The organism is Bacillus sp. MUM 13, assembly GCF_001866725.1.
Classification (GTDB): Bacteria; Bacillota; Bacilli; order Bacillales; family DSM-1321; genus Peribacillus.
Genome location: NZ_MLYQ01000009.1, coordinates 1 through 57671, shown reverse-complemented (window position 1 = coordinate 57671; position 57671 = coordinate 1). Strand labels below are relative to the sequence as shown.

Below are 57671 nucleotides of genomic sequence, written 5' to 3'. Positions count from 1 at the left end.
GTACAGCGGGTGGACTTGAGCAGAAGCGCGTATTACAAATACCGCGATACTGTATTTCCCTTCCACACAGTTGTAAAGGAAAAGCTGATTACGCTTTTCTTTTACCTCGAAGACCGTTCAGGCACGCTTTCCCAGCTGCTCGGCGCAGTGGCACAGTCAGGCTGCAATATTATGACCATTCACCAGACCATTCCTCTGCAAGGGCGGGCTAATGTTACACTTTCCCTCAATACAAACGGCATCAGAATTGAAATTGAGGAGCTCCTGTCAAAGCTCCGCAAGCTGGACTTTGTAGAAAAAGTGGATATATTGGGAACTGGTGCATGAATATTGGCCCCGCAGATCTTTATGGTCTGCGGGGCTTTTATATAGATTTTTAAAAGTTTACATTCTGTAACAGCTCGCCTTTAATTGGAGACATAAAATCTTGAACGCATTGGGCAGTCTTGGTTTCAATCAACTGCAAGGCATCGTTGAGAGTAATGAAACATTTTTTCGTGAATCTATGAAAGGTAGTGAAATTACCCATAGAAAATCCAAGAAACGTGGAGAAAAGGACGAAAAAAGAGGGATTTCAAACCTTAAAATTGCTGTTGTTGTGGCACAAGACCGTAATGGAAATATGATTGCTCGTAAAGGAGAAACAGGGCGTGTCAAAAGTCAAACAAATTTAATGTTCACAACCTTAGAAAAGCATCCTAATAAAGAAAAAGACACAGCATTATCTTTACTGTGCTTTTGAATTCTTTTGGCTCTTTCCTGCGAAAAATGTAGAGCATAGAAGAAAGACTGTTCCTAAACCAACTCCAACTATCATTGAATAGTCAAAAACATTCTTTAACGCTAATCCACCTGCAATTGATGCAACAAAAAGCATAAGAAACGCTACTGTATAGTTATTCTTCATATACTTTCCCAACCTTCTTTTCCATTATTATACTATTAAAGTTGATTCTTTAAAACCTTACCTAAAACAACAAAGTTTACGAAAACAGCCTAAAGGTATTATCATGATAAATAAAAGTGCGGGGGAGTACGCGATGAATTTAGGCAACCCAATAGCAAGTGGAAATACTGCGGAAATTTATCTTATCGACAACAAAATAGTGAAAATTTTTAATGATTTTTTGCCAGATACAGAAGCTATAAAAGAAGCAAATAAGCAAAAATATGCATATTCATGCGGACTTCCTGTACCTGAAATTTTTGAAGTAACGAAGGTAAACGGGAAGCAAGCAATTATCATGGAATATGCCAGAGGAGAAACACTAGGGAATTTACTTTTGAAAAATAAAGAACAAGCAGAATATTATTTGGATATTTCAGTCGATATGCAAATTGAAATTCATAGCATAATTCCTGATACAATTGAATTAATGGATGATAAATTACACCGTCAAATTGAAGCAGCCCCTATCTTAAATGAAAGACAAAAATCATATTTGCTCAAAGAATTGAAATCAATTACTTTTACTAATAGGCTATGTCATGGTGACTTTCATCTATTTAATTTGATTAAAACAGATAATCGGGTGGCAGTCATAGATTGGGTTGATTCGAGTTCAGGAGATATACGTGCTGATGTGTATCGGACTTATCTTTTATATTCACAATTTTCATCAGAATTAGCTGACATGTATTTGCGGCTGTATTGTAAAAAGAGTGGATTGCTATCCTCAGAGATTTTTCAATGGGCACCAATCATTGCTGGGGCAAGATTATCTGAGCATGTTTCAGCTGAGAATTCAGAACGGCTTCTGAAGATCATAAATACCTGCCTGAAGGTGTAAGATGGAAGAAGTAGAAGAATCCTTGCCTTAATATTAAAAAATAACACTATCCTTTAACATAGCTTACTTTTAAATGAACCAATTTATAAAAACACCTATAATCTCTATAAAGGTATCAATGATGAAGTGATTAGCTCTTGGCTTTCTATAACGATTGCAGTTAAACCTGTATCTGTTTTGGTTTCGTGCCATTCGTCTTTATCCCAGAATACTGCTTCGCCACTGTGAACTTTGAGGTATTCATCGGTTTCACCTCTAACCCAGCCTTCTCCGCTTACAATTAAAAGAAGCTGAGGAACATCAGCTTGATGATAACCAATTAACCCATTCGCATCTAAGTGCATACAACCTATATGTGCTGCTTTCTCTATATGCGTAATACGTGACAATACAAAATTCGAGTTGAATTTTGTGATTTTCTTCCCTGCCTCTTTGTTAAATTGATATATTTTCATATAATCCCCCCAACACTGGCTACTTTCCCACCATTTTTAGTTGTCTTTATTCACTGTTTACACAGGACTGGTCATTTGTAAAATTCTGGTATTTAAAGTTTATCATAGGCTGCTTTTGTTGAGAACAGGCAGCTTTACGTTATTAGAATGGCATAGAGAAATATATTGATTAACAAGTGTTCTTGCTAATCAAATATCAACAGAGTTATTTAACATAGCTTAAAAGGAAAATATCCAGATACAGCAGTGCCCCCATTTGTATCCAGGATTTTGGGATAGAGGGCCTCTTTTACATGATTAACTGGATTTCATCTTTAAAACTCTTGAATTCAGCAAGAGAATAGCATAGTATAAACAGTAAATTTTCCGTGAAGTGAGGAGTCAGCCATGTTGTACAAGATTGCTTTTCTGGGACCTAAAGCTACGTTCACGGATATTGCCGTATCAAGCTTATTTCCTGAAGATACAAAAATGCCTATGAGCACGATCCCGGATTGCCTGGATGCCGTGCAGGACGGAACAGCCGATTTAGCGGTAGTTCCGATTGAAAATGCCCTCGAGGGCTCGGTTAACATTACCATTGATTACTTAGTGCATGAGGTGAACTTGCCGGTGAAGGGCGAGATGATTATCCCGATTGAACAGCACTATATGGTGCATCCCAATCATGATTACGAGGGATTTGTTCCAGATGCGGTTTACTCTCATCCGCATGCCCTCGCCCAGTGCCATAAGTTTCTTCATCAAGAATTAAAGGGCGTCCAGCAGGCGGCCACAACTTCAACTGCACAGGCGGCACAGATGGTCAAAGAAAATCCCGAAATGAAAATAGCGGCGATTGCCAATGAAATGGCTGCACAAGAATATGGCCTGGCGATTGCAGGGAAAAACATTCATGATTATAAACATAACCATACAAAGTTTGTCGTGGTTTCAAAAAAGGATATTGATTATAAAGGCCGTTTGGCAGCCTTTACTGGCGATAAAACGACTTTAATTATCACATTGCCTGAGGATCACTCCGGAGCGCTGCATCAGGTTTTGTCTGCTTTTGCCTGGAGGAAGCTGAACTTGTCCAAAATCGAATCACGCCCGATGAAAACAGGATTGGGCAATTACTTTTTTATTATCGATATAGAAGAAAAAATGGATGATGTCCTGATCCCTGGAGCGATGTCTGAATTGTCGGCCCTTGGGTGCCATGTTGAACTGCTAGGCAGCTATCCGAGCTTTAAAGCGGAAGCGCAGGCAGAGCTTGAGAATGTGAAAACTAAATAAGCATAGAGAAAAACTATCCGGAACATTCTTAAACGGTTCTCCTTTGGGAGAGAAACAATAAAATAAATAATGATAATAATTATAAGACAGACCAAATAGCAGTTTATTGGTTTGTCTTTTTTATTGCTGCCCATTGATTACGGGACTTGATTAATCAAAACATATTGGTAAGCCGTATGTCTTAATAGGACATGTGCGGTGCCGCTAATCCATCTGCATCAGAAGAAGTGGAGGATTATCCAGTAATAATATAGCCTGCTAAAAAAGTCTGATATAATAAAAAAATAAATTTTTTAAAAGGCGGCGGTGCTAATGTTTGCTGAAGTAAATATTCAAGAAATAAGTTCGGCTGTCACCAAGTTGTTTCAATCCTTTCCAGTTAGGGTTGAAGTATTGCTGCAGGATGATGACCAAAAGTCACTGCCGCTAAAGTGTCCGATCATTAGTAAAATCAAAAAAACCGGTATAGATGTATTCATTCATAATAAAGCAGAGCATAGTACGTGTGAATTATGTTCTCTGAAAAATGAATGCGTGGCTGAAACTGTCATTATTAAGCCCATAACCAAGAACAAAAAAGTGATAGGGGTTTTGCTGGTTACTCCCCTCGATGGACAGGCAGGCAGGCTGAATAAGAACTTCGATAATATTGAAACCCAGCTTGACTTTTGCTGTGAATGGATCAGCAATAAAATTGAAAATGATGATTTGAAAAAGGAAAACGCCTTGGTTCTGGAAGAAATGATGGGACTGTTTTCTTTTATTCAAGAACCCATTTTAATCGTTGGCCTTGATGGAACGATTCATAGCTTGAGCAATAATGTCAGCACGGAGTTTAACAAAAGCAAGACGGTTTTACTGGGAGAAAACATCAACGAAATAATGTCTGCTGCAGATTGGCTGAAAATAAAGAATGTCAAAAACCAGCAGGATTTTAAAATATCTATTCCTTCTTTAAAAAGCAAACAAGCAGAATATATAGCGAAAGTTAAACCGCTTCTGGCAAATGGAGAAATCGTTTCATTTCTTATCAAGCTGGCCTCTATTCATGATTCCAAAAAGAAAATGACTGAACAAAGGGTCCTTTACACGTTTAAAGATGTGAAAGGAACGAGCGGCTCCATTCAAACGGTTGTTGATATGGCTAGACGTGTGGCACCCAGCGATACCTCCATTTTACTGAGAGGAGAGAGCGGGACTGGGAAGGAAGTTTTCGCACAAGCGATCCATCAGGAAAGCGATCGGACAGATGGTTCTTTCATTGCATTGAATTGTGCTGCCATTCCTGAATCTTTGTTGGAAAGCGAGCTTTTTGGACATGTTAAAGGAGCTTTTACTGGTTCAAATGGAGACAAACCAGGCAGATTCGAAATGGCCAATGGCGGGACGATCTTTCTTGATGAAATTGGAGACCTGTCCCTCCATTTACAGGCAAAACTGCTGCGGGTTGTCCAGGAGAGGAAAATTGAGCGGGTTGGAGATACGAAAAGCACTCCCGTTGATGTCCGAATTATAACTGCCACACATCGCAATCTTGAAGAGCTTGTAGCAAAGGGCGAATTCAGAGAGGATTTATACTACCGGCTAAATGTCATACCTATCACGATTCCGCCATTAAGAGAAAGGAGAGAGGATATTCCGCTCCTCGTTGAACACTTTTTGAAAAAATTCTCCAGGGAGCTATTTCGCTCTCTGAAAAGACTTTCTAATGATGTATATGAAATCCTCCTTAGTTATCAATGGCCAGGGAATATCAGAGAACTTCAGAATGTAGTCCATCATTTTGTCCAATTAGAGATTGGCGACCTGGTAACAATGGAAAGCCTGCCCAAATATTTAAGAGATTATGTTCATGGCACTAAAATTAAACAGGCTGATAGCCATGCTGTTTCAGGTAAAAGGAATACCCATGTGGAAGAAAAAGATTTGATCATTGAATTATTGAATCAGTATGGAAGGGATACTCCAAGTAAAAAGAAGGTTGCGAAACACATGAATATCAGCTTGCCTACCTTATATCGAAGAATTAGCAAATACAATATTAAATAATAAATAGCAGCTGATAAAAACTGAGAAAATACGAAGAAAATTGAGAAAGCATGAGAAAAGGTATGATTACCGGTGCTTGCCGGCCATTTTTGGCTTTCTCATTATTTTAAAATTCTCATAATTCTTGCAAATTAAAATCTGATAATCCATCCCCAACAGGCTTGAGGGAATTTATTTTTTTGGCACACTTCTTGCATTATAAAAAGAAAGGAGCAACAACCTATGTCATGGCAAATTAAAAAGCAGGATATACCACTATTGGCAATGGGAGCAAAAATGTTATCTTGTGGCGGAGGCGGTGATACCAAGACGATACAGAGTTTATTAATGTCGATCATGACGAATGAGGACTCAATAACCGTAAAGTCCATTACTGATATTGAGGACGATTGGATTGTTGGAGTCGGCATTATGGGTTCTACCATTTTATATGATGAAAACATCCCCAGCGGCCAAGAGGGGGTCCAAGTCCTTGATGCTTATGAATCAGCCAATCAGACAAAAGCCGATGCACTTATCCCTGTAGAAATTGGCGGAGTGAATGCCCTGACTCCTTTAGTAACTGCTGTCATGAAAAAGCTGCCTGTTGTAGACGGCGATGGAATGGGAAGGGCTTTTCCTGAGATATCTATGACAACCTTTCATCTTTCGGATATTCCTTTATCACCATTCGTCCTGCAAACACATGATGAAAGCACGATAATTGATGGTTTGGAGGATATTGAGAACATAGCAGAATTGGCAAAAGATTTTATGGTGAGAAATGGAGGGTATGCCCATTTCCTTTGTTACGCTGCAAATGGAAGAAAAATGAAAACATCCATGGTTCCTGGATCATTAAATTTAATTCATCGGTTAGGAACTGCCGTCCAAAAAGATACACAAATAAGCCGAAAAATTGAAGAGATGCACAGGGTGTTCGAAAACTCAATTTATGGTAAACCTCTAGAAATCATCAGTGGTGTGGTTTCTGAGGTTAATCGGTGGTTTGAAAAAGGATCATTAATTGGAAAGCTCGTCATAGATGGGCGGTCTGTTTTTTCAAATAAAAGAATTGAAATAGAATTTAAGAATGAGTTTATTTCTATAAAAGAGGATCAGTATATTTGTACAACGCCTGATCTCATCCTTGTTTTGAATGAGGAAAATTTATTCCCATACAATGTTTCCGAGATCCAGGCGGGTCATTCCGTCATTATATTCGCGCTGCCAGCTCCATCCATTCTTCGAACAAAAGAAATGCTTGAGCTCGTGGGTCCAGAAAACTTTGACTTGACCATATCCTATAAACCTCTGCCAGGAGAATTAGATTATGAAACTGGGAATTGATGTGGGAGGAACAAATACAGATGCAGTGATTGTCAGGAATGACGGCAAGCTTCTTTCCTGGTCGAAGCACTTAACAACGAATGATATTATTTCTGGAATTGAGCTGGCTGCGAAAGAAGTGCTAAAAGAAGCAAACATCCCGCCAGACCAAATAAAAGGTATTTTCTTAGGTACAACTCATGTGCTTAACGCACTATATCACCCTGTCAATCTTTCTAAAACGGCGCTTATCCGTATCACGAAAAAGCCTTCGTTAATTGAACCAGCTTTACAATGGCCCGAAAATTTAAAGAAATATATTTCAAAGGTTTATCACTTTAAAAGTTCTTATGATTACACAGGCAAAATAAAAGGACAATTAACGCCAAATCCAAATGAAATCGAGCAGTTATATTTTGATATAAAAACATACGGTATTGAGTCAATCTGTCTTGTGGGAGCTTATTCCCCGTTATATGAAAGTGAAGAACGGGAAATTCGCGACCGCATTAAAGATTTTTTTCCAGAGATACCTATCACAATGTCTCATGAAATCGGAAGTACCGGATTCATAGAAAGAGAAAATGCCGCACTTTTAAATGCAATAATATCCAAGGTGATCCGCCAGGCAATGATTGATTTAGCGGCATTATTTAAGAAACTATCATTAGAATGTCCATGCTGGTTAACTCAAAATGATGGCTCACTTATGGAAATCCAGGAAGCGATTGATTACCCCATTTTAACAATTGGTTCCGGGGTCACCAACAGTATCAGAGGAGCCAGTATCTTGAGCGGATTGGACCGCTGTATCGTCGTCGATGCCGGCGGAAGTACGATTGATATTGGAAAGTTTCAGAACGGCCGGCCGGAAGTTTCTATAGGTTCGACATCTATTTTAGATATAGATGTAAATATGCGGGTGCCGAAAATGTTTTCCCTTCCTTATGGAGGAGGCAGTCTCATTTCAATCGAAGAAGAATCAGTCCAAATAAAAGAAACGATTGCCAGCAATATTGAACAGCAGGGGATATCATGGGGCGGTGACACTTGGACATTAACCGATTCTTTCCTTAAAGTTTATCCAGATTCCTTTTCAGATGAAAAAATAACACTAAAGGGATTAGATAACGTGTCAGAGGATGACTGTCAAAAAGTGATTAAAACAGTAACGGGTGAAATCAAGAAAAAGATATCCAGACTCCAGCCGAGTAATGAAGCCCTTCCGGTTGTTTTAGTTGGCGGAGGAAGTTCACTACTTGTGAATAGGTTATTTGGAAAATACCAAAAAGTTTTCCATCCCGCCGGCTTTCATATTTGCAATGCAGTTGGCGCCTGTTTCGCACCTCTTAGTGCCCAGGTGGATAAGGTGTTCTGGCTGGGAGACAAGACGAAACAGGAAATAATCGATGAGGAAAGGGAACAACTGGTTCAACAGCTTCTTCTAAAAGGAGCAAAAAGAGAGAGCATTGAGATGGTATCTATAGAAGAGTTCCCCTTTGATTATATGAAAGGAGAGGTTTTGAGAATCCGTTTGAAGGCTTTAGGAGAATTGGAGTTCATTTCTGATGGGGGTGATGGGGCCGTTTAATTTTTTTGCTCTATTCTTAAAGATTGTTGTTTTTTAAAAAGTTCGGTGAGGCGATCTCATTGTTAAGTCAGGTTGATTGGAGCGTAAGGTGCGAGACTCCTGCGGGATGAGCGGAACAGGTGAGACCCCGCAGGCGCAGCCGAGTAGGCTCACCCCCGCCCTGCGGAAAGCGAGCATCCTGAAGCGGAAATCAACCACCTTGTTCCATAGCAACAAACTTTACGAAAACAGACAATTTTTTTCACGAGATAAATATTTGGAAAATTACACAAATTAAAAGGAGTGAAAGTAAATGAAAATCAAAGTAATCATGCCAATCACATCAGATATTTTTAATGAGGAAATTCTGGAAGAAGTTAAATATTATGCATCTGAAACTACTGAAGTTGGAGTGACCAGCCTTGATTATGGGCCAGCATCTGTTGAAAGCGAATATGATGAAGCACTGTGTGTACCTAATTTTCTGGAAAAAGCGAAGGAGGCTGAGGAAGACGGATACGACGGTATCATCAGTGACTGCTTCGGTGATCCTGGAGTAAAGCCGGCAAGAGAAATTCTGGACATTCCGGTTGTTGGTGCTTGTGAATCCTCGATGCTGTTCGCAAGCTCATTGGCTAAATCATTTTCTGTCGTGACAGTGCTGCCGAATGTAGTACCTATGATTGAAAACATTAGCAAAACATTAGGAGTCAACGGTAATTTAGCATCCATCCGATATGTAAATATTCCTGTACTGGAAGTTCACGATAAGGATCGGTTAAAAAGAGAATTGTACGAGGAAATGGTCAAAGCAATCGAGCAAGATGGCGCCCACGCCTTAGTATTAGGCTGTACAGGATTCATGGGTGTTGCAGCAGAACTTCAGACACGCTTAAAACAAAACGGGTTTGATGTTCCGGTCATTGACCCAGTATTCGCGGCAACACGACTGTTGGAAAGCCTGATCACAATGGGAGTAAAACAAAGCCGTCTGACATACATGACTCCACCCTCCAAACAGAGAATAAAAGCATAATTGGGATTGAAAATACACAACAAGTACAGTCCTGTAAAAAAAATTAACAGAACGTTCTGGATATTGAGCGGGGATTATGGCTTTCCATGAATAGGGCAAAATCCTTTTTTATTAAACCACAGTCAGGAGAGTAAATAATAAATTAAAGGGGTTGGATGTATGGAAGATACAAAGAAATTAGGAGACGATTACTCGCTGTCCAGGGTTCCGAAATCAGCGCGATTGCCAATGTGGGATATCATGCTTGTCCGGGTAGGAGCTCTTGCCACCTTGTCACAATTTATGCTGGGTGCTGCATTAGGATACGGTATGACTTTCTGGCAGGCGTTTTGGGCCATGTTCTTTGGAAGTGTTATTTTACAGGGTATCAGTTTTCTTATCGGTTATGCGGGAGCACGTGAAGGTCTTTCTACGAGTTTATTATCGCGGTGGACTGGATTCGGACGATATGGCTCCACTATTATCGGCATAGTTATTGCCATTTGTACGATAGGCTGGTTTGGGGTGCAAAATTCAGTCTTTGCCAATGGATTAGTCAAGGCAACCGGCGGTAAATTGATTCTTCCCGTTTCCGCTGCGATAACTGGCATGGGCGTAACGGTATTGGTTATCTTTGGATTCAAGCTGTTAAGCATGACTGCGAAAATTGCCGTTCCTGCCTTTCTATTGGTAGTAGGATTCGGAATCTATCAAGTACTAAGTGATTATTCGGTTATGAGTTTACTAGGAACTCCACCTCCAGGAGAAACACTTTCACTTGGAGTAGGTGCCACAATGGTGGCAGGAGGGTTCATGATTGGTGCAGTCATCACTCCTGATTTCAGCCGGTTTGCACGAAACGGTAAAGATGTTTTTTGGATGACCACGATTGGTACCATAGTCGGTGAGATGGGGGTCGGCATGGTTGCTGTGCTGATGGCCCATGCTGCAAAAACGAATGATGTTGTAAGTATCATGCTGCAAACATCCGGTTGGCTGGGAGCTGCTGTAGTTGTTTTTTCAACAATTAAAATCAATAACTTGAATTTATACTCTTCTTCTTTAGGGTTTACGAATATCATAGATTCGTTATTCAAGGTCAAAGTGAATCGTGCAATTGTGACACTTGTGATCGGGGTAATCGGTACACTTCTATCCATCATGGGGATTCTTGATCGGTTTGTCGGCTTCCTTGTTTTACTGGGAATCATGATTCCGCCAATTGCAGGGATCATGGTGGTTGATTACTTCGTGTTAAAAACGTATCGGAAAGCACTTGATGAAAGCAGGGAGAAAGGAACCTTGCCGGCAGAGCCTGAAAAAATAAATCCAATTACATTAGTGGCTTGGGCGGCAGGTTTTGGAGGCGGTTATTTTATTTCAGTTGGCATCCCATCCATCAATTCACTTTTAATAAGCGGTATCGTCTATTACGTTGGTGTGTTAACGGTGAAAGTATATCAGGGTAAAAAAGAGCTAAAGGGAAAAGTTGCATAATAAATTTACGTATCATTGGAGGTTTTTGAATAATGAGGAAATTAGGCAAACAGGAAATCGAAGATATCGCGGTTGGCGCGGCCTTACTTGGTACTGGCGGCGGAGGAGACCCATACATCGGCAAGTTAATGGCATTGCAGGCGATTGAAGAATACGGGGAAATCACCTTGCTGGATGTGGATGAAGTGCCAGATGACGCTTTAGTTGTGCCTTCTGCGATGATGGGAGCACCGACTGTCATGCTTGAAAAAGCCCCAAGCGGTGAAGAAGCAGCAGCTGCTTTCAATAACCTTGAAGCCTATTTAGGAAAAAAGATCTTCGCAACGATGCCAATTGAGGCGGGTGGACTCAATTCCATGCTTCCATTGGCCCTTGCCGCAAAATTAGGTTTACCTGTTGTCGATGTAGATGGAATGGGCAGAGCGTTCCCGGAATTGCAAATGGTCACTTTCTATTTGGATGGTGTCGCTGCTACACCTATGGTCCTTGCTGATGAAAAAGGGAACACTTCGCTGCTGTCAACAATCAATAATGTTTGGACAGAGAGGATTGCCCGCGCAGCTACAATTGAAATGGGCGGTTCAGCCATGATTGCCATCTATCCTATGACAGGCAAGATTATAAAGGAAAGCGGAATTAGCAATATCTTAAAGCTGGAAGAAGAAATCGGCAAAGCCATCAGGCTTGCAAAGCAAAACAATGCAGACCCGATCAAAGAAGTTCTCAAAAAGGCAGTAGGGTTTGAATTGTTCAGGGGCAAAGTCAGTGATATTAACCGGAAAACTGAAACCGGTTTTGCAAGAGGAGTCGCAACATTCGAGGGAATCAATGAATATAAGGGTGAAACGCTCGAGGTCCGTTTCCAGAATGAGCATTTGCTTGCTCAGACCGAGCAGCGGCTCCTTTGCGTCACACCGGATTTAATTGCTGTGCTTGACGCGGAAACTGGCCTGCCTATTACAACAGAAGGCATCAGATATGGCGCTAGATGCGTCGTAATTGGAATGCCTTGCCATCCAAAATGGAGAACGGAAAAGGGCATTGAAGTAGTTGGTCCTAAATACTTTGGCTACGATGTTGATTATATTCCTGTAGAAGAACTTGCGAAAAAAGGAGTGACAAACTAATGGGCGTATATCGTATTGGAATTGACGTAGGCGGAACCCATACAGACGCGGTCCTATTGGATCAGAACAATAAGGTGATATCGGAAACAAAATCACCGACCACTGAAGATGTAGCAACAGGCATTTATACAGCCATGAAAAAAATAATCAGCGATGCGAATGTTCCTCGTGAACAAATCAAATATGCGATGCTTGGGACCACCCATTGCACAAACGCCATCGTTGAGAGGAAAAGATTGAATAAAATTGCAGCGATTCGCATTGGTGCCCCGGCTACATTGGCCGTCAAGCCATTGATTGGTGTACCGGATGACCTACGCGCGGCACTTGGAAAGTATGTATATCTTATTCGGGGAGGGCATGAATTCGATGGGCGGGAGATTGTCTCTTTAGATGAAGAGCATTTATATCAAATCGCCGAAGAAATCAAAGGGGAAGTGGATTCTATCGCCATCACTTCAGTCTTTTCTCCCGTATCACAAAAACATGAACAGAGGGCAAGTGAAATACTGAAAGAAGTACTTGGGGATGGCGTATCTGTTTCTCTATCATCAGAGATCGGCTCGGTAGGATTGCTGGAAAGAGAAAATGCGACGATCCTCAATGCTGCTGTTGTTAAGGTCGCTAAAACAGCAGCGGACGGATTCATCAATGCACTGAAGAACGAAGGGATTGAGGCGAGAGTCTTCTTCGGACAAAACGATGGAACATTAATGTCGGTAGAATATGCGGTTAAATACCCCATTTTTACGATTGCCTGCGGACCGACGAATTCTTTGCGGGGAGCATCTTATTTAACTGATTTCTCCGATGCGATTGTGGTGGACGTTGGCGGAACAACTTCTGATATTGGCGTACTCGTTCAATCGTTCCCAAGGGAATCCTCATTGGCAGTAGAGATAGGCGGAGCGCGGACCAACTTCCGGATGCCCGACCTTATTTCCATCGGCCTTGGGGGAGGAACGATCATTCGCATCCAGGATAATGGCGAATTCACGGTTGGACCAGACAGTGTCGGGTACCGCCTGCCGGAAAAAAGCCTGATTTTTGGAGGAGACACTTTAACTACAACGGATGTTGCAGTAGCCCTTGGAAAAGTCGATCTTGGTGATCCTTTAAAAGTGGCCCATCTAGATAAGGAATTATTAAATCGAGTGTATGACAAAATGGTAGAACTCGTCGAAGAAGCGATTGATAAAATGAAAACCAGCTCAGCCCCTGTACCGGTCATTCTCGTTGGCGGCGGCAGCATTTTGCTGCCAGAAGAATTAAAAGGAGCTTCAGAGGTCATTCGCCCTCAACATTCAGGAGTGGCAAATGCCATCGGGGCGGCGATTGCCCAGGTTAGCGGACAAATTGAAAAGGTGTATGCCCTAGCAGAAATCAGCCGGGAAAAGGCGCTGGAGCATGCAAAGGAAAAAGCGATGTCAGAAGCGATTAATGCTGGTGCAGATCCCGATAGCCTGGTTATTGTCGATATAGAGGATGTTCCGCTTGCCTACATGCCAGGAAACGCGACCCGTATCCGTGTTAAAGCAGCAGGTGATTTAGCACAAGTTGAAGTAAATGAACTGGTGTAGTACAAACTGGATAAGAAAAGCGAAAGCGCTTGTTTAGCCCCGGCAAATCATCTCTACCCGGAAAGCCGCTCTTTGACTTTTGGGGAGGAGGTTATTACCTTGAGGGGCTGGGTGCTGAGCTAGGCAGTTATCGATATAAATAAGCTCTAGTCCAATCTAGAGCTTTTTCTAATCCTGATTATTATCAAATATTGGAGGAAAAGAATATGAGTATAGAAACATACATAGAGGAAATCAAAAATAAAACATTGATCATTGATGCCCACTTTGATCTTTTAATGGATGTGGCTATCCAAAGGGAAAAAGGCAGAAGGAAGGTGATTGAAACAGATTACTGGCCGCGTTTTAATGAAGGCGGGGTCAATATCATTATCACGGCCATTTTTATCGACAGCGGATTTTTACCCGAGATGGGTCTGCGAAAAGCGCTCAACCAGGTTAGTGCCTTGTACGAAGAAGTACAGGAGTCCCCGGATAAATTGATGATTTGCAAAAATAGAGACGATATGTTGCTGGCACAGCAATCAGGGAAAATTGGTTTCTTATTATCCCTTGAAGGAGCGGAACCAATTGGAACTGATTTAAGCTTATTAAGAGTGTTCTATGAATTGGGTGTCAGAAACCTTGGCTTGGTTTGGAGCAGAAGAAACGCGGTGGGAGATGGCAGCCATTTCAGTCCGATAGACGAAGGGACAAAGGGTGGAATAACCCACTTTGGAGTGAAGGTAATTGAAGAAGCCGAAAAGCTTGGAATGATGATTGATGTTTCCCATTTGAATGATGAAGGATTTTGGGATGTAATAAAAATGTCAAAAAAGCCGATCATAGCATCACACTCGAACTCACGGGTTCTTTCGAATACGATGCGAAATTTAACCGATGAGCAGATGAAAGCTATTGCATCAAAAGGCGGTGTGATTGGAGTCAATGCGGTAAGCATCATTGTTGCAGCGGAAGACGAAAATAGTACGTTGGAACAATTTATTAAGCACATTGACCATGTAGTGCAGTTAATCGGGATTGATCATGTTGGGATCGGGCTCGATTTGTGCGATGATTTCTTTAAGTATATGGACGCTGACGATTTAGCCAAAATGCCGCGAAAACCCTTTGATGTAATAGACGGACATCAAAGCTTGCCGAAATTTATAGAAGGCTTGATAAATAGGGGCTATAAGGAAGAAGAACTGCAAAAAATACTAGGAGGCAATTTTTTAAGAATCTTTTAAAAACTAGTGCCTGACCACCTTTAGATTGCTAAGGGAGTCAGATGCTCCAGCTCCCTTGATGTCATATGTCACGCAAGAAGAGAAGGCAAAGATCGCCTTCTCTTCTTACGCGCCTTATGCTGGTCGAAGGCCCCCAGGATGGGGGTCACAAAGACGTTGCCGCAGGACGCGGCGTTCTTAGTCTTTGATCCTATGAACAAGGCGCTTGCGCTTTTTAGTCAATCCAGCTCCAGCGCCTAGCTCGCTGTGCAAAAGATGTTTTGGTCTCAGAAGGCAAAGAGCGCCTTCTAAGTCCAAAACCCTATTTGCTTCGCGAGCTGAACAGGCGCTTGCGCTTTTTAGGTGATCAATAGGCCTTCTTTTTTTAGTGTTTCCTCGGCTTCGTCCAGCAGTTCTTCTGATGATGCGGTGAGGGTGTGAAGGTGGATTCCTTCTGTTAGCTGTGATAAAAACGCGGCGCCGGTATCTTTGATCTGCTGCATGAATTGCCTGACTTCCTTGCGGGTGCTGACCATGATGGAAGCAGTGAGGTCGCCGTATACCGGGTGCTCAATTTTGACGTCTTTTACGATAATGCCAAGGTCCACAAGCATGTTGAGTTCTTCCTCTGTACGTTCGGGGCCATGCTGGCAGGCGACAGTCCTTTCGCATTGCTGTGTTTCGCCTGCCTGAAAATACAGATAGCCCTGGCTTGTTGCGATGATGGGCTCGTTTTTGGCTTTAAGCAATGTGATGTCTCCAACGATGACTTGCCTGCTCACATTGCTGATTCGGGAAAGCTCTGTTCCGGTGATGGGCTTTTTGCTTGATCTCAAGATTTCGAGAAGATGGCTGCGCCTCTCTTCACCTAGTAGTTTCTTTTTCTCCAAGATGTAACCTCTCCTTATATATGGTGTTATTTTACCATACATGGATTAAGAAGCCTTCCTATAAGCTTATCGGTTATTGATAATAGCGCAGAGGTGCTGGCAGATTCCTGAAATATGGTTTTCTGTTGTATTTTTTCCCATTGAGATGCGAATTAAACTTTTTGCTTCTTCATTGCTTTTTCCGATTGCCGTCATTGTCCTTGAAGGCTCCTGTTTGCCGATCTGGCAGGCGCTGCCGGTTGAAACGGCATAGCCCCTGCTGTTGAGCTCAAGCATGACATATTGTCCCTGATGCCCTGGGAAAGTTACTCCAATAATGTGCGGAAGCTGGTGATTCGGCGATTCAATGATTTCATGGGGAACTCCCATTCGAAGAAGCTCCTGCTTGAATTGTTCCCTGAGCGCAGAGATCCGGACGAATTCATCCTCGCGCGTTGTTTCAATCAATGCAGCAGCAGCTGCGAATGAAGCGGCTGCCGGCACATTGACCGTGCCTGTCCTGAACCCCATTTCCTGGCTTACATCCGGGATATGCGGCTTCAGTTTATGAATAGCGGGAAAGAGCAGGGCTCCGGTTCCCTTTGGGCCATATATTTTATGAGCGGAAATGGACAGGCTGTCACAGGCAAGGACGGCTTCCTCCAAATTCAGCTTGCCAAAGGATTGGACACAATCACCGTGCAGGAAGATGTCCCGGGTGCCGATGGCTGCTTTAATGGCCGCTAAGTCTTGTACACATCCTATTTCAGAATTCACGTGGCCGCAAATGACGAGGAATGTCGTATCCTTTATGCTTTCCTGAAGATGTGCAAGGGAAATCCTTCCGTCAGGGCTGTGCTTTAAATAGGTTATTTCATAGCCTTCTCCCTTAAGCATTTTTAAGTAGTTCGATAGGGAAGAATGCTCTGTGCTGCTTGTGATAATATGATTCTTTTTTGTCATGGATGTATAGATTTGCAAGGCAAGCATATTGCTTTCAGAGCCGCCGCTTGTAAAAATGACCCCTTCTTTTGTAATCCCTGCTGTTTCTGCAAGCTGTTTCCGTGACAGTTCAAGCAGCTCTTTGGCAGAAGAGCCCGCGTCATGAAGACTGCTTGAATTTGCGTAAAACCTTCGTGAAGCTTCTATAAAAACCTCCAGCGCTTCTTCGGCCATTGGCGCGGCTGCGGCATAATCGAAATAAATCAAAGCCCTTCACATCCTAATTGTTGGTTTGGGAGAGCTTCAGTTAAAAAACTCTTGATAATAGTTTAATAATGTGTAAATATAGTTGTCAAGACACCTGTTAAAACAGGAGGCGCAAATATGGAAGTCAGTGATGTAATTATAATCGGGAGCGGCATCGCAGCGCTCGCTGTTGCATTAGAAGCAAGCAGGTCAAAGAATGTGAGAATCATCACAAAGACAAAGCTTCGCGACAGCAACAGCTATCTGGCACAGGGCGGGATTGCTGCTGTCATGTCTGAGGACGATGCAACTTCAAAACATATAGAAGATACAATAATGGCCGGGAGAAATACAAATTCTCTTCAGGCGGTAAAAAAACTGGCGGAACATGCTCCTGAAGCCATGCAGGCATTAATTTCTGCCGGAATGGATTTTGATAGAAACTCTGAAGGTCAATTGATTCTTGGCATGGAAGGTGCCCACAGTGAACGAAGAATTCTCCATAGCCATGGAGATGAAACAGGTAAACACTTGATTGAACATTATCTGAAAAAAGTAAAAGAAACGTCCATTGAAATATTGGAGGATACATGTGCTATCCAATTGATTCTTGCTGAAGACGGAGCCTGCATGGGCGTCAAAACGAGGGATCATGAGGGGAACATCATGAAGCATTACGGTTCGCATATTGTCATCGCATCAGGCGGCTGCGGTTCGCTGTTCCGGTTTACCTCCAATTCACCTGGAGTGGCGGGTGACGGGCTGGCGCTTGCTTTTTTGGCAGGAGCCAGGATCCGGGATATGGAATTCATCCAATTTCATCCGACGCTCCTCTCTATTGATGGAGTCACAAAAGGGCTTGTCTCAGAAGCGGTGAGAGGCGAAGGGGCCGTTCTTGTAGATGAGGCGGGAAAAAGGATCATGGAGGATGTCCACGCTCTCAGAGATCTCGCACCCCGCCATATTGTCGCACAGACGATCTATTCCTATCTTGCCCTCGGAAAAAAAGTGTATCTGGATATCTCTATGATCAGCGGGTTCCGCGACCGGTTTCCAACGGTGGCAGCACTTTGCCTGGAACATGGCATTTCCGTTGAGAAAGGCAAAATTCCAGTTGCTCCGGGAAATCATTTTTTAATGGGCGGCATTGAAACAGACCATCTTGGCAGGACATCTGTTAAACATTTATATGCGGCAGGAGAAGCGGCCTGTAATGGCGTTCACGGTGCAAACAGGCTTGCCAGCAATTCCCTCCTTGAAGGGATTATTTTTGGCACAGAGCTTGGAAGGCATCTTGGTGATATAACAGCAGAAAGATGCGGCAGCAGAGAAAAATCTGAGAAGTTCTATAAAGCAGGAAATCTGCCGAAGCTTTCTCTTCTTAAGAAAAAACTGATGCAGCATGCCGGGATTGTCCGCAATGAACACGGGCTTTTGGAACTCAAAAGCTGGATTGAATCCTATGACATGCCTGGGGTGCTTGATATTAGCAGGGAAATGCTGAATCAAGAGGAGCTTGCCAGTGTGAATGGGCTGATTGTGTCATGGCTCATTTGTGAGTCGGCACTTTTGAGAACAGAAAGCAGGGGAGGACATTTCAGAAGTGACTATCCTCTTGAAAATGACGGCGTCTGGCTAACGAACTTTATTTCATTTACGAAAAATGAACTGCTGGATTCTTTGAAAGGAGCGTGTTCGTATGAACAAATTAAAGCTTAAAAACATGCTGGAACAGTTTTTCATTGAAGACATTGGCGACAGGGATGTGACGAGTGATTCGTTATTTAAAAGCGAGATTGGCACATTGACCTTCATTGCCAAAGAAGCGGGTGTTTTTGCAGGCGAAGAAGTAATCAGGACCGGATTTTCCCTGCTTGATGATTCATCAGAAGCTGAGCTGTTTATCAAAGACGGTGATTCTTTTGAAAAGGGCACAGAGCTTGTGCATATTAAAGGAAATGCTGCGGCCCTGCTGAAGGCGGAGCGCGTGGTGCTGAACCTTGTCCAAAGGATGTGCAGCATTGCTTCAGAATCAAGAAAAGCGGCGGATATTGTGGCGGGAACCATCACCAAAGTCTGTGATACAAGAAAAACCACCCCGGGACTCAGGATGCTTGAAAAATACGCCGTGCGCTGCGGAGGCGCTTCCAATCATAGATATGGCCTATACGATACGGTCATGATCAAGGACAATCACATCTCGTTTGCTGGATCGATTGCAAGAGCAGTAGAGCTGGCGAAAGCAGAAATCGGCCACACGGTCAAAATTGAGGTTGAAACTGAATCAGCAGAGCAGGTGCAAGAAGCAGTACAGGCGGGTGCGGACATTATCATGTTCGACAACCGCTCCCCCGAAGAAATCAGGGAACTGGTTTCACTTGTGCCAGACCATATCATTACGGAAGCTTCAGGCGGCATCACCCTTGATACATTAGTTCATTACAGAGATACGGGCGTCGGCTATATTTCCCTCGGCTGCCTGACACATAGTGTACGGGCGCTTGATATTAGTGCCAAAGTGAAGATTCCCTCATTGCAGGTACAATAGGAGGCTACTATGAACATATTAGAACTTGCCCAAAAACAAAGCACAATGATGCCTGATAAGTATAAGACAATGAGCAGAGAAGCCATGGAAACCCGGGTCAGGGAGATTAAAGAGCTGCTCGGTACCTCACTTTATATCCCCGGCCACCATTACCAGAGAGAAGAAGTGATCATGTTTTCGGATGATACCGGTGATTCCCTTCAGCTGGCCCAGCTTTCTGCGCAGAACAAAGATGCGGACTATATCGTGTTCTGCGGCGTTCATTTTATGGCTGAGACGGCAGATATCCTGACAAATGAAAATCAGGTGGTATTGCTTCCTGATATGAGGGCAGGCTGCTCCATGGCGGATATGGCAGATATCAGCCAGACAGAACGTGCCTGGGCAAAGCTTCAGGATATATACGGTGATACCATCATTCCTCTGACATATGTAAATTCAACAGCGAGCATTAAGGCGTTTGTCGGCAGACATGGAGGAGCGACCGTTACTTCATCCAACGCAAAAGAAATGGTGACATGGGCGTTATCTCAGAAAGAGCGGATATTATTTTTGCCTGATCAGCATCTTGGCAGGAATACAGCGTTTGATCTGGGGATTCCGCTTGATGCCATGAATGTCTGGGATCCGGTAAAAGATGTGCTTGAGGATGAAGGGAAGTCCGATATCAAGGTGCTGCTCTGGAAAGGGCATTGCTCTGTCCATGAAAATTTTACTGTCTCAAACATTGATGCATTGCGCGCCACGCAGCCTGACATGAATATCATTGTGCATCCTGAATGCAGAAGGGAAGTGGTTGAAGCCGCTGATTATAATGGATCTACCTCCTATATCATCAAAATGATTGAAAATGCGCCGCCCGGCAGTAAATGGGCAATCGGAACAGAAATGAATCTGGTCAAAAGGCTGATGAATCATCATCAGGATAAAGAGATTATTTCGCTGAATCCTAATATGTGCCCATGCCTTACCATGAACAGAATTGATCTGCCTCATTTGCTGTGGTCACTCGAATCGATTTTGGATAAAAATCCGGTTAATGTGATAAGCGTGGATAAGCAGATTGCGGATGATGCAGTATTAGCACTAAATAGAATGCTTGAAAGAGCATAAGAACTCACGGGTATAGAAACTTTTTATATAGAAATCAATGTTCGATGATCCATGGACCTTGCTTACCTTTTTCATGCTGTTATGATACTCTCAACATAACAGCAATTAGGGGGCAGCATAATTTGGATACAGCACTCTTACACGAAGCAGAGGCCTTCATTAAAAGCAGTTATGAAGAGCTGGGTAAATCAGAAGAAGAAATACAAAGCCGCATTACAGAAATTAGAGCGGCTATTGAAGAAGATGGTTTTTATGAGCATACCTATGAGGAGCTTGAATACGGAGCGCGGCTTGCGTGGAGAAACAGCAACCGCTGTATTGGAAGGCTGTTTTGGGAAAGCCTGAACGTATTTGATCAAAGGGAGCTTACTGCAGCCGGTGACATAAACGATGCCTTGCAAAAGCATATAGAATTTGCGACGAACGGCGGTGCAATCCGTCCTTCAATTTCGATCTTTAAGCCTGCAAAAGAAGGAGAAAACGGAGTCCGCATTCACAATCACCAGCTGATCCGTTATGCAGGATATGAAACAGAACAAGGGATTCTTGGAGATCCTGCTTCCATCCCGTTCACAAAACAGTGCCTTGAGCTTGGATGGAAGGGCGGGAATACGCACTTTGATGTGCTTCCCCTCGTCATTAGTGCGGGGGGCCGTTCTCCTGAGTTATTTGAAATACCCCGAAGCCTTGTAAAAGAGGTGGATGTAACACATCCGGAATATCCATGGTTTGAGGATCTGGGGCTGAAATGGTATGGAGTTCCGATTATTTCCGATATGCGACTGGAAATAGGCGGCATTTCGTACCCTGCCGCTCCTTTTAACGGCTGGTATATGGGTACGGAAATAGGGGCAAGGAATCTGGCTGATGAGGAAAGGTATAATATGCTCCCTCGAGTGGCAGCTTTAATGGGGCTTGAAACAAACCGGAATAGTACCCTTTGGAAAGACCGGTCCCTGGTTGAATTGAATGCAGCTGTTTTGCATTCTTATAAAAAGGCAGGGGTCTCAATTGTCGACCATCATACAGCGGCCAATCAGTTCAAGCTTTTTGAAGAAAGAGAAAAGGCAAAAGAAAGGGAAGTGACGGGAGACTGGACATGGCTCATTCCGCCCATTTCTCCAGCAGCCACCCACATTTTCCATCAGTCATATAAAAATGAAATCAAAACACCGAATTATTTTTATCAAAGCAAACCTGATTTATAACAAAAGGCCTGGAGCACTCCTGAACGGATGCTGCGGGCTTTTTTTATGGATGCCTATAAAAGCGGAATCAGGAAGAAATATTTTTTACGCGCGAAACTCCCTGACAGCATCATAAAAAAGGTTCCTTTCGCATAAGTTTTGAGGAAAATGATAGCAATTTGCCTAATGCTTCATAGTATATATGGACATATGCACAGGAGGGATTGTCAGCGTGAAAATTCATATAGTCCAAAAGGGCGATACACTTTGGAAGCTCTCAAAGAAGTACGGTGTCAGTTTTGAAGAGCTCAAGCAAGTAAATTCCCAGCTCAGCAACCCGGATATGATGATGCCGGGCATGAAAATTAAAATACCGGGATCTGCCGGAGTGAAAAAAGAAGCACCGGCACATTCAGGGCACGGGACGGTGAAGGAGGCTCCTAAGCCCCATCAGCAGCCGGTCCAGCAGTATAAACCGCCGGTAAAGGAAGCGCCGATAGCAAAGCCTAAGGAAATGAAGGTTCCCCCGAAGCCGATGGCGCCAGCTCCAAAAGAAATGCCAATCGTGAAAGAAAAACCAATCATTAAGGAAAAACCGATTATAAAAGAAGTTCCTGTTCCGCAGCCGGTTATGCCGGAAATCGACATAAATAATTATTATATGGTCAATATGGCCAACATGAGTGTGCAAAAGCCGCCTGCACCCAAAAAGATCAAGCCGGTTAAAATAGAAAGTCCGGAAGTATTGCCGCCAAAGCCTGTGGAAATGCCGGTAATGGAGCAGCCAGAATGTGTACCTGTGACGCCGATCATGCCTGGAAGCGGCTTTTGCCCGCCGATGGGTTTTGAGCCATGGTCATATGGCTTGCCAATACAGCCGATACAGCCAATACAGCCCATGCAGCAGGTGCAGGGAGCGACAATGAATCCATATTATGAAGAAAGCTCGTCCTCACATATGCACGAACATCATCATGCAATGAATATGCCGCCATATCCTCAAGGCGGGCTGTACCAGCCATACCAGCACTATCAGCAGGAGCATGGGCATCACCATCATGGATACGAGTCCTCCTCTGACATCATGCCTAACTACCAGCAGCCTTTTTACGGCGGAACACAGCCTGGCTACGGCAGCCCGATGGTCCAGGGAGCGAACGCCCAATTTGCGCCACATGGCATGCATCATCATTTTGAGTCTTCATCCGAGTCTTCAAGTGATATGATGCATCACCATCACGGCAGCAATCAGCACTTCGGACCGCCGATGCCGAAGTATTATCAAGAGCCGAAATATAAACCGCAGAGCGGCTGTGGCTGCGGACCTGGAGAATCTTCTGATGGATACGGCTCGTCTATGGGGCATTATCCGCAATATGCTAATCCGGGACATGACGGAAACCCGGGTCCAGGAGGATATCCGCCGATTGGCGAATATATGCAGCATGGAGGCGGACAGGAACATTCCGGTATGCCAGGACATGGAATGGAACCATATGGCCAGCACGGAGGTCCGCAAATGGGAGGCCAGCCGGGCATGTATGGAGGCCCGCAAATGGGAGGTCAGCCGGGAATGCATGGAGGCCCGCAAATGGGAGGTCAGCCGGGCATGCATGGAGGCGCTCAAATGGGACCTCAGCCAGGAATGCACGGTGGCCCGCAAATGGGAGGCCAGCCGGGAATGCATGGAGGCGCTCAAATGGGAGGTCAGCCGGGAATGCATGGAGGCCCGCAAATGGGAGGTCAGCCGGGAATGCATGGAGGCCCGCAAATGGGAGGTCAGCAGGGAATGCATGGGGGTCCGCAAATGGGAGGCCAGCCGGGAATGCATGGAGGTCCGCAAATGGGAGGTCAGCCGGGAATGCATGGAGGCCCGCAAATGGGACCTCAGCCGGGCATGTACGGAGGCCCGCAAATGGGAGGTCAGCCGGGCATGTATGGAGGCGCTCAAATGGGACCTCAGCCAGGAATGTACGGCGTTCAGCAGATGGGTGACGGAAGGCCGTTTGGCAACCCGGCATTTGACGGGATGCAGGCTCCATTCAGCCAGCCGCAATTTGGAGGAGAAGGAATCCCTTTTCAGCCTTTAGGTCAGGATCATCCATACGCTGGGCCTTTCTTTGATGGAAACAGCCCAATGCCAGCATATGGCATGCCGGTTTATGCAGATGAAAGCGATGAGTTTTAACTATGGGGGAGACAGTGTATTTTACACTCGTCTCCTGTCTTATTTAAAAGAAAATGGGATTCTCCTTAAATCGCTGAACCATGTAAGAAGCCATGTGTTCATCCTGCAATGCCATAATACAGAGCCGATGATTTTAAAACGTTTTGATTCTGCGGGAGATTGGGAAAACCAAAAGCTGATCACCGCACTGCTGAAAGAAAGAGGTTTTTACAAAACATATGATATATACGACATTCCCCCGTTTTACTATGAATACGGGGTATTTGGATGTATTCAGTACTTAAAGCCCGCGAGCAGGCCGTTTCACTTTTCAAACAGCAGAGACCGGAGTGAGGGACTCAGGCTGCTGGACGAATTCCATGCTTTTTCCTCGCAGCTTCCAAGGGAATTTTCAGCGCGCATCCACCGTTTTCGGCAAATCGATAAATGGCAGGAACGTCTGCAGGCTTTCAGGCAAAATTTCCAGACCGTTTCCCGGTATGTGTCTGAAAGCATCTTGAAGAGCTGGCTCAGCTGGGGTGAATGGGCACTCAAGGGGATGAGAGACCATCAATATGATCTTGAGTCTGATGAAAATATCATCATCCACGGAGATTGTGCACACCATAATTTTTTGCGCAGTAAGGAAGGAGAGCTGTTTTTAATTGACTTTGACTTAATTTCATCCGCTCCAGCCATGATGGATGTTCTGCAGTATTGCAATCGTATTTTAAGCTATCTGGAAAATCCTGCAGAAGAATTATGGTTGTATCCTGAAATAAACAGGTACAGAAACAATACAGCCTTTTTATATGCACTTACCTATCCTGCAGATGTGTTCAGAGAATGGAACAGGCTGATTCGCGAAAATCAGCTCGGAAACGGGGCACAGCTGCATCATATCTGGAAGCTGACCGTTGAAGAATATCCAAAAAGAATGAAAATGAATGCCGGTATCTCGAAAAAAATCCTGGAATGCAGCGGAGCTTAAATCTGGTGTGAAGTGTCAGTATAAAGCAGCCCCCCGTCATGAATCCTATTAGGGAGATACGTTTTATCTCACTTTGCGAAGGGGGTTTTGCCGTTGAGAAAACGTTGGACGATGCCGCTTTGTATGATGCTTGCTGCAGGATTAGCCGGCTGTTCTGCTGGAAATGTAGCTGAGAACGGCCAGAAAAATACGGATGCCGTCAAATCCCAAAAGAACATGACAGCAAAAGATAACCTGGCGAGGAACATCAGTGACCGTGCACCCTTGTTTGGATCTTCAGGCAATAAGGGAAACGGATTGGGGAATCTGGGAAACCCTGCTGTGCCGCTTGGCTATAACAGCGGAAACTTAGACCAGGAAAATGATTTCAGCACAAGAGACAGAAACTATCATAATCATGAAGGAATTCCGCAAAGAACAAGGAGCTCGTATTATACAGCCTATGAAGGTGCGCTTGTTGACAGCATCGTAAAAAAAGCCAACTCCGTTCACGGTGTAAAAGATTCACGGGCAATTATTACACGTGACCGGATACTGGTCACCCTGCTCGTTAAAAATAATCAGTCTCCTTCTGATGTTAAAAAAGAAGTGAGAAACAAGATAAATAAGCTTTCAGGAAAAAGGGAGCTGACTGTTGTAAGTGATCAGGGCCTTTACTACAGGGTGATTTCACTTGATAATGACCTTCGCGACGGCGGCCCGAGAGATATGGTCCTTTTGGACGCGCAGGATTTGTTCGACAACCTGGATCTTCATAAAAACCACGTTCAATAAGACCGAGCCCGGCATCCTGATGAGATGCCGGGCTTTTGCTTTAGCGAATTGGTAAAATACTTTTTTTAGCCGGATAAAATTTCTTATTTTGGCCAAACTAGGGCTAAAAGGTATTCCATTTTCTAAAGAAGAGGTGATTGGAGATGAAGAGCCGTTTACTGTTACTGTTCGTGATGATTATTGGACTTTCGGCCTCCGGTGCGCTGGCAGCTGGCGCGGAAAAGCCATCTCATTCTGAAAAGGAAGCAACTCAATTCATAAAGGAGCCGCTTGAAAGGAAAGTCATTCTCAAGAGGCACTATTTAGACGGAGAAGTGAGCGAAGAGATTGTAAATGAAACCATTTTGTCCATGGAGGATTTTTGGGCCAAGTACGAAGACTGGCAGCTCGTGGATCAAAATTCAGACGAAATGGTATTCAAAAAGCAGGAAAATGACATTTCACCTTTGATGAAGGTTAATGGGTTTTTTGGCATATCAGAGGATGGGACACTTTCCATATTCAATGGCAGGCCCGATAATCACCCGAATATCATCCATTCTTTTTTCCAAATTGATTTAGGCCGTCTTGACTCTTATCATCAAAAAGAACTGCTAAAGGGCATTCCTATTTTGAATAAAAATCATTATGAAGAAGTAATAGAAGCGTATAAGCCTTATTCCGTCCTGAAATCTAAAAAATAGGGCTGTGATGGTGCGGATAATTTCCAGTTTATTGGAAAATAAGTCCGAATCAGCGGTGATTCGAGCGAAATCATAAGTGATTCGAGCCAAATCACCTAGCATTCGAGCGAAATCCCAGCTGATTCGAGCCAATTGCCGCAGCAGCGAATAAGTCCTTCATATTAAAGAAGAGAAAGCAAAGCGGACATGAAGGTGTTCCGCTTTTTCGTGTTTGTTTCCCAATCTTTTCTCAACTTTCAAGGTGTGGTATGGTACAATGAGAGGTACAGCAAAATCAGGGAGCGAAGCGATTTGTATGATTATATTAAAGGAACAATAGATTATATCGGGCCTGAATACATTGTGGTGGAAAACGGGGGAATCGGATATCAGGTGATGACGCCGAATCCTTTTATTTTTTCGTCAAAGCTGCATAATCAGGTCCAGATTTTCATATATCACCATGTGCGCGAGGATATTTTTGCGCTATATGGTTTTGAAGCAAGAGAAGAAAAGGCTTTGTTCACAAAGCTTCTGAATGTAACGGGAATCGGGCCTAAGGGTGCACTTGCAATCCTTGCGTCCGGGCAGGTGGATCAGGTGGTCCAGGCGATTGAAAATGAAGATGAAACCTTCCTTGTCAAGTTTCCGGGTGTAGGCAAGAAAACAGCACGCCAGATGATTCTTGATTTAAAAGGGAAGCTAGAAAACATCGTGCCGGATTATTTCCCTAGCCTCTTCAATGATAAGCTTGCAGAAGGGGCGCGGGCTGCCGGATACCTTGAAGACCTGGAAGAAGCGGTACTTGCCCTGAAGGCGCTCGGCTATTCTGAAAAAGAAGTCCAGAAGGTTGCAAAGGTACTAGGCAAGGAAGAATTAACGACTGAACAATATATTAAAAAAGCGCTGCAATTGATGTTAAAATAAGGGGTGGAGATATGGAGGAGAGAGTTTTCAGCCAGGAAGCCGACCTAAGCGAACAATCCTTTGAACAAAGCCTTAGACCGCAAACACTCAGACAATATATTGGCCAGGAAAAAGTGAAGGCTAACCTCAGCGTCTTTATCGAGGCCGCGAAAATGAGGGAAGAAACGCTTGACCATGTGCTTTTATATGGACCGCCGGGACTTGGGAAAACGACCCTTGCCGTCATCATTGCCAATGAAATGGGCGTGAATGTCCGCACCACCTCAGGGCCTGCAATTGAAAGGCCGGGAGATCTCGCCGCCATTCTAAGCGCACTTGAACCGGGGGATGTGCTGTTTATCGATGAAATCCACAGGCTTCCAAGGGCGGTTGAAGAGGTGCTGTATCCGGCGATGGAGGATTTCTGCCTGGATATCGTCATTGGCAAAGGACCGGCTGCGCGTTCTGTCCGCATTGACCTGCCGCCATTTACGCTCGTTGGGGCGACAACAAGAGCCGGTTCTCTTTCGGCACCGCTAAGGGACCGTTTCGGCGTCATGAGCCGGCTTGAGTATTATACAGAGCCGCAGCTGAAGGAAATCGTTGTCCGTACCGCAGAAATCATGGATACGGATATAGATGTCCGCGCTGCCGGTGAAATAGCAAGAAGGTCAAGGGGCACGCCGAGGATTGCAAACCGTCTCCTCCGGCGGGTAAGGGATTTTGCCCAGGTCAGGGGAAATGGCACGATTACAGAGGAGCTAGCGGATTATGCTCTGGAATTGATGCAGGTTGACCGTTTAGGACTTGATCATATTGACCATAAATTACTTAAAGGGATTATTGAAAAATTCCGCGGCGGCCCAGTCGGCCTTGAAACCATTGCGGCCACGATCGGCGAGGAGTCGCATACTATTGAAGATGTGTATGAGCCGTATCTGCTGCAGATCGGATTCATTCAGCGCACTCCAAGGGGAAGGCTGATTACAGACCTTGCCTGCCGCCATTTTAATATGGAGCTTCCTTCTCCGTAAAAGGGAAACAGGCTTTTTAGCAAATGCCTGAGAATAAAAACTGCAAACAGGAAGAAGAGGAACAGCATGAAAGTAGATATGTTTGATTTTCATTTGCCTGAGAACTTAATTGCACAGGTTCCGTTGGAAAATAGGGCAGAAAGCCGGCTGATGGTTCTCGATAAACAAACAGGCAGCATCAATCATGAAGTATTTAAAAATATTACAAGCTATCTTAAACCGGGTGACTGCCTTGTTTTGAACGATACAAAAGTGCTTCCGGCCAGGCTTTTTGGCAGCAAGGATGATACAGGGGGCAAAATCGAGGTGCTTCTGCTGAAGCAGGAAAACGGCGATTCCTGGGAAACTCTTGTTAAACCGGCAAAAAGAATTAAAGTAGGCTCAAAGATCATTTTCGGAGACGGAAAGCTGACAGCTGTCTGCACAGGCGTACTCGATCATGGCGGACGGATTCTTGATTTCCAATATGACGGGATTTTTTATGAAATACTTGAGGACCTTGGCCAAATGCCGCTTCCTCCTTATATCAAGGAACAGCTCGATGACCAGGACCGCTATCAGACTGTGTATGCAAGAGAGCGCGGATCAGCGGCAGCACCGACTGCTGGGCTGCACTTCACAGAGCGTTTGCTTGAAGAGATTAAGGAAATGGGTGTACATATCGCGTTTATTACGCTTCACGTCGGCCTTGGCACATTCAGGCCTGTAAGTGTGGATGATATTGATGCACACGAAATGCATTCGGAATTTTACCAAATGACCGAAGGCACATCAAGGCTTTTGAATGAAGTGAAGGCACAGGGCGGCAGAATTATTACCGTCGGAACGACATCAACAAGAACGCTTGAAACCATTGCTTCGAAAAACGATGGTGTCTTTAAAGAAGACAGCGGCTGGACAAGTATCTTTATTTTCCCGGGATATGAATTCAAGGGTATTGACGGAATGATCACGAATTTCCATTTGCCGAAATCAACGCTGATCATGCTTGTCAGCGCACTGGCAGGACGTGAGCATGTATTGAATGCTTATGAAACGGCCGTGCGCGAAGAATACCGCTTTTTCAGCTTTGGCGATGCTATGCTGATTAAGTAATTGCCTGTCTTTAAATCCGAGTTAGCCTTTCTTTACGGTTTGGCTGTTTTTCACGAAAGGAGTTATTGCGTTGACTGCAATACGTTATGAATTTATAAAAAAAGATAAACAAACAGGTGCCAGGCTTGGGAGGGTCCATACTCCACATGGCTCTTTTGATACACCGGCCTTTATGCCTGTAGGAACACTTGCCACTGTTAAAACAATGGCACCTGAGGATTTAAAGCAGATGGGCGCAGGTATGATCCTCAGCAATACGTATCACCTGTGGCTAAGACCCGGCCATGAAATCATCAAGGAAGCGGGCGGACTGCACAAGTTTATGAACTGGGACCGTGCCATCCTTACTGATTCCGGGGGATTCCAGGTCTTTTCCCTGAGTGAATTCCGCAAAATTGAAGAAGAAGGCGTACATTTCAGAAACCATCTGAATGGAGACAAGCTCTTTTTGTCACCTGAGAAGGCAATGGAGATCCAGAATGCGCTTGGCTCGGATATTATGATGGCGTTTGATGAGTGCCCGCCGTTCCCGGCAACTGAGGAATATATGAAAAAATCAGTTGAGCGTACATCACGCTGGGCAGAGCGCTGCCTTGAAGCGCATGCGCGCCCTTCTGACCAGGGGCTGTTCGGAATCGTGCAGGGCGGAGAATTCGAAAACCTGAGAAGGCAAAGTGCGAAGGATCTGACTTCTCTTGATTTCCCTGGATATGCTGTCGGCGGTTTATCTGTCGGTGAACCGAAAGATGTGATGAACCGTGTGCTTGAATTTACGACACCGCTTCTTCCTGAGAACAAGCCGCGCTACCTGATGGGAGTAGGCTCTCCGGATTCGCTGATTGATGGTGCGATCAGAGGGATTGATATGTTCGACTGTGTGCTTCCTACAAGGATTGCACGAAACGGGACACTGATGACCTCGAATGGGCGCCTTGTCATCAAAAATGCCAAATATGCACGTGATTTTGGCCCGATTGATGAAAACTGCAGCTGCCATGTTTGCCAAAACTACAGCCGCGCGTATATCCGCCACTTAATTCGTTGTGAAGAAACATTCGGAATTCGACTTACGACTTATCATAATCTGCATTTTCTGTTAAACTTAATGGAACAGGTCAGACAAGCCATCCGCGAGGACCGTCTTGGTGACTTCAGAGAAGAATTTTTTGAACGTTACGGATTCAACAAACCGAACGCTAAAAACTTTTAACTCATAATGATAATTGAAAGGAGAGATACATGATGGGTGGAGGCATAGGCACAATTCTTCCTTTGATTTTAATGTTTGTTGTGTTTTACTTCTTATTGATCCGTCCGCAGCAAAAGCGCCAGAAGAACGTTTCTAACATGCAAAGCAGCCTGAAAAAGGGCGACAGAATCGTAACGATCGGCGGATTGCACGGAAGCATCGACTCTATTGACGAAACTAAAATCGTCGTTCTTTGCGGAGATGGAAGCAGACTTACATACGATCGCTCAGCTATCCGTGAAGTAACGGAGAGCGCTCCGGAAAAAAAGGAACTGGTATAACATAAAAAAGACGGTATCTTTTGAAAAGATGCCGTCTTTTTTTATGCTTTTTTAAGAGTTGTCTGTAGATTTCCGCTACAGACGCTTCCTTTCCGGGGGGCGTTCGCCGAGTCTCCTCGTCGCTTGGCTCCTGCGGGGTCTCGCCTGTAACGCTAATCCCCCAGGAGTCAAGCGTCTTTCGCTCCGATCAACCTCATTTAATTTTAAAAAACAACAATCTTTAAGAAAAGAAGCCTTTTTTTGTTCAGAGCCCTGTAGATTCTGCGCTCCTGACGCTGGGGCGTTTGCTAAGCCTGCGTTCTCCGTTCTTAATGCAAGGGGTAATTTCCATAAAAATGGATAATTGGTCCAAATCAGCCTTGATTAGAGCGAAATCAGCCCTGATTAGAGCCAAATCGGGTTTGATTAGAGCGAAATACCCCTGCATTCGAGCCAATTGATGATTTTCCGAAAAAATCACTTTGAATTGGAGCTTAAGTTGACCCCGAGCACGCCGCCCATCATGGCCGTTAAAATAAAGCAGCCCTGATAAATCCATTCTTTCAGTGAAAAGAGGGAGTCGTGTCCAAGATATTTAAAGAGGATAATGATAATAAGATAAAGAAGCCCAGTTCCTCCCCCGAGCATCCAGCCTTGCTTTTTGCCCCTTCCGCCAGATATGAATCCTCCGATAAAAAGGGAAATAAACGAAGCAGCCATAATGATATACGTGAGTGAGGTCTCGGTCACGCTTGTAAATCGGAGCAGAATCGAGAAGATAAAGCTCGAAATAATTGCGAGGACGAAGATGACACCCGCACCGTATAAAATTGCTGAACCCATCTTTTTTGTTTCGATGATTTTCCTCTCCCTTCAAGCCTCTATTCTGAGCACCACGCTATATGTGTCTTTGTACAAGCATATTCATGGGGTCATTTTTTTAGAACAAATGGAATGGTAAGTTTAAACACGCATTATTCCTGAAAAACCAGCCATTCTAATCATATCGATGCCAAAACGAGATGAGGTTTTTCAAAGTGGTAGAATATGCAGGAGTGGTAATAAGGACCCTTGTTTTATATTTTGTGATGATGGTTATTTTCAGGCTGATGGGAAAGCGGGAAATCGGTGAATTAGGCATCATGGATTTAGTGGTGTTTATCATGATCGGAGAAATGGCTGTCCTTTCTATTGAGAACCCGGATATGCCGATAGTAAAATCCATTTTGCCTATGGTTCTTTTGATGATTATTCAAATTACCCTTGCTTTACTTTCTCTGAAAAGCCAAAAGTTCAGGGAGGTGCTCGACGGGAAGCCTTCGATCATTATCAGCCAGGGTAAAATAGACGAACATGTGATGAGGAAGCAGCGCTATAATTTCGATGATCTGCTTTCACAGCTTCGTGAAAAAAATATCCTCAATATCGGGGATGTGGAGTATGCGATATTGGAGCCGTCCGGCCAGCTTTCTGTGATCGAAAAGAAACAGGAGAAAAAGCAGGAAAAGGTTTCGCCGTTTCCATTGATCGTAGACGGGGTGATACAGGAAAAAAGCCTATCCAGGCTGCATAAGGATGAAAAGTGGCTTCTGCAGCAGCTGAACAGGCAAGGCTATCATTCCATCGAACAGGTTTCATTTTGTACCTGTATTGATGGAAAACTGTATATTGACAGTCAGTGAAAGGCTAATTTAGAGAGCAGGTTTCCGACAACAGGTATCCGCTTCAATTCCTTCTTTTTGATTCCGCCTGTCAAAAGCAATAAAAAAGTATAGGCGATGGTGATGACAGCGAGAGATAGAAGCAGACGCGGCACTAGGGGTTCTCCATAAAGCAGCGTGCTGTATGTATAATCACCGCACCAGCCAGCGGCAAAGGCTATTGCAAGCGGCGCGGCATAATCCCGGAATTTCAGTGTGAAGGGAATGATTTTAATAATGGTCGTAAAGTGCAGGAAAGTGACCAAAATCGTTCCGACAGCAATCCCTATTGCGGCTCCCATGATTCCGAAACTCTCTTTTGAAGCGAGCAGCCAGATGATGGCAATCTTGACAATCGCTCCTGCAAGACTGTTGAACATGGCTGACTTTGCCAGATTCATTGCTTGTAGCATGGACTGCAGAGGCATTTGATAATAAAACAAAATGAAAAAAGGAGCCAGGAATTTTATGAAGACAGCGGCATTGGATGATCCGTACATCACCTGCAGAATCGGCTCTGCCAGAACAAACATCGAGACAACAGCAAGGCAACCGGTGACGAAGGTAATTCTTAATGTCTGCTGAAGCCTGCGCTCGACAAGCAAAACATCTCCTCTGGAATTTGCCTCGCTTACGGCAGGAACGAGCGAGGTTGCAAGTGATGTGGTCACGAACGATGGCAGCATCAAAAGCGGAAGTGCATATCCGGTCAGCTCACCATACTGCCTTGTTGCCATGGAGGCAGAGACACCAGCAAGTGCCAAGCTTTGTGCCACTACAATCGGTTCGAAAAACCATGCCAGAGATCCGATGAACCGGCTGCCTGTTGAGGGAAGGGCGATGCTCATCAATTCCTGGAATGTCCCTTTTCCTGATTTCACCATACCGAAAAAATTCTTTCTGACCTTAAAATGCTTCTTTAATTTAAATGCAGTCATCAAATACACCAGCGATACCAATTCCCCGATAATAGAGGCAAACATTGCGCCTGCAGCTGCAAATTCAATTCCATAAGGAAGAAACGCCTTTGTTAAAACGGCAATAAAGGTAATCCGGGCAATCTGTTCAATCACCTGTGAAAAGGCGAATGGCTTCATATTCTGCTTTCCCTGGAAATATCCCCTGATAACAGACGATACCGCAATAATAGGCACAATCGGTGCTATGGCCATTAATGGCCAGACCGTGCGCGAATCAGTGAAAAGCGTATCGGAGAGCTTTGGCGCTAAGATAAGCATGGCTGGAGTGAAAATCATCGAAAGTGAAAAGGTGCACGTAATGGCCACTATCAGGATTTTCTTGATTTTCTTTTCATCGCCCTTGGCATCCGCCTCTGCCACAAACTTCGATATAGCAACAGGCAGGCCAAGCTGGGTGATATTCACGACAAGAAACAGAGTCGGAAGTGCCATCATATATAAGCCAACGCCTTCTTCACCAATAAACCGGGCGATGACAATTCTATTGATAAAACCCAATACCCGAGTGATTAAACTGGCTAAAAGCAGAATCAGCGTCCCTTTTAAAAATTTTGACATCTTATCCAATCCCTGCCTTCTCAAAAAAGCTGATATCATATACAATTATCTATATGCATGAAGCTGGACAAAGCATGACAAGCTGACTTAAAAAACTTGCTTTTCACCCTAAAATGAAAGAGGGTATGGCCGTGGAAGGAGAGCATCCGTATCAGGTTTATTACGGGCAGATGCTGCCAGCGCTGAAGAATAAAAAAGAGGAACTGCAATTGCTGGGATTCGATTCAGTGAAGGAAGAAGATATCTGGCAATGCCTGATCAAGAAAAAATGGAAAAAGCCAATTGAAGACATTCACATTTATGAAATTATGGATGACATCCTGTCCCTCGCCCCAGGCACCTTCATGACCTTCACAACCATAGAAGCCTACAAAGGTCCAAGCCTCCTCGACGGAAATTCCCTGGAAGAGCTTGCTGAGCTGTTCAGGGACTAGAGCTGGACGCCACAAAGGAGCTAAGCAGAAATCGCAGCAGCCCATGTTCCAACTTTATATACATTGCTTTTCGGCATGGCTCCAATGGGTCATAAGCTACGCAGGAATTGAAGGCAAAGAGCGCCTTCTATTCTTACGCGCCTTATGCAGGTCGGAGGCCCCCAGGATGGGGGTCACAAAGACGTTACCGCAGGACGCGGTGTTCTTAGTCTTTGATCCTCTGCACGCCTCCGCTTTTTATGTAATCTAGCTGCAGCGCCTAGCTCGCTGTGCAAAAGATGTTTTGTCCTCAGAAGGCAAAGAGCGCCTTCCAAGGCCAAAACCCTATTTGCTTCACGAGCTGAACAAGGCGCTTCCGCTTTATAGATAATCTTAAATTGACAGGCTTTTGAAATTGAATCATAATGAGTATGTTGCGGGCGTTTTTTGGCAAAAAAAGAGAATTTGTGGTACAAGCCTTGTTTTTACGGGCTATTAGGATAGATATTTTGTTTTTTATGATACGCTTTTAAGTTTGGTCAGGCAGGTCCTAATCAGAACATCATGGTGTTTAGTGGTGATTTACCCATCATTAAATACCGGAAGAATAAGGCGTATAAAGAAAGGGGCCTACTACATAATGGTAAAAAGAAGCAGACTCGTTGCGTTTTTCCTGATTGCGATCTTGATTTTCACAGGGATGGGCACAACAACAAAGGGATTGCTCGACAAAGTCAAGCTTGGGCTTGACCTTCAGGGCGGTTTTGAGGTGCTTTATCAGGTTAAGACGCTTGACGGAAAGAAACCGGATGAAAAGCAGCTGGTGAGTGCCGCTACAGCACTCAGAAAGCGTGTGGACGTTCTCGGAGTCAGCGAGCCAAGCATCCAGATTGAAGGAAATGACAGAATCCGCGTTCAATTGGCGGGCGTGAAGGACCAGAATAATGCACGTAAAATTCTGTCCACAACCGCAAAACTTTCATTCCGTGATTACAACGATAAAGAAATGATGACAGGCGCTGATATTAAAAGCGCGAAGCAATCGTTTCAGGATAACGATCCTGTCGTAGAAGTAACGCTTAAGGATCCAAACAAATTCAAACAGGTCACACAAAAAATTTCCTCCATGCCAGTACCGACGAATATCCTGGCAATCTGGATGGATTTTAAAGAAGGAAAAGATTCAATCAAGAAAAAAGAAACCCAGGATAACATGATTTCCGATCCTCGGGTAAGCCAGGTTTTCAACCAGAATACGGTTTTGATCACTGGCCAGTTTTCACTGAAAGAAGCAAAAGATCTTGCTGACTTATTGAATGCAGGTGCATTGCCTGTAGACCTTAAGGAAACGTACTCCACATCTGTTGGAGCACAGTTCGGACAGCAGGCCCTGCATGAAACGGTCTTTGCGGGAATTATCGGCATAGCTGCCATCTTCCTGTTCATGCTTGTGTACTACCGTCTGCCAGGACTTATTGCTGTTGTTACGCTTGCGATTTACATCTTCCTTACCCTTGTGGTGTTCGACTGGATGAATGCTGTGCTGACGCTCCCGGGCATCGCCGCATTGATACTCGGGGTCGGTATTGCAGTTGATACTAATATCATCACCTACGAGCGGATCAAGGACGAACTAAGGATCGGCCGGACAATCAAATCCGCCTTTGCCGAAGGAAACAAGCACTCGCTTACGACCATTATTGATGCAAACTTAACAACCATCCTTGCAGCAGCTGTATTATTTTTCTACGGTACTAGCTCTGTAAAAGGATTTGCGACTACATTGATGATTTCCATTCTTATGAGCTTCATCACGGCTGTTTATGGAACAAGATGGTTCCTTGGCATGTGGGTGAACAGCGGAGTGGTGAATAAACGTCCAGGATGGTTCGGTGTCCGCAAGAAGGACATTCACAGCCTGAATGAAAAAATTGACACAATGTCAATGCCGACACACTTTGATAAACTTGATTTCGTAAAGTTCCGCAAAGTGTTTTACGGAATTTCCATTGGTGTAACGATCATCGGGATTATCTTCCTGTTCGTGTTCAAGCTGAACCTTGGAATTGATTTCAGCAGCGGATCCCGCGTGGAGTTCACTGCTAAAAATCCTGTGACAAGTGAAAATATTCAAAGTGAATTCGATAAAATGAATATCAAAACAGAGGATATTGTTTCTGCAGGCAAAAACAATAAAACCTGGATCGTCCGGATTAAAGGGGTTCTGGATAAATCAGAAATCTCCAGTCTGAAGGATCACATGAAACAAGTCTACGGCGATGAGCCGAATGTAAGCACAGTTTCGCCTACAATCGGCAAGGAACTGGCGAAAAATGCCATTAAAGCCGTTATCATCGCTTCAATTGGAATCATCATTTATGTAACCATCCGATTTGAGTGGAGAATGGCTGTACCGGCTGTTGTGGCCTTGATACATGATGCATTCTTCATCATCACGCTGTTCAGTGTATTCAGGATTGAAGTGGACATTACGTTCATTGCTGCCGTGCTGACGATTATCGGATATTCCATCAATGATACAATCGTTACCTTTGACCGGATCCGAGAGAATTTAAGAATGAAAAAAAGGATCAAAACTCCAGAAGAGCTGAAGGATATTGTGAATATCAGTATCCGCCAAACACTGACACGTTCAATCAATACAGTGTTGATGGTGGTTATCACAGTTATTGCGCTTCTCATCTTCGGCAGTGAAGCAATCAGCCACTTCTCGCTAGCGTTATTGATTGGCCTGATTTGTGGCGTATATTCTTCCCTTTTCATCGCCTCCCAGTTCTGGGTCGATCTTAAGATCAAGGAATTGAAGAAAAAAGGCACACTGAAAACAGTACCTGAAAAAAGACAAAGCACTGAAGGCACCGTTTAATAACGAAATCAGAGGAAAGGCCAGCACACATTGGATGTGCCGGCCTTTCTTTTTTTGTTTATGGATGAGTACTGAATGGGTAGCTATATTACATATCATCTGTCAGGGAGGGTGAATGTGATGAAGGTTCAATGGATGTTTTTGCTGTCACTTGTTTTTGCTATTATCATAGCGATATTTGCTGTTATCAATGTAGATTCTGTAACCGTGAATTATCTGTTCGGCAAAGCAAATTCGCCCCTCATTTTAGTAATATTAGGTTCTGTCCTGATGGGCGGGTTTATCGTCGGCATGATCAGCATGGTGAAGATTTTTACCCTTCGCAGAAAAATCAGGGCGCTTGAAAAAGAGGCAAACGCGTATCCTGTGAAAGACGAAATGATAGAAGGCAAAGCCTCACTAAATGAATAATGTATTTGAAACCCCTCGCCGCCTTTTGTATAATTAGTAGGCTGAGGGGTGAATTTATGTTAAAGCCAAGAACACGCTGGAACGTACAAAGCGCTGATTCCCATATAGTTGAAACATTAGCAGGACAGCTTCATTTAACACCTTTGGCCGCGACTCTGTTAGCCAATCGCGGACTTAAGACAGTTGAAGAAGCACAGTCCTTTTTATTTACAAATAAAGATTCCTTTCATGATCCGTTTTTAATGAAAGATATGAATATTGCAGCAGACAGAATTAAAAAAGCTATTTCAAATAATGAGAAGATCAGGATTTTCGGAGATTATGACGCAGATGGCGTAAGCTCAACGACTGTCATGATGACTGTCCTTAACCGTCTTGATGCCAATGCTGATTTTTATATTCCGAACCGCTTCACAGAAGGCTATGGCCCGAACGAAATGGCCTTCCGCCTTGCTGCGGATGAAGGCGTAAAATTAATGATCACGGTAGATACAGGGATTTCTGCGGTAGCGGAAGCAAGGATTGCAAAAGAGCTTGGCATGGATTATATCATCACTGATCACCATGAGCCGGGACCTGTGCTTCCTGAGGCCCTTGCGATTATTCATCCGAAGATTGATGGAAATCCTTATCCGTTCAAGGATCTGGCTGGTGTAGGTGTGGCGTTTAAGCTTGCACATGCGCTTCTTGGAGAGCTTCCTGAAGATTTACTGGAGATAGCAGCCATCGGTACGATTGCCGACCTGGTGCCTTTATTTGGGGAAAACAGGCTAATTGCAGCGCGCGGAATAGCCAAGCTTCGGGAAACAAAACGGCCTGGCCTTGTTTCTTTGATCAAGAAGTCCGGTACAAAGCAGCAGGAGCTGAATGAAGAATCCATCGGTTTTGGCATGGCGCCGCGCATTAATGCGGCGGGCCGGCTTGGAGATGCAGACCCTGCTGTGGATTTGCTTATGGCAGAAGATGCTGAGACAGCTGACAGCATTGCCGATGAAATAGATGCGATGAATAAAGAGAGGCAAGCAATTGTTCAGACGACTTCGGAAGAAGCAATTCGGCAGGTGGAAGAGCTGTATCCGCCGGGGGATAATGGTGTCCTGATTGTAGGCCAGGAAGGATGGAATTCCGGGATTGTGGGAATTGTAGCTTCAAAGCTTGTTGAACGCTTTTACCGTCCTGCCATTGTGCTGAGCTTTGACAGGGAAAAGGGTCTTGCCAAGGGATCGGCGCGCAGCATTATGGGATTTGATTTATTTAAAAATCTCTCTGAATGCCGCGATTTGCTTCCACACTTTGGCGGACATCCGATGGCAGCTGGCATGACGCTGAAAATTGAGGATGTAGCAGAGCTAAGGAGCCGCTTAAATGCGCTTGCCAAAGAACAGCTGACTGAAGAGGACTTTATGCCAGTCACCTTACTTGACGGCATTGCTTCCATAGAAGACATCAGCATCCAGACGATTGAAGAAATGAACCTGCTTGCTCCATTTGGAATGGGCAATCCCAAACCGAAAATCCTGATTGAGAAATCAGAGATAGCAGGCATCCGCAAAATCGGCGCAAATCAAAACCATCTAAAGCTGCAGCTTAAGAAAAATGAAACGGCACTTGATGGAGTCGGCTTTAATCTTGGACACAAGTTCGACCATTTATCACCGCTTGCTAAGGTATCTGTCATTGGGGAGCTTTCTGTGAATGAATGGAACAATGTCCGCAAGCCGCAGATTTTCCTGGCAGATCTTGCCGTGGAACAATGGCAGCTTTTTGATTACAGAGGCTTGAACGGAGCAGAAAAATGGCTTAGCGCAATTCCGGCCGAATCAAGAAAGACCGTCGTTTTTTCTGAAGATACGTTAACACATTATCCGTTTTTGCAGGAAATCGATGATTTGGTGCATATTAAAGAAGATCATGAAGCAGAACAGCTGATGCTTGAGGGAAGTTACCTGGTGTTAATGGACATGCCGCCGCGGCGCAGCCTGATTGAAAAGCTGATATCCGGCAAAACGCCTGAACGGATTTATGCACATTTTTACCACCAGCAGGAAAATTTCTTAAGCACCATGCCGACCCGTGATCATTTTAAATGGTTTTATGCATATATATCAAAAAGAGGCCCGCTTGATATTAAAAGGTATGGAGATGACATCGCCAAATACCGCGGATGGTCTCGGGATACAATTGATTTTATCTCAAAGGTGTTTTTTGAGCTGGATTTTGTTACAATAGAGAATGGGTTAATTATGCTTGCGCAAAATGCGAGCAAACGCGATTTGAGTGAATCAGAATCTTTTAAAGGAAAGAAAGAGCAATTTGAGCTTGAAAAAGAGCTTGTTTATTCTTCTTATCAGCAATTATTCGATTGGTTCAGTCAATTAGCTCATGAGGCATCAGACCTTGAGGAGGAAACAAAGCAATGGATTTAAAGCAATTTGTAACAATCGTGCCTGACTGGCCGAAACCGGGAATCAAGTTTAAAGACATCACTCCATTGATGAATGATGGAGATGCATATAGATATGCAACAGACCAGATTGTTGATTATGCCCGGGATAAAAGCATTGACGTCATCGTTGGACCAGAAGCCCGCGGATTCATTATCGGATGTCCGGTCGCTTACTCTCTTGGAATAGGTTTTGCACCTGTAAGAAAAGAAGGCAAGCTTCCCCGCGAAACAGTGAAAGTGGATTATGGCTTAGAATACGGCAAAGACGTATTGACCATCCATAAAGACGCCATCAAGCCAGGACAGCGCGTATTGATTACAGATGATTTGCTCGCTACAGGCGGAACAATCGAAGCAACAATCAAGCTAGTTGAAGAACTTGGCGGCGTAGTTGCAGGAATCGCATTCCTTATCGAGCTTTCGTACCTGGATGGAAAAGAAAAATTAAATGGCTACGATGTTTTCACATTGATGACCTACTAAGCAGTAAGAAGAAGCACTTCCATTTGGGAGTGCTTTTTCTGTTTTTTTAGAGTTCTGCTGCTAACAGCGGGAGGATTTTGATCTCCAGCAGATTAAGCAGCCTGGTAAAGCCAGCCATGCTCTGAAATTGTATCTTGTTATAAAAAGGAATCTAGTTTCTTACGGAATTCCAGATCAAGGCGAGTCTTTTTCAGAAAAACCCAGTGGAATAGGATGCTTGTGAAAGTCTGTTTTGTTCTTAGAAATATTTCGCTCGAATCAAGGCGGATTTGGCTCTAATGGAAGGGTATTTCGCTCGAATGGAGAGGTAATTGGCTCTAATCAGGGGCTAATTGAACTTATTTTCCATTTTTATGGAAAATACACGGTTGGAAACCCTGTATTTATAGCCAAATATCGAGGGGGTGCTCCTCAGATCACGAGTGTTTTTCCAAAAGAGCGTATCAAATGTTTGTTTTGTGATGAAAATGAATCTAATTTCTTACAGAATTCCAGATTATGCGAGTCCTTTTCAGAAAAACCCAGTGGAATAGGAAGCTTGCTGAAATATGTTTTTGTTCTCAGTGATATTCGCTTGAATCCTGGCCGATTCGTATTTCGCTCGAATCAAGGTGAATTTGGCTCTAATGGAGCGGTATTTCGCTCGAATCAAAAGGCAAATGGCTCTAATCAGGGGCTAATTGAACTTATTTTCCATTTTTATGGAAGATATACGGTTGAAAACCCTGTATTTATAGCCAAATATCGAGGGGGTGCTCCTCAGATCACGAGTGTTTTTCCAAAAGAGCGTATTAAATGTTTGTTTTATTATAAAAAAGGAGCTAGTTTCATACAGAATTCCAGATCTAGGCGAGTCTTTTTCAGAAAAACCCAGTGAAATAGGATGCTTGTGAAAGTTGTTTTGTTCTCAGCGATATTTCGCTCAAATCAAAAGCTAGTTATCTCTTTAACAGAACTAAAAGTCATTTCACTTTAACCTTAAAATTGCCTATATCGAATCATCATTCCACCTCCATTTCCTGGGCTAAAAGCAGGGTTTTGCAGCACTCCGTTATAAAAAAATTATATTTGCCAGTAAAAAATCGGCATATAATACAGAAAACCGTAGCTAAACGCTTTACATCTCTTGTTATTTTCTCGATAATAGTAATAATAATGTTTTTTCACTCTCAGGTTTTGGATAAAATGCGAAACTTCTATCCCATAGCCGGATTCGTTCATGCAGATAGCCAGTGCAAAAATTGTCAGGTTATGCGAAAAAGTCCGACAAACGATAGGCAGTTGAACTAAACAGACTGAAGCCGGCAGTTTAGATAAAAAGAGAACTTTCGGTGCCGGTTAAGGGGTAAAGGTGATTTCATGGCTAATGATCAAATAATGACAGCCGAGCAGGTTGTTGAACGGGCAAAACGATACCTTTCAGAAGATGATGCTGCCTTTATTCACAGGGCATACAAATTTGCTGAGCATGCTCATCGTGAGCAATTCCGCAAATCTGGCGAACCGTATATCATTCATCCGATCCAAGTTGCGGGAATATTGGCTGACCTTGAAATGGATGCTTCGACAATTGCCGGAGGATTTCTTCATGATGTAGTGGAGGATACGGACGTTACGCTCAAGGATCTTGCAGACAGCTTCAGCGAGGAAGTGGCAATGCTCGTTGATGGCGTAACCAAGCTCGGAAAAATAAAATATAAATCCAAAGAAGAACAGCAGGCAGAAAACCACAGGAAAATGTTTGTTGCCATGGCCCAGGATATCCGGGTCATTTTGATTAAACTTGCCGACAGACTGCATAATATGAGAACGCTCAAGCATCTTCCTCATGAAAAGCAGCGCCGGATTTCAAATGAAACACTCGAAATTTTCGCTCCTCTGGCACATCGTCTCGGAATCAGCACGATCAAATGGGAGCTGGAAGATACAGCCCTTCGATACTTAAATCCGCAGCAGTACTACCGGATTGTGAACTTGATGAAGAAAAAACGCGCCGAACGCGAGCAATATCTTGAAGAAGTCATTGATGAAGTTCGTGAACGCGTAGACGAAGTCAATATCAAGGTTGATATTTCAGGCCGCCCTAAACACATCTACAGCATATACCGCAAAATGGCCCTTCAGAATAAACAATTCAGCGAGATTTATGATTTGCTTGCCGTGCGTATTGTGGTGAACAGCATCAAGGATTGCTATGCGGTTCTTGGGATTATCCATACATGCTGGAAGCCGATGCCAGGCCGGTTCAAGGACTATATTGCCATGCCGAAACCGAATATGTACCAATCTCTTCACACTACGGTAATCGGTCCAAAAGGCGACCCGCTTGAGGTTCAAATCCGGACGACCGACATGCACCGGATCGCAGAATACGGGATTGCGGCTCACTGGGCTTATAAAGAAGGAAAAGAAATCGATGAACAATCTTCGCTTGAAGATAAGCTGACATGGTTCAGGGAGATTCTTGAGTTCCAGGATGATGCCACAAATGCAGAAGAATTCATGGAGTCTCTTAAAATTGACCTATTTTCGGATATGGTGTTCATTTTTACGCCAAAAGGCGATGTCATCGAACTGCCGTCAGGTTCCAATCCGATTGATTTTGCGTATCGCATTCACTCGGAGATCGGAAATAAAACGATCGGTGCCAAGGTGAACGGCAAAATGGTCCCGCTTGACCATAAACTTGCAACCGGTGATATCATCGAAATTTTGACAAGCAAGCATTCATACGGTCCGAGTCCGGATTGGCTCAAGCTCACCCAGACCTCACAGGCTAAAAATAAGATCCGCCAGTTCTTCAAAAAGCAGCGCCGTGAGGAGAACATTGAAAAAGGCAAAGAGCTTGTTGAAAAAGAAATTAAAAACATGGAATTTGATTTGAAGGAAGTCATGACCGCCGAAAATATCAAACGAGTTTCTGAGAAATTCAATTTTTCAAATGAAGAAGATATGTACGCGGCTGTCGGGTATAACGGCATAACGGCTCTTCAAATTGCAAACCGGCTGACTGAAAAGCTGCGGAAGAAAAAAGAGCAGGAACAGGAACCGACCATTTCGGAAGCAGTTTCTGAACTTAAATCCTTCCATAAGAACAAGAAAAGGGAATCCGGAGTGCGGGTGCAGGGCATCGATAACCTGCTGATCCGGTTATCCAAATGCTGCAATCCGGTGCCTGGGGATGATATTGTCGGCTTCATTACTAAAGGAAGAGGCGTATCCGTCCACCGCACCGACTGCTCTAACCTTGAAACAGACGAAGCGGAAAACCGCCTGATTCCTGTTGAATGGGAAAGCTCATTAAATGACCGCAAGGAATATAACGTAGACATCGAAATCTCAGGCTATGACAGAAGAGGCCTGCTGAACGAGGTGTTGCAGGCGGTCAATGAAACAAAAACAAATATTTCTGCGGTGTCCGGAAAATCTGACCGCAATAAAGTCGCGACCATCAACATGTCGATCCTGATTCATAACATCAGCCATCTGCAGAAGGTCGTCGATCGGATCAAGCAAATTTCTGAAATTTATTCTGTAAGAAGGATCATGAACTAAGGAGTCTGGTAGCATGCGTGTCGTTGTACAGCGTTCAAAAGCAGCAAGAGTGATTGTGAATGATGAAACAATAGGAGAAATCGAATCTGGCCTTGTGCTCCTTGTCGGGGTCACACATGGCGATACAGCAGAAGATGCCGCATACCTCGCTGACAAGATTGCCAACCTGCGCATCTTTGAAGATGAAAATGAAAAAATGAATTTCTCTCTCATCGATGTTGGCGGGGCTGTCCTTTCGATTTCCCAATTCACCCTGTACGGAGACTGCAGAAAAGGCAGGCGCCCAAACTTCATGGAAGCGGCCAGGCCTGAAGAAGCAAACAGCATCTATGAACTTTTCAACGAAGAATTCCGCAAAAAAGGAATCGTCACTGAAACTGGCCAATTCGGCGCCATGATGGATGTACAGCTAACGAACGATGGACCGGTAACCCTGATTATTGACAGTAAAGAGAAGAAATAAATAAAGCCTGCAGCGTAAAAGCTGCAGGCTTTATTTATTTGAAGTACCGGGCCAGCCCCGTATAAATGCTTTGTGCCAGGGTTTCCTGGTAGGAATCTGATGTGATCATGACTTCCTCGGCCGGATTGCTCAGATAGCCTAGTTCGATCAAAGCAGCGGCACGTTTGTTTTCGCGGATTACATGGTAATCTCCAACGCGCCAGCCGCGGTTTTTGACTTGCAGCGAGGATTGCAGGGAGCTGTTTAAGGCCATCGCAAGCTGCTTCTGGTAGTCATGATAATAATAAGTGGTGAGCCCGCTGACAAGCTCATCATGTGTGCTGTCATAATGCATGGAGACAAAAGCATCGGCATTATGGATATGTGAGGTTGCAACACGTGAAGTCAGAGGGATATATGTATCATTGCTTCTCGTTAAAATGACATTGGCACCAGCTGCCCTAAGCTTGGCGCTTACCAGGAGGGCTGTCCGGAGTGTAAGGTTTTTCTCAAGAGTGCCCCTCATGCCGGTTGTGCCGTTATCTCTGCCTCCATGTCCCGGATCAAGTACAATGGTTTTGCCTGTGAGATACTTTTCAATGCCTTCTTTTTCAATTTGCTGCATGCTTCCCTTTATCGAGATGACCCAGCCTGCTACATAGGCGGTTTTTCCTGATGAAAGCTGAATTTTGCACCAGTTCTTCTTTACATCAAGTATTTTATAGGTCTCGCCAGTATGGGCGCGTTTTACAATGGCAGCATCCGTATCCGGGCTTTTACGGATGCTTGTACCGTCGTGGATAATTTCTGCTGTACTGTTTTTAAAGTCAGCTTTTTTCGGTGTTTGTGCTTTCACATTCTCCCTGACGGTAAACCAGTTCATCACCCAGCCTGATTTAGAATCGGATATTTTGATTTTCGTCATATTGCCTAACTCGTCCAGGATCGGAAAGGTCTTTCCCGAATGGACAACTCCGATCACCTTGCCTAATAGGGAAGGAGTTTCGTGGACAATCAGCTCATCTGCCGTGATTTTGGCCACCGCATCATGTTTTTGTTTCTTTTTGTCACCATTTATTTGTATGTATTGATGTGAAACCCAGCCTGCAGTATTTTCAGCCTGAATTTGCACCCAACCCTCTTCTTCGCTGATTACAGATACAATTTCATTTTTGCCAAGCTTTCCGAGCACCCCTCCGTTAAGCGAAGGTGCTGAGCGAAGATTGATATGATTTCCTGTTATGGTTCCTGTTTTTCCTGAAGAAGACTGCTGCTTTTCTTTCTTCTTCTCTTTTTCCTTCACACCAGCCGTGATGAAATCTGCCGAAATCCAGCCATTATATTCCTTTGAAGCGATGGACACCCAAGTTCCGCTGGTTTCGATAATGCTGACCGCGGTTCCTTTTTTTAGTTTGCCGACGATCTGAAAATCAGTGCCTGGCCCTGTTCTGACCCGGACTGAGCTCCCTGTAATAGTGCCCTTTCCTCGGCTTAGGGCGGTTTCTGTCTGTTCTTCACTGGATGAGGCAGATACCAGCCAGTTTGCGACCCAGCCTTCACCCGAGCTTGTATGTATCTTATACCAGTCTCCATCTTCACCGGCTACCTCGTAGTTTTCACCCGAGGATATTTTTGTGATCACCGGAAATGTTAAACCCGGTCCCTGACGCACATTCACGGTCCCTGAAGGCACTGTGATGTTTTTGCTGCTTTCTCCTTTAACATTCAGCGATGGCACAAGAAAAGTTAAAAGCAGGAGGGCTGTAAGTATAGCTAACACTCTGTTTTTTCTCATCTGTTCATATAGGCCTCCTTTTTTCCACTTCTGTAATTTCTATAAAAAAATGAATTTCCCTGCAAAAAAACGCTGAGAAAGGGAAGAATAGTCATTGTGGCTTATATATCGGCAGGAAATGGAAAGTATTGAAGGAGGATGGACACATGAAGTTCAGCGAAAAAGGACAGGTGAGCCTGCATGGCGCCAATCAGTTGGCAGGTGTGGATTTCCGGGATTTTACCCAAAAAGAACAAAGCGGAATGGAGTTCAGTACAGAATTCGGGATGAATGTCAGGGCCGTTAAAAAACTGAAAAATAAAAAAGGAAATTAAGATTTCGCAGAAACCAGTCTTGACAATTAGACCGGGTGTCTTTATGATTAGAACATTATATTACATATCAACCAATAACCAATGATGGAGAACAGTAGTTAAGAACCACATGAAAAGAGAGGAAATGCCTCAGGCTGAAAACATTTCCGCATGCTGCCTTAATGAATGAACACTCCGTAGGCTTCACTCTGAAAAAGATATCTTTAGTAGGAGATGGACGTAGACAGGCGTTAACTGTTTTAAAGAGGAAGCATGATTCTGTGCTTCAACTAGGGTGGCACCACGGGAATTCAAACTCTCGTCCCTTGTAACGATGATGTTACACGGGACGGGAGTTTTTTGTTTTTACCATGAAAAAATGCAAGGAGGAAAATTCATGTCGATTCAGATACCAAGAGGCACCCAGGATATATTGCCTGGCACTTCAGAGGTTTGGCAATATATAGAAAACAAAGCTAGAGAGCTTTGCAGACGCTATCAGTATAAAGAAATACGGACACCGATTTTCGAGCACACTGAGCTTTTCCTTCGCGGAGTAGGAGATACGACGGATATTGTGCAAAAAGAAATGTACTCCTTCAAGGACCGCGGCGACCGGGATTTAACGCTTCGTCCGGAAGGTACCGCTTCAGCTGTACGATCATATGTGGAAAATAAAATGTTCGGCTGGGCCAACCAGCCTGTAAAGCTTTATTATGTGGGCCCGATGTTCCGCTATGAACGCCCGCAGGCAGGACGCTTCCGCCAGTTCGTCCAATTCGGTATCGAGGCATTGGGAAGTGCAGATCCGGCCATTGATGCTGAAGTCCTTTCCCTTGCAATGAACCTGTACAAAGAGCTTGGCTTAAAAAAGCTGAAGCTTGTATTGAACAGTCTTGGCGATAAAGAAAGCAGAACAGCACACCGAAATGCGCTTGTTGCACACTTTGAACCGCGAATCGATGAATTCTGCAGTGACTGCAACAACCGCCTTCACAAAAATCCGCTGCGCATTCTGGATTGCAAAAAAGATCATGACCACGAATTGATGAAAACAGCTCCTTCCATTTTGGACTACCTGAATGAAGAATCTGTGGCTTACTTTGAAAAGGTGAAACAGCACCTGGATGATTTGGGCATTGAATATATCCTGGATCCTACACTTGTCCGGGGGCTTGATTACTATAACCACACCGCGTTTGAAATCATGAGCGATGCAGAAGGCTTCGGCGCTATTACAACATTATGCGGCGGCGGCCGGTACAATGGCCTTGCTGAAGAAATCGGCGGCTCGGATGCACCGGGAACACCAGGGATCGGCTTTGCATTAAGCATCGAGCGGCTGATTGCGGCATTAGAGGCTGAAAAGGTAGAGCTTCCGATTGAACAGGGCATCGACTGCTATCTTGTTTCATTAGGAGATGCTGCAAGAGATTATACCGTTAAACTTGCCTATCAGCTGCGGAATGCAGGCTTTGCTGTTGAAAAGGATTATCTCGACCGCAAAGCAAAGGCTCAATTCAAATCAGCGGACCGTCTTGGTGCAAGATATGTGGCTGTTCTTGGCGATGATGAGCTTCAAAATGACAAGATTAATTTAAAAAATATGGCAACAGGCGAGCAAGTAGAAATGGCGCTTGAGTCATTTGTAGAAGAATTTAAAAAGCAGCAATCCTGAGGAGGAAACGAAATGTTTGGGAGATCGTATTTCTGTGGTGAAGTCACTGAACAAGCAATAGGTGAAAAGGTTACATTAAAAGGCTGGGTACAAAAAAGAAGAGACCTTGGCGGATTGATTTTCATCGATCTTAGAGACCGTTCAGGAATCGTCCAGGTTGTTTTCAATCCGGATGCTTCAAAGGAAGCGCTGGAAACGGCTGAAAAGATCCGTACCGAGTATGTGCTTGATATTACAGGCACAGTGCTTGCAAGGAGCGAAAGCAACATCAACAGCAATATCGCGACTGGGAAAATCGAGGTTTCTGCTGATTCTGTAAGCATTATTAATGAAGCAAAAACTCCTCCTTTTACGATTGCAGACAAAACGGAAGTATCCGAGGATCTTCGCCTGAAATACCGTTACCTGGATCTGCGCCGCCCGGCCATGTTCGAGACGCTGAAGATGCGCCACCAGACAACGAAAGCAGTCCGCGACTATCTGGACAGCGAAGGCTTCCTTGATATTGAAACACCAATTTTGACAAAAAGCACGCCAGAAGGAGCTCGTGACTATTTGGTGCCAAGCCGTGTGCACGAAGGCGAATTTTACGCATTGCCGCAATCTCCTCAGCTATTCAAGCAAATGCTGATGGTTGCAGGCGTTGAAAGATACTACCAGATTGCCCGCTGTTTCCGTGATGAAGATTTGCGTGCAGACAGACAGCCTGAATTTACGCAAATCGATATTGAAACAAGCTTCCTGAGCCAGGAAGACATCATTAAGATGACAGAAAACATGATGGCGAAGGTCATGACTGAAGTGAAAGGTCTTGATGTAAACCTTCCTTTCCCTAGAATGACGTATGATGAAGCAATGAGCCGCTATGGATCGGATAAACCGGACACACGCTTTGCTATGGAATTGATTGATCTTTCCGAGCTTGTAAAAGACAGCGGATTTAAGGTATTCTCTGGTGCTGTTGCAAATGGAGGACAGGTTAAAGCCATTAATGTGAAAGGCGGAGGTTCCGCTTATTCCCGTAAAGACATCGATGCTCTTGGCGAATTCGCTGCTGTTTACGGAGCAAAGGGCCTTGCATGGCTTAAAGCTGAAGAGGGCGCTGTAAAAGGGCCAATCGCTAAATTCTTTGACGAAGAAGCACAAAAAGCGCTGCTTGCCTCCACTGAAGCAGAAGACGGCGACCTTCTCCTGTTTGTAGCTGATAAGAAAAGCATTGTGGCAGATGCCCTTGGAGCGCTGCGTATTAAAATAGGAAAAGAAAGAGGATTAATTGACTCAAGCCTGTTCAATTTCCTGTGGGTGACAGACTGGCCGCTTCTTGAATATGACGATGAAATGGGCCGTTATTTTGCCGCTCACCATCCATTCACAATGCCATTCCGTGAAGACCTGGATAAGCTTGAAAGCGACCCTGCTAGCGTCCGCGCACAAGCCTATGACCTAGTTTTAAATGGCTACGAACTTGGCGGTGGATCACTTCGTATATTCGAACGCAGCATTCAGGAAAAAATGTTCGAGGTATTAGGTTTCTCTGCTGAAGAAGCAAATGAACAATTCGGATTCTTGATGGAAGCCTTTGAATATGGCACGCCGCCGCACGGAGGAATCGCCCTTGGACTTGATCGCCTTGTCATGCTGCTTGCAGGCCGCAGCAACCTGCGCGACACCATAGCATTCCCGAAAACTGCAAGTGCAAGCGACCTGTTAACAGCGGCTCCAAGCAGTGTAAGCGACAGCCAGCTGAAGGAACTTTCCCTTAGCATCGCACCAAAAAAACATGAATAATGTCCTAGATCATATCTCTTGAAAAATAGTCTGACAATATGATAAGATACATTCAATAGCAAGAGTCCTGATGTGTACGTTCTTTAACCTATAAGTTTTGACCGAACACTTATAGTTACGGGAGCCCCTAGTTTCCAGGCTGCGTAAAAGCCTTCCCTCGAGGAGGACTTACAGAAGCCCAGAACCGAGCACCCACCTGCGGAGAGCGGGTTCAAAACGAAGGCGTAAACGGCACAATCGGGACTCTTGCCTTTATATTGTCTAATCCAACCCCCAGTACTGAATGTGCTGGGGTTTTTTTGTTTGGCTCTTTTCTTTAAGATTGTTGTTTTTTTAATTTGTTATGTGAGGCGTTCACATTCTCAAGTCAGGTTGATTGGAGCGTAAGGTGCGAGACTCCTGCGGTCACCGGCTGCCCCGCGGAAAGCGAGCATCCTTAAGCGGAAATCAGCCACCTTGTTTTATAGCAGCAAAGTTTTCAAGTCTTTACTTTTTATCTTATTATACGATATAATCGCATTATAAGATAAAAAGGAGAGGTGTTAATGAACAGCAAAGTTTCACTCTTAAACCAATATTGGACAGACATATATTTTCATTTACATTATCCCCATAAAGAAAAAATCTCCCACCAAGTGATCAGGATTCTTCAGCTTGTTGATAAGCAGAAAGAGATAGGGGTAAATGAAGTAGCTTCATACTTACAAGTTTCCCATAATACAGCCTCAGAACATGTTAAAAGAGCGATTGAGAAAAAATATTTAACAAAGGAAAGAGATCCTATTGATGAAAGAAAAGTAATTCTTTTTTTAACGGATCCTGGTAAAGAAGTTTTACATAGAAATACGAGTTTAGATGAAGAAAAATTGGAGAGTGTTTTGAAACAACTAGACCAAAATGAAGTGAATATAGTAGAACAAGCCTTGAAAATTTTAAGTGAGCGGGCAAAACAATGTATGTAATAACAAAAATAATTGCTTCAGCCATCGTTATCAGTATTGTTACGGAAATTTCAAGAAGGTTCCCTTCGTTTGGAGGAATAATAGCTGCTCTTCCGCTTGTCAGCTTACTTAGCATTATATGGCTGTATGTTCAAGGAGAAGAAACAGCAACATTAAGCAAGTTTGCCCTAGGAGTGCTTTGGGGATTTCCTGCAACTGCTGTTTTGTTAGTAACTGTTTATCTGGCCCTGCAAAGCTCCATTCATTTATTTACATCAATTGGTTTAGGAGTAGCAAGCTGGCTGGTATTTTTATGGGTTCAAGATCATGTCGTAAAATATTTAAAAGTTCTATTCTTCAATTAAAACTGAGATAATGAGGTGTTTCTGTTGATAAAAGGGTTATATGAAGCGCATTTGCCAATAAGTAACTTAGAAAACTCGATTTCGTTTTACAAAAAGCTAGGATTGGAAATTGCCTATAAACAAGAGAAGCTAGTGTTTTTCTGGATTGCAAAAGGAGAGAGCTGGCTGGGATTGTGGGAAACGGAACGAGTAGAGGTCCCATATCATCCTTCCTTACGCCACATAGCATTTTTTGTAGACACAGCGGATATTCTGCATGCGAAACAATGGCTAAATGAAAAAGGAATTGCCATTCGCACATCATTTGGTTTTGATGAACATCATCAGCCGCTTGTATTGCCTAACAATCCTCAAGCACATGCTGCCATCTACTTTGATGATCCGGATGGCAACTCCATTGAACTGATAACTCCAATACGATTGGATACAGAAGAAGATTTTGAAATGATGACATTTGAAGAGTGGCTGAAACGCCAGTAAATCTTAATTTTTCTCTATATCATAGAGTAGGTATCCTAGCTCACCGGATTTTTTTGAAAAGGACTCGCATGGAAGTTGAATTTCGTAAGAAACTAGACTGGTTTTAAACTCTGGACAAACATTTAATACGCTTTTCTATGTTAAACAATATGGTTGATTTTTTAACCAAAATTAAAGGAACTTCCGTTTTTAGGAGTTCCCTTTTGATTATTCCATTAAAGCTCCGATTCTTGAGGTCTTATTTAACATTTACAATGATATTATCAAAGTATTTATCGCCCAGATAAATTAACAGTGCCCATTTACCTGATTCGGGCAACCTCATATTTGAAGGAAGGTGAGCGTCTGCACCGTTATTTGGTCCCGCAGGTGAACTATATGTCCAAACGTGTTGGTTTTCCTGTGTAAGTACAGGAACTAATTTTTCGCTATCCTTCTTTATACCTATCAGTGTTAATTCACCATCTGGTAACTCACCCCAAAAATGCCACATATATTTATTTCCTTTATTTTCTATTAAGGGAGCATCAATGAACCCAACTTTGTTTGGGATTCCACGCATAGTATAATTACCCGCCTCGAATGTTTCACTTACTTCCCAATCAATTTCTTGAATAATTTTCTCATCAACCTCTATTGGTGGGGTCATTTCGTCATTCTCTAATGTGTTTACTGAAGCATTCTCAACAGCAGGTTTACTTTCCTCATTATCATTTTCACACGCAAAAAGCATAAGGCATAGCACTGCTAACAAAATACAATGGATGAACTTCATTTTTACCTCCCTTAAAATTTTTACTTACTCGAGCAAACACGCTTTTCTTGAAAAGGAGTTTATTATTTGTAAAATTCTGATAATATCAGTTTATCATAGGTTTCTACTGTTGAGAACAAGCAACTTTCTATTAACATTTTGCTTACGGTCACATCGTTGTTATGAGTTCTTCTTGTAGGCATCTTCAACTAATATAGTTTAAGTGTAACCGTTCATATATTTCAATTTAATCATTGATTTTAAATAGACACAGAGTAAACATACACTTCTTTTCCCCATTTATTTATAGTTTTCATCACCTGCATACCAATTCGTTCAGCGACTTTCGTTGAAGGGATATTGTTTACATCGGGCAATGAGACCATTCTATTTAATTTTAATTGTTCAAATCCGTAATTCTTACACGCTAAAGCTGCTTCTGTTGCATATCCTTTCCCCCAGACACGCCGAACAAATAAATAACCTATCTCCATCTCAATTACGCCATCTACTTCTTGAGGTACAATACCACATTGTCCAAGGAAATCTCCAGTTACTTTATCTTCGACTATCCACAAACCTACCCCATATTCTTTATAATTTTTTAGGGTCCAATTAATCCATTCCATTGTTTCACTTTCGTTTTTGGTTGAAGGATAATATTTCATTGCTACTGGGTCCGAAAAGATTTCCATCAAATTTGAAGTATCATCTTTGGTCATTCTTCTTAAAATTAACCTTTCCGTGCTTATAGCTGGATTGTCCATTTTTCTATCCTCCTACGTTTATTATTATGTGAATTCTACCTAATTAATGGTATATCCTTTGGTAGAACCTTATTCCACTAACCAGCCACTTTAGTTCCGTAAGATAAAAGTTTGCCGCAGCAACTTCCTTATTGAAATAAACCAGCTAATAGGAGTCACCCGTTAGTCAAAAGGTAAAAATTTGTTTCTTTTAAATAATTTCCTTATTAACTCATCACCCAAAAGCAACGCAATTGCACAAATAACCAAAAACCACCAACCGTAACCTTTCCAGCATGTTGTTGCTATAACTGATATTGCAAAATACCACGCATATTTTACTAACCAATATAAATCCCTCATTTTTAATGCCCTTCCTAAAGCAGGTTTCCTATCATTATTTTCTACACTTTATTTTAGTCTTATTTAACAAACCTGCCCGTTTTGCCATAAGAAAAAGGCTGCCGCAGCTCCCCTTGTTATTGAAGTAAAGCAGCCGTTAGCTCATTGTCGCCTTATGCATATTATGTAAATGATTTAATCTTTTAAAATTTTTCTTTAGTAATAAAGTTCCAAATAAATGCAAAAATATAAAACACTGTAAAACAGACGATTAATTTAATTAATTGGTTAAGTATCCACATATTCGATATTTCTACATCTTTCATAGAGTCCAAAACAACATAGATAATAAATATTGTTATAAACAATTTTTTATCCATAAATTCACTTCTTTCCGCCCTGAAAAGGACTCTCATAACTCTTAGATTCAGTAAGAAACTAGACTAATTTTAAACGCTGAACAAACATTTGATACGCTTTTTTAGCAAAACACCCATAGTAAGAAGAGCTACCCTCGATGATGGTTGAAAATAAAGGATTTTCACTTTAATAATTTCCAATTAAATGGATAATAGTTCCGAATAAAGCCCCATTCGAGCCAAATAGCCCCTGATTAGAGCGAATTCGGAGTCCATTCGAGCGAAATCAGGGAGGATTCAAGCGAATTTCACTGAGAGAAAAATAGAATTCAGCAAGCATCCTATTCAAATGGTTTTTTCTGAAAAGGACTCTCATAGATCTTAGATTCAGTAAGAAACTAGACTAATTTTAAACGCTGGACAAACATTTGATACGTTTTTTTGCAAAACACACGTTTTAAGGAGAGCTTCCTTCGATGGATGGCTGTAATTACAGGTTTTACACCTGGGTAATTTCCAATTAAATGGATAATAGGTTCAAATAGAGCCCCATTCGAGCCAAATAGCCCCTGATTAGAGCGAATTCGGAGTCTATTCGAGCGAAATCAAATGTGATTGAAGCCAAATTATTTTTTCAACAAGCCCTCCTTTTAAAGATTGTTGTTCTTTAATAAGTTCAGTAAGGCAATCCCATTGTTAAATCTGGTTGATTGGAGCGTAAGGTGCGAGACTCCTGCGGGATTAGCGGGAAAGTTGAGACCCCACAGGCGAAGCCGAGGAGGCTTAACGCCCGCCCCGCGGAAAGCGAGCATCCTGAAGCGGAAATCAACCACCTTATTCCTAAAAAGCAAAGTATACGCCCTTGAACCCGCCCTTGTAATTCCGAGGAATTTGCTTGTTTTTAGCGAGGTTTATGATATATTCATCTATGGGAATTATAAAGATTAAGACAATTATATGGAGTTGAACTGACTATGCTGCATCAATTTTCGCGTAATGAGCTAGCTATAGGAAAAGATGGTCTTGAGACTGTAAAAAATACAACGGTTGCCGTTCTTGGCATTGGCGGAGTAGGTTCATTTGCTGCTGAGGCGCTTGCCCGCTCTGGAGTTGGGCGCTTGATTTTGGTGGACAAAGATGATGTGGATATCACAAACGTCAATCGCCAGGTCATTGCCCTGCTTTCAACGGTCGGCCAGCCAAAGGCAGATTTAATGAAGGAACGCATCAAAGATATCAATCCGGACTGTGAAGTCATTTCACTCAAAATGTTTTATACAGAAGAAACATACGAAGAATTTTTCAGCTATGGCCTTGATTATGTAGTGGATGCTTCAGATACAATCATGTATAAGCTTCATTTAATGAAGGAATGCCTTAAGCGTAACATCCCGATGATCTCAAGCATGGGAGCTGCCAACAAGATGGATCCAACAAGATTCCAGATTGCCGATATCTCCAAAACGCACACCGACCCGATTGCCAAAGTAATCCGCACAAGGCTGCGCAAGGAAGGCATCAAAAAGGGTATTCCAGTCATTTTCTCTGACGAAAGCCCTATCGTAATTAAAGAAGAAGTACGGAAAGAAGTCGGCAACGATGCTGCCAAAATCCGGAAAGCACAAATGCCGCCTTCCTCAAATGCATTCGTTCCGTCTGTTGCCGGACTGATTGCCGCAAGCTGGGTCATGCGCGAAATTTTAAAAGACATCCCGATTTCCCGTGTGAATGATTAAAAATTACTATAAATTTTGAAACTGTTTCCTATAGGGAACAGTTTCTTTTTTATTCTTTTAAAATAACATCTCCACGCCACTGTTCCTTCACCGGGAAGTATTAAGCTTATCCGCTCCCTCTTGGCAAAATCCATGAAACCCCACAATCCTTTGTATAACAAGCAAAAGGGTAACCATTTGGACAGAATAGTTTTTCTTATAAGCTCACGTGTGCTGTGCAAACGTTCGCTTTTTTTTACATGAAAAATAGTATCTAGACGGATTCGTATTTATGAGATAAAATATTTTCAGAATATTATTTTTATTCACGCTATTATGTTTTAACTTTTTCCAAGTAGTACATAGGAACTATTACTAAGGGGGTTTTTAGATGAAAAAGAAAAAGCTTGCAGGAATGGTATTATCATTTTCACTGGCGGCAGGCGTGCTGTCCGGATGCGGAGCTGCCAGCACAGGCGGTTCAGGCGGAGGAGATACAATTAAGATTGGCGGAAACCTTGAGCTCTCAGGCGGGGTTGCTTCATACGGCCAATCCGTAAACAAAGGGGTAAAGCTTGCGTTCGAAGAAATTAACAAAAAGAAAATAAATGGCAAAAAGCTAAAGCTGGTCGCTGTGGATAACAAATCAGAAGCTGCAGAAGCAACAAACGGCTCAATCAAACTAGTCAGCCAGGATAAAGTTGCTGCTGTCATCGGTGCTGCAACAAGCACGAACACGCTGGCACAGGTCCAGATTGCAGACACCAATAAAGTGCCGCTGATCACACCGACAGGAACGAACCCGGATATCACATCAAAAGGCGGAAAAGTGAATGATTATGTATTCAGGACATGTTTTATCGATCCATTCCAGGGAACAGTTGCAGCAAACTATGCCATCGATACACTGAAAGTCAAGACGGCAGCCATTTACATTGATAGTGCGAGTGACTATTCTAAAGGACTTGCTGCAGCATTCAAAAAAGCATTTACGGAAAAAGGCGGCACAATCGTAGGTGAAGAAGCTTACCAGGCGAAGGATACAGATTTCCGTGCCACACTTACACGCCTTAAAGCGAAGAAGCCAGAATTCATCTTCCTTCCAGGCTATTATGAAGAAGTCGGCCTGATCCTGAAACAGGCCCGCCAGGCAGGAATTGAAGTACCATTCATGGGCGGAGACGGCTGGGATTCTCCGAAACTTACAGAAATCGCCGGTGCTGATCCTTTGAAAAACACATTCATCACTAATCACTATTCTGCAGGCGACAAGGACGAAAAAGTACAAAAATTCGTTGCCGCATATCACAAAAAATACAACGAGGACCCGGATGCATTCGCAGCACTTGGCTATGACACAGCATACTTCCTAGCTGATGCCATCAAACGCTCTAAAGATGCAAGTCCTGAAAAAATCAAAAAAGCTCTAGAAGAAACAAAGGACCTTTCCCTTGTATCCGGCAAGCTTACACTGGATAAAGAACACAACCCAATCAAATCAGCGGTTATCCTGAAATACGTCGACGGCAAACAAACATATGAAACCAAGGTAAACCCATAATATAAAGCGCAAGCGCCTGAACAAAGGAACAAAGACTAAGAACGCCGCGTCCTGCGGCA

General features: G+C 43.6%; 50 protein-coding genes, 1 other RNA gene, 2 pseudogenes and 1 other annotated feature (1 of these 54 running past the window's edge). Of the genes and pseudogenes, 43 read left to right on the top strand and 10 right to left on the bottom strand.

The genetic code is table 11. From position 1 onward, the window contains the following. Positions 1-327: the 3' portion of an ACT domain-containing protein gene (locus tag BIV59_RS03455; RefSeq protein WP_090989845.1), read on the top strand. Its footprint begins 123 nt before the window's first position; 327 of the gene's 450 nt are visible here — the last part of the coding sequence; its start codon lies beyond the left edge, outside the window; its stop codon occupies positions 325-327. A gap of 76 nt (positions 328-403) precedes the next feature. Further along, a pseudogene (locus BIV59_RS03450) lies at positions 404-664 on the top strand (IS1595 family transposase); the annotation flags it as partial. 63 nt (positions 665-727) lie between these two features. On the opposite strand, the gene BIV59_RS03445 reads toward BIV59_RS03450, so the two are convergent. Then, on the bottom strand, positions 728-907 hold the full coding sequence (locus BIV59_RS03445) for a hypothetical protein (RefSeq protein WP_071350050.1): 180 nt from the start codon (positions 905-907) through the stop codon (positions 728-730). A 133-nt stretch (positions 908-1040) separates the two neighbouring features. Here BIV59_RS03445 and BIV59_RS03440 point away from each other — a divergent pair, with 133 nt between their 5' ends. Further along, entirely contained in the window at positions 1041-1790 is a 750-nt protein-coding gene (locus BIV59_RS03440) for a phosphotransferase family protein (protein WP_071350049.1), read from the top strand. A gap of 104 nt (positions 1791-1894) precedes the next feature. Here BIV59_RS03440 and BIV59_RS03435 read toward each other — a convergent pair whose 3' ends face one another. Further along, positions 1895-2245 carry a cupin domain-containing protein gene (locus tag BIV59_RS03435; RefSeq protein WP_071350048.1) on the bottom strand — a complete coding sequence of 117 codons (351 nt, stop codon included), beginning with the start codon at positions 2243-2245 and terminating at the stop codon, positions 1895-1897. A gap of 387 nt (positions 2246-2632) precedes the next feature. Between BIV59_RS03435 and pheA the strand changes: the two genes are divergently transcribed. The 9 genes from pheA (at position 2633) to BIV59_RS03390 (ending at position 14898) form a co-directional block, all read left to right on the top strand. Next, positions 2633-3523: a prephenate dehydratase gene (gene pheA / locus BIV59_RS03430; protein WP_071350047.1), complete on the top strand. Its 891-nt coding sequence runs from the start codon at positions 2633-2635 to the stop codon at positions 3521-3523. Positions 3524-3835: 312 nt separating this feature from the next. After that, positions 3836-5572, top strand: coding sequence for a sigma-54 interaction domain-containing protein (locus BIV59_RS03425; protein ID WP_083392025.1), 1737 nt, complete (start codon positions 3836-3838; stop codon positions 5570-5572). A gap of 222 nt (positions 5573-5794) precedes the next feature. Beyond that, positions 5795-6901 (top strand): DUF917 domain-containing protein, encoded by a 1107-nt coding sequence (locus tag BIV59_RS03420; RefSeq protein WP_083392024.1) that lies wholly within the window; start codon positions 5795-5797, stop codon positions 6899-6901. Beyond that, positions 6885-8471: a hydantoinase/oxoprolinase family protein gene (locus BIV59_RS03415; RefSeq protein ID WP_071350046.1), complete on the top strand. Its 1587-nt coding sequence runs from the start codon at positions 6885-6887 to the stop codon at positions 8469-8471. Before BIV59_RS03420 ends, BIV59_RS03415 begins: the two co-directional genes overlap by 17 nt. A gap of 292 nt (positions 8472-8763) precedes the next feature. Beyond that, a complete protein-coding gene (locus BIV59_RS03410; RefSeq protein WP_071350045.1) occupies positions 8764-9486 on the top strand; it encodes an aspartate/glutamate racemase family protein in 723 nt (240 codons plus the stop codon). A 159-nt stretch (positions 9487-9645) separates the two neighbouring features. Further along, complete coding sequence (locus BIV59_RS03405; RefSeq protein ID WP_071350044.1) at positions 9646-10962, top strand: purine-cytosine permease family protein; 1317 nt, start codon at positions 9646-9648, stop codon at positions 10960-10962. A gap of 32 nt (positions 10963-10994) precedes the next feature. Beyond that, positions 10995-12089: a DUF917 domain-containing protein gene (locus tag BIV59_RS03400; RefSeq protein WP_071350043.1), complete on the top strand. Its 1095-nt coding sequence runs from the start codon at positions 10995-10997 to the stop codon at positions 12087-12089. Next, positions 12089-13669 carry a hydantoinase/oxoprolinase N-terminal domain-containing protein gene (locus BIV59_RS03395; RefSeq protein ID WP_071350042.1) on the top strand — a complete coding sequence of 527 codons (1581 nt, stop codon included), beginning with the start codon at positions 12089-12091 and terminating at the stop codon, positions 13667-13669. Before BIV59_RS03400 ends, BIV59_RS03395 begins: the two co-directional genes overlap by 1 nt. Positions 13670-13875: 206 nt before the next feature. After that, positions 13876-14898, top strand: coding sequence for a dipeptidase (locus tag BIV59_RS03390; RefSeq protein ID WP_071350041.1), 1023 nt, complete (start codon positions 13876-13878; stop codon positions 14896-14898). Between the two features lie 338 nt (positions 14899-15236). On the opposite strand, the gene BIV59_RS03385 is transcribed toward BIV59_RS03390, so the two are convergent. Both BIV59_RS03385 and BIV59_RS03380 read right to left on the bottom strand, forming a co-directional pair. After that, positions 15237-15770, bottom strand: coding sequence for a transcription repressor NadR (locus BIV59_RS03385; protein ID WP_071350104.1), 534 nt, complete (start codon positions 15768-15770; stop codon positions 15237-15239). Positions 15771-15833: 63 nt separating this feature from the next. Then, complete coding sequence (locus BIV59_RS03380; protein ID WP_083392023.1) at positions 15834-16955, bottom strand: IscS subfamily cysteine desulfurase; 1122 nt, start codon at positions 16953-16955, stop codon at positions 15834-15836. Between the two features lie 117 nt (positions 16956-17072). Between BIV59_RS03380 and nadB the strand changes: the two genes are divergently transcribed. The 13 genes from nadB (at position 17073) to yajC (ending at position 30941) form a co-directional block, all read left to right on the top strand. Further along, the gene (nadB, locus tag BIV59_RS03375; protein ID WP_071350040.1) at positions 17073-18653 is read left to right on the top strand and encodes an L-aspartate oxidase; all 1581 of its coding nucleotides are present in this window, start codon (positions 17073-17075) and stop codon (positions 18651-18653) included. Then, on the top strand, positions 18634-19482 hold the full coding sequence (gene nadC / locus BIV59_RS03370; protein WP_071350039.1) for a carboxylating nicotinate-nucleotide diphosphorylase: 849 nt from the start codon (positions 18634-18636) through the stop codon (positions 19480-19482). Before nadB ends, nadC begins: the two co-directional genes overlap by 20 nt. Before the next feature lie 9 nt (positions 19483-19491). Then, on the top strand, positions 19492-20595 hold the full coding sequence (gene nadA / locus BIV59_RS03365) for a quinolinate synthase NadA (protein ID WP_071350038.1): 1104 nt from the start codon (positions 19492-19494) through the stop codon (positions 20593-20595). A gap of 122 nt (positions 20596-20717) precedes the next feature. Then, positions 20718-21803, top strand: coding sequence for a nitric oxide synthase oxygenase (locus BIV59_RS03360; RefSeq protein ID WP_071350037.1), 1086 nt, complete (start codon positions 20718-20720; stop codon positions 21801-21803). Between the two features lie 211 nt (positions 21804-22014). Next, complete coding sequence (gene safA / locus BIV59_RS23910; RefSeq protein WP_071350036.1) at positions 22015-23970, top strand: SafA/ExsA family spore coat assembly protein; 1956 nt, start codon at positions 22015-22017, stop codon at positions 23968-23970. After that, positions 23960-24940 carry a phosphotransferase gene (locus BIV59_RS03350; RefSeq protein ID WP_071350035.1) on the top strand — a complete coding sequence of 327 codons (981 nt, stop codon included), beginning with the start codon at positions 23960-23962 and terminating at the stop codon, positions 24938-24940. The genes safA and BIV59_RS03350 overlap by 11 nt, the downstream gene beginning before the upstream one ends. 93 nt (positions 24941-25033) lie before the next feature. After that, positions 25034-25714 carry a YhcN/YlaJ family sporulation lipoprotein gene (locus BIV59_RS03345; RefSeq protein ID WP_071350034.1) on the top strand — a complete coding sequence of 227 codons (681 nt, stop codon included), beginning with the start codon at positions 25034-25036 and terminating at the stop codon, positions 25712-25714. Positions 25715-25857: 143 nt separating this feature from the next. Then, entirely contained in the window at positions 25858-26397 is a 540-nt protein-coding gene (locus BIV59_RS03340) for an intercompartmental signaling factor BofC (protein ID WP_071350033.1), read from the top strand. Positions 26398-26688: 291 nt separating this feature from the next. Further along, entirely contained in the window at positions 26689-27303 is a 615-nt protein-coding gene (gene ruvA / locus BIV59_RS03335) for a Holliday junction branch migration protein RuvA (RefSeq protein ID WP_071350032.1), read from the top strand. Between the two features lie 11 nt (positions 27304-27314). Continuing rightward, positions 27315-28316, top strand: coding sequence for a Holliday junction branch migration DNA helicase RuvB (ruvB, locus tag BIV59_RS03330; RefSeq protein WP_071350031.1), 1002 nt, complete (start codon positions 27315-27317; stop codon positions 28314-28316). A 66-nt stretch (positions 28317-28382) separates the two neighbouring features. Next, positions 28383-29411: a tRNA preQ1(34) S-adenosylmethionine ribosyltransferase-isomerase QueA gene (gene queA / locus BIV59_RS03325; RefSeq protein ID WP_071350030.1), complete on the top strand. Its 1029-nt coding sequence runs from the start codon at positions 28383-28385 to the stop codon at positions 29409-29411. Between the two features lie 64 nt (positions 29412-29475). Beyond that, on the top strand, positions 29476-30621 hold the full coding sequence (tgt, locus tag BIV59_RS03320) for a tRNA guanosine(34) transglycosylase Tgt (protein WP_170846075.1): 1146 nt from the start codon (positions 29476-29478) through the stop codon (positions 30619-30621). Positions 30622-30653: 32 nt separating this feature from the next. After that, positions 30654-30941 (top strand): preprotein translocase subunit YajC, encoded by a 288-nt coding sequence (gene yajC / locus BIV59_RS03315; protein ID WP_071350028.1) that lies wholly within the window; start codon positions 30654-30656, stop codon positions 30939-30941. Positions 30942-31397: 456 nt separating this feature from the next. Here yajC and BIV59_RS03305 read toward each other — a convergent pair whose 3' ends face one another. Then, positions 31398-31763: a TIGR04086 family membrane protein gene (locus BIV59_RS03305; RefSeq protein ID WP_071350026.1), complete on the bottom strand. Its 366-nt coding sequence runs from the start codon at positions 31761-31763 to the stop codon at positions 31398-31400. 194 nt (positions 31764-31957) lie between these two features. Between BIV59_RS03305 and BIV59_RS03300 the strand changes: the two genes are divergently transcribed. Next, positions 31958-32602 carry a DUF421 domain-containing protein gene (locus BIV59_RS03300; protein WP_240501844.1) on the top strand — a complete coding sequence of 215 codons (645 nt, stop codon included), beginning with the start codon at positions 31958-31960 and terminating at the stop codon, positions 32600-32602. Here the strand turns inward: BIV59_RS03300 and spoVB are convergent. After that, positions 32596-34158 carry a stage V sporulation protein B gene (gene spoVB, locus BIV59_RS03295; RefSeq protein ID WP_071350102.1) on the bottom strand — a complete coding sequence of 521 codons (1563 nt, stop codon included), beginning with the start codon at positions 34156-34158 and terminating at the stop codon, positions 32596-32598. The genes BIV59_RS03300 and spoVB overlap by 7 nt on opposite strands. A 131-nt stretch (positions 34159-34289) precedes the next feature. Between spoVB and BIV59_RS03290 the strand changes: the two genes are divergently transcribed. The 8 genes from BIV59_RS03290 (at position 34290) to dtd (ending at position 44816) form a co-directional block, all read left to right on the top strand. After that, positions 34290-34592, top strand: coding sequence for a post-transcriptional regulator (locus BIV59_RS03290; protein WP_240501843.1), 303 nt, complete (start codon positions 34290-34292; stop codon positions 34590-34592). 619 nt (positions 34593-35211) lie between these two features. Next, positions 35212-37458 (top strand): protein translocase subunit SecDF, encoded by a 2247-nt coding sequence (gene secDF / locus BIV59_RS03285; RefSeq protein WP_071350023.1) that lies wholly within the window; start codon positions 35212-35214, stop codon positions 37456-37458. Positions 37459-37578: 120 nt separating this feature from the next. After that, on the top strand, positions 37579-37869 hold the full coding sequence (locus BIV59_RS03280; RefSeq protein WP_071350022.1) for a LapA family protein: 291 nt from the start codon (positions 37579-37581) through the stop codon (positions 37867-37869). A 56-nt stretch (positions 37870-37925) separates the two neighbouring features. Then, positions 37926-40295, top strand: a complete 2370-nt coding sequence (recJ, locus tag BIV59_RS03275) for a single-stranded-DNA-specific exonuclease RecJ (protein WP_071350021.1) — start codon at positions 37926-37928, stop codon at positions 40293-40295. Then, a complete protein-coding gene (locus tag BIV59_RS03270; RefSeq protein ID WP_071350020.1) occupies positions 40286-40798 on the top strand; it encodes an adenine phosphoribosyltransferase in 513 nt (170 codons plus the stop codon). Before recJ ends, BIV59_RS03270 begins: the two co-directional genes overlap by 10 nt. A gap of 232 nt (positions 40799-41030) precedes the next feature. Then, entirely contained in the window at positions 41031-41675 is a 645-nt protein-coding gene (locus tag BIV59_RS03265) for a hypothetical protein (RefSeq protein WP_071350019.1), read from the top strand. Positions 41676-42157: 482 nt separating this feature from the next. Next, positions 42158-44353: a RelA/SpoT family protein gene (locus BIV59_RS03260; protein WP_071350018.1), complete on the top strand. Its 2196-nt coding sequence runs from the start codon at positions 42158-42160 to the stop codon at positions 44351-44353. A gap of 13 nt (positions 44354-44366) precedes the next feature. Further along, positions 44367-44816 carry a D-aminoacyl-tRNA deacylase gene (gene dtd / locus BIV59_RS03255; protein ID WP_071350017.1) on the top strand — a complete coding sequence of 150 codons (450 nt, stop codon included), beginning with the start codon at positions 44367-44369 and terminating at the stop codon, positions 44814-44816. Between the two features lie 34 nt (positions 44817-44850). Here dtd and BIV59_RS03250 read toward each other — a convergent pair whose 3' ends face one another. Continuing rightward, a complete protein-coding gene (locus BIV59_RS03250) occupies positions 44851-46590 on the bottom strand; it encodes an N-acetylmuramoyl-L-alanine amidase family protein (protein ID WP_071350016.1) in 1740 nt (579 codons plus the stop codon). 146 nt (positions 46591-46736) lie between these two features. On the opposite strand from BIV59_RS03250, the gene BIV59_RS23485 reads away from it, so the two are divergent. The 7 genes from BIV59_RS23485 (at position 46737) to BIV59_RS03220 (ending at position 52135) form a co-directional block, all read left to right on the top strand. Then, the gene (locus tag BIV59_RS23485; RefSeq protein WP_170846073.1) at positions 46737-46904 is read left to right on the top strand and encodes a hypothetical protein; all 168 of its coding nucleotides are present in this window, start codon (positions 46737-46739) and stop codon (positions 46902-46904) included. Between the two features lie 72 nt (positions 46905-46976). Then, positions 46977-47213, top strand: a binding site (T-box leader). A 67-nt stretch (positions 47214-47280) separates the two neighbouring features. Then, the gene (hisS, locus tag BIV59_RS03245; RefSeq protein WP_071350015.1) at positions 47281-48561 is read left to right on the top strand and encodes a histidine--tRNA ligase; all 1281 of its coding nucleotides are present in this window, start codon (positions 47281-47283) and stop codon (positions 48559-48561) included. 12 nt (positions 48562-48573) lie between these two features. Beyond that, a complete protein-coding gene (aspS, locus tag BIV59_RS03240; protein ID WP_071350014.1) occupies positions 48574-50349 on the top strand; it encodes an aspartate--tRNA ligase in 1776 nt (591 codons plus the stop codon). A 61-nt stretch (positions 50350-50410) separates the two neighbouring features. Next, a non-coding RNA gene (gene ssrS, locus BIV59_RS03235) (6S RNA) lies at positions 50411-50597 on the top strand. A 297-nt stretch (positions 50598-50894) separates the two neighbouring features. Continuing rightward, positions 50895-51311 (top strand): MarR family winged helix-turn-helix transcriptional regulator, encoded by a 417-nt coding sequence (locus BIV59_RS03230; RefSeq protein ID WP_071350013.1) that lies wholly within the window; start codon positions 50895-50897, stop codon positions 51309-51311. Continuing rightward, complete coding sequence (locus tag BIV59_RS03225) at positions 51302-51655, top strand: DUF3147 family protein (protein ID WP_071350012.1); 354 nt, start codon at positions 51302-51304, stop codon at positions 51653-51655. The genes BIV59_RS03230 and BIV59_RS03225 overlap by 10 nt, the downstream gene beginning before the upstream one ends. A gap of 24 nt (positions 51656-51679) precedes the next feature. Further along, positions 51680-52135: a VOC family protein gene (locus BIV59_RS03220; protein WP_071350011.1), complete on the top strand. Its 456-nt coding sequence runs from the start codon at positions 51680-51682 to the stop codon at positions 52133-52135. A gap of 238 nt (positions 52136-52373) precedes the next feature. On the opposite strand, the gene BIV59_RS03215 is transcribed toward BIV59_RS03220, so the two are convergent. The 3 genes and pseudogenes from BIV59_RS03215 to BIV59_RS03210 all read right to left on the bottom strand — a co-directional run bounded on the left by BIV59_RS03215 (position 52374) and on the right by BIV59_RS03210 (position 53656). Then, positions 52374-52910, bottom strand: a complete 537-nt coding sequence (locus BIV59_RS03215) for a DUF4871 domain-containing protein (protein ID WP_071350010.1) — start codon at positions 52908-52910, stop codon at positions 52374-52376. 62 nt (positions 52911-52972) lie between these two features. Continuing rightward, positions 52973-53080: pseudogene (locus BIV59_RS24360) on the bottom strand (IS1595 family transposase); the annotation flags it as partial. A gap of 69 nt (positions 53081-53149) precedes the next feature. After that, a complete protein-coding gene (locus tag BIV59_RS03210; protein WP_071350009.1) occupies positions 53150-53656 on the bottom strand; it encodes a GNAT family N-acetyltransferase in 507 nt (168 codons plus the stop codon). A 1654-nt stretch (positions 53657-55310) separates the two neighbouring features. On the opposite strand from BIV59_RS03210, the gene BIV59_RS03200 reads away from it, so the two are divergent. Together BIV59_RS03200 and BIV59_RS03195 are read left to right on the top strand one after the other, a co-directional pair. Then, entirely contained in the window at positions 55311-56072 is a 762-nt protein-coding gene (locus tag BIV59_RS03200) for a tRNA threonylcarbamoyladenosine dehydratase (RefSeq protein ID WP_071350007.1), read from the top strand. Positions 56073-56442: 370 nt separating this feature from the next. Beyond that, positions 56443-57612 (top strand): ABC transporter substrate-binding protein, encoded by a 1170-nt coding sequence (locus tag BIV59_RS03195; protein WP_071350006.1) that lies wholly within the window; start codon positions 56443-56445, stop codon positions 57610-57612. The last annotated feature ends 59 nt before the right edge of the window (positions 57613-57671 follow it).

Coding starts and splice junctions, on each gene's coding strand:
- BIV59_RS03445 (WP_071350050.1), bottom strand. CDS start 907: ATGAAGAATAACTATACAGTAGCGTTTCTTATGCTTTTTGTTGCATCA.
- BIV59_RS03440 (WP_071350049.1), top strand. CDS start 1,041: ATGAATTTAGGCAACCCAATAGCAAGTGGAAATACTGCGGAAATTTAT.
- BIV59_RS03435 (WP_071350048.1), bottom strand. CDS start 2,245: ATGAAAATATATCAATTTAACAAAGAGGCAGGGAAGAAAATCACAAAA.
- pheA (WP_071350047.1), top strand. CDS start 2,633: ATGTTGTACAAGATTGCTTTTCTGGGACCTAAAGCTACGTTCACGGAT.
- BIV59_RS03425 (WP_083392025.1), top strand. CDS start 3,836: ATGTTTGCTGAAGTAAATATTCAAGAAATAAGTTCGGCTGTCACCAAG.
- BIV59_RS03420 (WP_083392024.1), top strand. CDS start 5,795: ATGTCATGGCAAATTAAAAAGCAGGATATACCACTATTGGCAATGGGA.
- BIV59_RS03415 (WP_071350046.1), top strand. CDS start 6,885: ATGAAACTGGGAATTGATGTGGGAGGAACAAATACAGATGCAGTGATT.
- BIV59_RS03410 (WP_071350045.1), top strand. CDS start 8,764: ATGAAAATCAAAGTAATCATGCCAATCACATCAGATATTTTTAATGAG.
- BIV59_RS03405 (WP_071350044.1), top strand. CDS start 9,646: ATGGAAGATACAAAGAAATTAGGAGACGATTACTCGCTGTCCAGGGTT.
- BIV59_RS03400 (WP_071350043.1), top strand. CDS start 10,995: ATGAGGAAATTAGGCAAACAGGAAATCGAAGATATCGCGGTTGGCGCG.
- BIV59_RS03395 (WP_071350042.1), top strand. CDS start 12,089: ATGGGCGTATATCGTATTGGAATTGACGTAGGCGGAACCCATACAGAC.
- BIV59_RS03390 (WP_071350041.1), top strand. CDS start 13,876: ATGAGTATAGAAACATACATAGAGGAAATCAAAAATAAAACATTGATC.
- nadB (WP_071350040.1), top strand. CDS start 17,073: ATGGAAGTCAGTGATGTAATTATAATCGGGAGCGGCATCGCAGCGCTC.
- nadC (WP_071350039.1), top strand. CDS start 18,634: ATGAACAAATTAAAGCTTAAAAACATGCTGGAACAGTTTTTCATTGAA.
- nadA (WP_071350038.1), top strand. CDS start 19,492: ATGAACATATTAGAACTTGCCCAAAAACAAAGCACAATGATGCCTGAT.
- BIV59_RS03350 (WP_071350035.1), top strand. CDS start 23,960: ATGAGTTTTAACTATGGGGGAGACAGTGTATTTTACACTCGTCTCCTG.
- BIV59_RS03340 (WP_071350033.1), top strand. CDS start 25,858: ATGAAGAGCCGTTTACTGTTACTGTTCGTGATGATTATTGGACTTTCG.
- ruvB (WP_071350031.1), top strand. CDS start 27,315: ATGGAGGAGAGAGTTTTCAGCCAGGAAGCCGACCTAAGCGAACAATCC.
- queA (WP_071350030.1), top strand. CDS start 28,383: ATGAAAGTAGATATGTTTGATTTTCATTTGCCTGAGAACTTAATTGCA.
- yajC (WP_071350028.1), top strand. CDS start 30,654: ATGGGTGGAGGCATAGGCACAATTCTTCCTTTGATTTTAATGTTTGTT.
- BIV59_RS03305 (WP_071350026.1), bottom strand. CDS start 31,763: ATGGGTTCAGCAATTTTATACGGTGCGGGTGTCATCTTCGTCCTCGCA.
- spoVB (WP_071350102.1), bottom strand. CDS start 34,158: ATGTCAAAATTTTTAAAAGGGACGCTGATTCTGCTTTTAGCCAGTTTA.
- secDF (WP_071350023.1), top strand. CDS start 35,212: ATGGTAAAAAGAAGCAGACTCGTTGCGTTTTTCCTGATTGCGATCTTG.
- BIV59_RS03280 (WP_071350022.1), top strand. CDS start 37,579: ATGAAGGTTCAATGGATGTTTTTGCTGTCACTTGTTTTTGCTATTATC.
- recJ (WP_071350021.1), top strand. CDS start 37,926: ATGTTAAAGCCAAGAACACGCTGGAACGTACAAAGCGCTGATTCCCAT.
- BIV59_RS03270 (WP_071350020.1), top strand. CDS start 40,286: ATGGATTTAAAGCAATTTGTAACAATCGTGCCTGACTGGCCGAAACCG.
- BIV59_RS03260 (WP_071350018.1), top strand. CDS start 42,158: ATGGCTAATGATCAAATAATGACAGCCGAGCAGGTTGTTGAACGGGCA.
- dtd (WP_071350017.1), top strand. CDS start 44,367: ATGCGTGTCGTTGTACAGCGTTCAAAAGCAGCAAGAGTGATTGTGAAT.
- BIV59_RS03250 (WP_071350016.1), bottom strand. CDS start 46,590: ATGAGAAAAAACAGAGTGTTAGCTATACTTACAGCCCTCCTGCTTTTA.
- BIV59_RS23485 (WP_170846073.1), top strand. CDS start 46,737: ATGAAGTTCAGCGAAAAAGGACAGGTGAGCCTGCATGGCGCCAATCAG.
- hisS (WP_071350015.1), top strand. CDS start 47,281: ATGTCGATTCAGATACCAAGAGGCACCCAGGATATATTGCCTGGCACT.
- aspS (WP_071350014.1), top strand. CDS start 48,574: ATGTTTGGGAGATCGTATTTCTGTGGTGAAGTCACTGAACAAGCAATA.
- BIV59_RS03230 (WP_071350013.1), top strand. CDS start 50,895: ATGAACAGCAAAGTTTCACTCTTAAACCAATATTGGACAGACATATAT.
- BIV59_RS03225 (WP_071350012.1), top strand. CDS start 51,302: ATGTATGTAATAACAAAAATAATTGCTTCAGCCATCGTTATCAGTATT.
- BIV59_RS03215 (WP_071350010.1), bottom strand. CDS start 52,910: ATGAAGTTCATCCATTGTATTTTGTTAGCAGTGCTATGCCTTATGCTT.
- BIV59_RS03210 (WP_071350009.1), bottom strand. CDS start 53,656: ATGGACAATCCAGCTATAAGCACGGAAAGGTTAATTTTAAGAAGAATG.
- BIV59_RS03200 (WP_071350007.1), top strand. CDS start 55,311: ATGCTGCATCAATTTTCGCGTAATGAGCTAGCTATAGGAAAAGATGGT.
- BIV59_RS03195 (WP_071350006.1), top strand. CDS start 56,443: ATGAAAAAGAAAAAGCTTGCAGGAATGGTATTATCATTTTCACTGGCG.